The sequence below is a fragment of the Tenacibaculum amylolyticum genome, from assembly GCF_964511145.1.
In the GTDB taxonomy this organism is placed as follows: domain Bacteria; phylum Bacteroidota; class Bacteroidia; order Flavobacteriales; family Flavobacteriaceae; genus Polaribacter; species Polaribacter amylolyticum.
The window spans coordinates 57,672-115,342 of record NZ_CAZEFZ010000026.1; the positions used below are offsets into that span (position 1 = coordinate 57,672).

A 57,671-nucleotide genomic window follows, 5' to 3' on the forward strand; every position below is an offset into this window, starting at 1 on the left:
ATCATAACGTAGTGGATTAGGTTTAGGAACTTTATAATGATTACCTTCTATCATTAATTCTTCAATATGAGCGTAGTGATTCTTCAGCCTGAAGACAACGACAGCATCTTTTATTCCGTTCACAACAACAGGAAGTATAGTTACAACAAAATTAAATGCTTGATTATTAATTGTTATATGCTCTAATCCTAAACTTGATTGAACTTGATTTCTTTCTGAAAATCTAACAAGACTTGATAAAAGATTAATTGGAATAAAAAACTCTGGAAATAAAAGTATATCAGTTTTTTCAACTCTAGCTTTTTTCAAAATGCCAGCAAATTCTTGATATCTTTTTTGGTTAATATTTGGTTTTCCTCTTAAAGAAGAAACAATATTATTCTCCCAAACTCTAGTATTTGCAAAAGCAATTTTAGGGTTACTTATTACTTTTTCGTCATTATTTGTCGTTATTTCAACAATATCTATATCATTATTAATATCTGAATTTTCAAATTCATACTTATAAAATTTGTTTTTTAACGAATCATCAAATTTATAAAGAGGTAAATGATTTTGATTTAGTTTAGTGTAAAGTTCATAAACTTTATCTAAATAAAACTTTTTTGACTTAACTTCATCACCATTACTTTCTATATAAGAACTTAATATTGTTTGCTTTATACTATCATTTGTTATTTCAGAAACTTCTCCAAACGATTTAAATGCATATGCTAAAGAACATTCCCAAAATCTAATAGGTCTAGGAGAATTTTCTAAAAGATAATCATCTAAAATATAATCTGTATAATCAATATTAAGACTAGTCAAATCTTGCCAGCCCTTTTTAGACATTTTGGTATAGTTTAATAACGGTTGAACAATATATTTATCTCTAACCATATTTGATTCTCTATACCTTTGTAACCAAAATGATTTTGGGTTTGTTGGTTCAAACCTAGAAAAAAAGAAAATATAACTAGTGGTTTCTAATTTTTTACATTGAAATTCAAAATGTAATGAAGCCTTTTTTGCTTTTTTAAGAAAATTAGGGTTTAATGATAAAGCTATTTCGTGAGCAGAATCTAAATATTCAATCAATGTATTTGAGACATATTCATGTTCAACCTTGGTATCTATAATATGTTTTTTACGTCTATCATTATTAGAAATTTTATCTATTTGTTCAACACAATGTAAATAAAAATCTACATAAGCTTTAGCGTTATTATTTACTAAAAATAAAGTAAATATTTTCTCCCACATTCTATAAAAATCAATACAGTTTTCACCTTTAAAAAACTTTAAAATCTTATCTATTTCTTCACTTGGTATTTGTTTTTGTTGACGTAACGCAGTAAAAATTTTTGTAGATAAAAAAACGGTTAAACCAAATCTATCTTCCTTGTAATCTTTTAAAGTTCTGATTTTTCCTTCTGAATTATCATATAACAGATGATATGCACTTTTCTCAAAAGAATCATCTGAAGTATCTAATGGAATATCTCTAAACTCGCTTGAACGTTCATCCAGTTCTTTTTTAAGCTTATCAATTACTAATGAGGATTCAGAATGTTTAAAGTAATAAACCAGAGACTTTGCGCTTTGGCAGAATAAAGATTCATATGAACTTAATTTAAAATTATTTACTTTCTTTTTCTCATCTTTATATACTTTGATAATTGGTTCAAAAATCTCAGAAATTATTCTTTCTGTTTTAGAATAACCTTTACTGGATAATTCAATTAGATTATCATCTTCATCTAGCATAGCAGATGGAGAAATTACCATTAGAATATCATCAACATATCTGCCATAAAAAGCCGGTTTTATTATATGTTCAATTTCTTTATCAAAGTTTTTTAAATAATCATTAGCTAAGATATATGAGGACAATAAACCTATAGGTAGTATTACTTTGACTACTTCATTATTCTCATTGATTATTTCACTTGTGAAATTTTCAGGCACTTGATATTTAGAGGATATTTGTAGAGTGTAATCAATGTGGAGACGCTTCATAAATAAGCTTAATTTATCATAATCATTATTTCCAAAAACGTCATTTACTTTCATCCTAACTGAATGAAAATAATCTTTTATATCTAAATTTATAAAAAGTACATTTTTATTTTTATCTAACAACTCTGTAGCCGTAGTTACAGAATCATCTCTCCAACTTTGGTATTGATTAAAATATGGCTTAAATAGTCCCGAACCTTGAACAACATTGTCCTTATCTCCGTTTAATAATAATCTATTTCCATAACAAGAATCTGATAATTTTGAATCTAATTGATAACCTCTATCCATTATCCATAAAACACTAATTATATGAAATTCAATTGGCGCGTTTACAAAACTAGTAACCCTTTCTAATTCGTAATTCATAGAAACCCTCACATTACTTATAAAATTAGGGTCTAATTCTATATCACTATTTTTTATTTTTTTTGGAAAAAAATTAACACTTAATTTTGAAAACAAATAATCAAAAAACTCTATTGACTCTTCTGACTCTCCATATTCATTTAGCATTTTAGTTAAAACCTCTAGTTTTTCATTTACTGGTATTTTTCGACCTATAGTAAAAATATTTTCAAACTTATATGGCTTTGGACTAGAACCAAATAAAGTATTTATGTCTTTAGTTTTATTCGTTTCAAACTCAACTAATTGTTTACGGAGTAAAATATCTGTATTATCATAATAGATATAAGATTTTAGCTTCTTATAAGCCATTTTTAAGTCAGATAATTCGTAAGCCATAAATAGTTGTATTAGATAGTTCGTAATTTAACAAATCTAATGAATTTTAACATTTAAAAACTTATGGATTTCCGTAATTAATTAAACATTATAGGGAATATTCCCACTTCACTCCTATCGTCGCTTCAGGCAAAGAGTATTCCATTACATTTTTTTAGGATATTCTCGTTAAGATTTCCGCAAGAACACAAAATTTTCCCTGGCTCAAATCAACGCTCTAAAATTCTATACACTTGTATGGTATTTAACCACAACGTTATTTTATTGATAAAACAGATTACTTATAAAAACCGTAAGGCTCAATACATCAAGGTATATATCGATGTATTGAACCTTTTGAATTCATCTATAAAACTAAAAAACAAGGATTAAACTTATTATTCCTGCTCCAAGGGTATAACTTTTTCAAATAAATCAGATATAATATACTGAAGTGAATCTGGTGTCACCTGCCTAAAATAGCCTAATAAATCTTGTGATGTGGCGTATCTGTTTGTCGTCATTTTTAGTTTACCATTTATAGTGTTCCAATCTTCAAGAAAGCTTTTTAAGGCTTTATTTACGTTCTCCTCTCCTATTTTTTTTTGAAATTGATACATATTAATTGATCCTTTAGCATAGTACACATAATCTTGGTTTTCTACTAAAGCAAGCGATGGCTCATTAGCTGCTTCTCTATCTTTTCCTTCTTTATAATCTTCTTTTTGAATTTCTATAAACTGAAGCAACTTATCTTCGGAATATTCCTGTTTTAAAACCATCATTGCAGCGTATTGCGATAACGTTTCTAAGATAAAATGTCGTCCCTTTACATTTGCTGCCTCTACCTGCATACCAAACCATTGATGCGCAATTTCATGTGCTGTTACATAGAAAGCCATATCTACATCCTTTTTATCATCTACATCCAATACAAAACCTATTGATTCTGAAAACGGAATGGTTCCTGGAAACGATTGGGCAAATTTTGCATAACGAGGAAATTCCATAATACGTAATTGTTCATATTGGTACGGACTAAAATTTTTACTGTAATAGTTGAGAGATGCTTTCATAGCAATCATCATTCTATCAATATTATAAGTATGTTCTTTATGATAGTAAATTTCAAGATTAACAGGCTTTGAAATAGTAGTATGATTATCTTTCCAAGAATCTTTTTTTAAGTCGTACGTTGCTGAAACTATTGAGAAAAAATTAATTATTGGAATATTCATCTTATAATGAAAATAACTGCGATTATTTTCTGTCCATTGTTTTAATAAATTTCCAGGAACCAAAGCTGTTTGATCTTTTGAAGTTCCGATAATCATTTCAAAATTTATACCATCAGAATCACCTCCTGATCTTGCGTTTACAAGTTCGTTTATGTCTTCTATATCTGCTTTATTAGGGCGAATAGGCAATTTATAATCTTTACGTTTATCTACATCTTTAAGTTCATATTTTCTATTATAACCTATTGTAGGTAAATCTGTATTATTGAAAAATGTTCCATTATGATTGATGTTTACATTTGCGTTATTAGATGTAAATCCATTAGTAGAAAAACGTTGCTTAAAATACATTTTTATAGTGTCTCCTGGCTTTAAAGCTTTATTCAGATTAAAGATTGAGTAATCAAATTTTTTATAGCGATTATCGATTGTATACCCGCCTTCAAAAGCAATACTATCTAATGTAACATTCTCTTCAATAAGTTTTTGAATATGTATTGATATAATATTTTCTGAAGTTGTATTTTTCAATATATAATTCCCTGCTACAGTATAGTTTCTAGTTGATGGAAATAATTCCATTTGTAGATTTACATCTATCAATTTAGGTTGTAGTATATATTCAAATTGCTTGAGCTCTTTTTCATAAGCAACTCTAAAGGCTGTGGCTTCAGAATTTGTCCAATAAGTATTCAAGATATTAGTATTGTAAAAGATAAAACTTCCAACTATTACAAACATCAAAAGAACTATACTTGTAAATTTTAAAAGAGATTTACTCATTCTGTATTTGCTAGCTTTTATTCGCCTTAACAAATTAGTTTCTGTACCTCTAACATATACTAAAGAAGCAATAATTAACAATAGCATTCCGAAAAGAAACCAATACGATTTGATGATTACATACGGTTTTAAAAAATGACCATAACCATTCATATCAGAATATGTTCCTAAAGAGTTGCCTCCAAAAAAGTATAGAACATGATTAAAACCAACTAAACTTAGTGCTATGTTGGTAATAAAAAATACAATGACCAACATAATGCCTACAAATTTATGATTAACAACTGATTGTATGAAAAAAGCGATATATGTATATAATGCTAAAAACGGTAGAATTTCTAGAAAGAAGCCATAAAAATAGACTTGAAGTTCATATTTATAATATCCACTTAATGTTTGAAATATAATTCCAGAACATATCAATGCAAACATTAATACAATATAAATTAAGTTTAAACCGATATACTTACCCATTAGCTTAACAAAGCTAGACATTGGTGTGGCATCATAAATTAGATCTAACTTTACTCCTCTTTCTTTCCATACTAATTCTCCAGAATAGAATACTAAAATGATAATGAAAAAGTAGATAGACGTTTCTTGGAGCTCTTCTATAATAAAATACGTAGTTGGATAACTATCAACACCATATACAGTACCCAGATTTACAGAGTTGATAAGGATGATAATCATCCCACAAACAACAATTGCCCAAAATGATGATTGTTTACAAATGCTTACAAAATAAAACCATGAAAACTGTTTTAATTGTATCCATTTTGATCGTAAACCATAGTGTTTTTTAGTGTTTGGTATAACAATATCACTATTCTCATTAGGAGTTTTAACACCTAATACTTGTTTTCTTTTGCTTCGCTTCTCGTTTACAATAGTAAAGTTGAATTTTTTATAACCATAAATCAGTGCTATTATTCCAAGAGAAAACCAAAACAGCTTATTATACATGAGTACTCCAACAAAAGGAATACTTTGTGTACTCTTTTCTAAACCTGACCAAGACGCTGTAACAAAACTCGTTGTCGTTAAAGAGAACGGATCTAAAATGGCCTGCCAAAAATCATTAGTAATAGCTTTGGTTAGCATAAATGCTACAAATACAAAGATTCCTTGCGTATAAACTACTACTAAATTTCTACTTAAAGCACCAGTTACAAAAAAAAGTGCTGCTCCAAAAAATAAGGTTGGCGAGGTTATTATTAAAAACGTCTTTATATAAACAACTACATTGAAAGCGAGCAAGTCACCTGGATTATTCCAAGGCATAAATTCACCTAATATCATTCCGAATAAAATACCTGAAAACACAAATAATAATATAGTAAATGAACCTAAAAACCGACCTAATAAGTAATCTTTTTTACGGATTGGAGTTGAATACATTAATGACTCTATTTGATATTCAAAATCTCGTAATATAGAAACGCCCATAATCATTGATGCTAACATCATGAAAAGACCTGTAATGGCTCCCATAGTTTTTGCAACTACTATAGGTGAGTTTCTTTTCATTAATCCAAAATCGACACCTTGAAAAATAAAATCTACACCAACTATTGAAAATAATAATAGAAATAGGAAGAATATATAAGTATCTGGTCGTTTAATACGGTATTGTAATTCGAACTTAAAAATAGTATACCACATAATTAATTAGCTTTCGTGTTAGTAGTATTGAATATTTCCGAGAAATAGACATCTTCTAGTTCTGCATTAATAAGAGAAAAACCATTACTAGGATTTTTATCACTTAAAATATGAATGGTAGGTTTTCCTAAAAATAATTTTTCACTGATGACCTGATAGTTTTGTTTGTACAGATTTAATTCAGACTTTTCAATTGTTTTTCTATAGACTTTTCCTTTTAGTTTTTCCAGTATTTGCAATGGATTTCCTTGTAAGCAAACTTGTCCTTGATTAATAATAGCCATGTTTGTACAAAGTTCCTTAACATCATCAACAATATGTGTAGATAAAATAACAACTGTATGCTCGCCTAGTTCACTTAATACATTATAAAATCGGTTACGTTCTACAGGATCTAACCCTGCTGTGGGTTCATCAACAATAAGTAATTTAGGATTATTCAGTAAGGCTTGCGCAATACCAAAACGCTGTTTCATACCACCAGAATAACCTTTGAGATTTTGATGCCGTACCTCATATAAATTAGTTTTATGCAAAAGTGCTTTTACTACTTCTTTACGTTCTCCTTTATTAGAAATGCCTTTAAGTACCGCAAAATGATTCAATAATACTTCAGCAGAAATTTTAGGATACAAACCAAATTGTTGTGGCAAATAGCCTAAAACTTGTCGCAACTCATTTTTCTGTACTAAAACATCTATATCTCCAAGTTTTATAGAGCCTTGATCTGCATCTTGTAAAGTTGCGATGGTTCTCATTAAAGTAGATTTCCCTGCTCCATTTGGACCTAATAAGCCATACATTCCTACAGGAATTTCCAAAGAAATATTTTGAAGCGCTTTAACTCCATTAGCATAGGTTTTTGATAGATTGTCTATAATGAGTCTCATAGTGTACGTTTTTTAATTGATTATTTGACACAAACTTATAGAGCATGCCTTTCACGCGAAATAAAATGGGATACACATATGATTAGGTGTGACACAAATACTTGTATAGTATACAAACGCACTTTACCCCAGTTAAATGATAGTTTAAATCTGTGAATCTATCGTTTGTCAACTAATTTGCACGAGGCTGTTTATTTAAGTAATATTGGCTTATGAAGTTGAAAATATCAGATAGTAAAATGAAATTTATAATGCGGTTTTATAAAATAGCGCTTGTAATTATAGGTTTCATTCTCGTAATATTTAATGACACTTTCGGTAAAAAAGAAGGGTTTGTAGAATTTGTTGCTTTATACTTTATTCTTGTGTTTATTACAGTAGCTTATTGGATATTTAAACAAATCAAATCCATTATTAAATTAAAGAATGAAAAAACAAAAACAGAGTTACTGCATTTAAAAAGTCAGGTAAATCCGCATTTCTTCTTCAATACGCTTAATAACTTATATGGCTTAATGGAAAAAGATTCTAAAGAGAGGGACATGGTGCTCAAACTTTCTGATATGATGCGATACAGTATTTATGAAGGAGAAAAAGATTGGGTAAGCTTAGAAGATGAAATTAAATACATAAACAACTATATTGAACTTCAAGACATTCGTTACCATAAAAAGTCTGATGTACAATTTAATCATAAAGTTGAAAACCCACAGGCTAGAATTATGCCTTTACTATTTATCATTTTAGTAGAGAATGCTTTTAAACATGGTTTAGAAAACTTGGATAAAAACGCTTATATTCATATAAACTTAATTGAAAGTGAACATGAAGTAAGTTTTATGATTCAAAACAATTTTGAAGTACAAGAATCACTAAATACTATTGGAATTGGTTTGAAAAATTTAAAGCGAAGATTAGAATTAGTCTATCCGAAGAAGTATTCTCTCTTTTTTGATGTAACCGACAATATATATACTGTTAAATTGTCTTTAAAGTTAAAATGATGCGTTATTTAATTATTGATGATGAGCATATAGCTCACAAAATTATAATGGAATATTGTGATATGCTCCCTCATATGAAGCTAGAAAAAAACTGTTATAGCGCTTTAGAAGCTCTAGAATATCTAAATTCACATCAAGTTGATTTAATTTTTTTAGACATCAATATGCCAAAGCTTAAAGGATTTGATTTTTTAAAGACCTTATCTTCTCCTCCTAAAGTTATTGTAACTACGGCTTATAGTGAGTTTGCGCTAGAAGGCTATGAACTTAACGTACAAGATTATTTATTAAAACCATTTAGTTTTGAGCGCTTTTTAAAGGCTGTAAACAAAGTTACAGACACAGAAGGCATAAATACCAATAATTCAATTTCTGAGGGAAATGATACTTCATCAAAGCGTATATTTTTTCGTCAGAATAAATCTTACATACAAATAGAAGTGAACACTATTCTATTTATAGAAGCTGCAGGAAATTATACTAAAATCGTTTCTAAAGATGAAACAATTACATTAAGAGAAAAAATATCTGACATATTGAATTCATTACCTGTAAAAGACTTTCTACAAGTACACAAATCATTTGCCATTGCAACAAAATACATTAAAAGAATTGATGGAAATAGAATATTCATTGAAAATTATACTATACCAATTGGTAAACTATATAAAACCAATGTTAATAAGCTCTTGAGTTAGAGATATTGTAAGAATTATTGAATATGCTTCCCTCCTTATTATATTTCCTATTTAACATAGTATTTAAACAATAATTAAAACATAAGAACCTCTATTACTAAATCAATTCTTCAAAAAAGGTGTTTAATTCTTTTATTAAATTATAATTTGATTCTATTAATCCAGCTTTTTCTAATAGGCCTAATAAAATTGATTCATTGTAAGTTTCTTTATATAAATCAATATCGTAACATAAAATATTTTGAAAATGTTCATTTAAATACTCATCATTATGAAAAAATCGATGTTTATAAGCCCCAAAATTTGATTTTATGTAATTACTAATATCGTTATGCATAATTTTATTTATTTTCAAAAACTTGGGCTCTTTATATTCTTTATCATAAGAATTAGAATCAAAAAATAATTCAGGTAAATCAAATAAATCTTCTTTATCATAAAATCTAAATATATCAGATAAGGCTCCACTCCCACCACTTATTCCCAAACTTTCCATTTTATTTGTTTTAGTATCTATTCCAATGTTAAAAGTCTGTTCTGCATATTTTGTTATTGCTAAAAATAAACCCAAATTATTAGATATATTTTTAAATTTAAGATCTTCTTTAAAACTATTCCATTCAACCCTTACAAATTCATTTACAAATACATCTTGATTAATAGACAACCACATTTCCCAAAAACCCGAATCAGTATGATCATTGTAAAGATAAATTTCTTTGTATTCATCAGTTAAAAACTCCTTTCTTACATCAGCATTCATATCATTATTTATATACAAAAGTGCTAAGTAATCTCTAAGGTTATTATTTCCAAACCTATATCTTAAATTATATTCAATTAATATTGGATTTATTTTGTTTAATACATTAATAACTTCTTCTTCAGATTCAAACTTATCATTATCAAAAAAGTTTTCCTTTAAATAATTAATCGTAAAGTTTTCTTTAAAATCTATTAATGATTTAAATGCTAAAGATTTTAATTTAATAAATATACTATTGAATGTGAAATTATCTCCAAAAATTGATTCTAAAAATCTATTGAAGTAATCAACTTTACTCTCCTTTATTCTTTTTTCAAAATCAATTAAAGCATCTATTGGTTTCTTTTCATTTACTTGATTAAATAAGTTTTCAATCTCTTTTTCTTCTTTTTCTCTTTCTTTTAACTTTAGTTTTCTTTGCTTTTTCTCTTCTTTTGAAGTTTTTTTAACACTCCATTTCCAAGGACTATAATGTTTTCTTGGAAAACCTTCAAATGCCGCTAATTCCATTTTTTCTTTGAATTTTTTGGTCATACGCATACCAAACTTTTTGAAAATATCTTCGGAATATTCAATTATTTCTTGTATTCTATCTGATTCGTAACCGTCTTCAGCATCATGCCATTCTAAATCATCTATAATATGTTTTTTAATATCAGTTTTTATTGATTTTATTTCTTTTTCAAAATATTCTTTACACTCCTCATTATAAATCTCTTTTAAAATACCTAGCCCATAATAATCAATACTGTAAAAAATAGTAGATCTATACATTTTAACAATTTCTTCAGGAGAAGGGTCAGATATAAAACTTTTAATTACTCTAATTAAACTAGGGAAATTTTTCATGAATACATACTTCCTTTTATTTTCTTCCTTAAAATTATTAAAGATATTTTCAGCTTTATTTAAAATAAACTCTTTCAATTCTAAATTTTTATTAATATCAAAAAATATAGCTATGTCTATTAGTTTTGAAATTTTAATAGTCTCTAAGCAACTAAAAAATGTGAATCCACCGATAAATTCTTTTTCTTTAATGTTACTAAACTTTAATCTATCAAAATCTTTAATAATCTTATTTTCTAATATTTCAGCATTGTTATATTCAAGTAATATTTTTTCTCCACCAACATATCTTTCATCATTAATTTCTTCAATAGTTTCACCAAATCTATTAGCATATTTATTGTTTGGTTTGTACTTAAAATTGGTTGTAAAAACAAAAGTGAGTTGATTCCAAAATGTAGCTCCTTCAATCAGAAAAGAGATAACATCTTGTCTTTCCCGTAAATATTTTAATAAAAAATCATTTACAGAAGGATTTTGAAAGCTTACAAGTGTATTATTATAATCATCTTCATGTATATTTATAAATGTATCTAAAAGCTCTTTAAGAGACTCCTTAAAAGTGTTTGGCGTAATTTTAAGATTATCAAACTGTTTTTTATAAACTTTACTAACGTTATCAAAAGACAATTTCAATAGGTTTATTTCTAACGGTTCACATGAAATAAAAAGGTTTAATAATAGCAATTGAGAAGCAACAGATTGTTTATCAAAAAGTTTTTCCCAATAAGAAAACGGGTCATCTAAATAGTTTTTGAACCAATGATAAAAACTTCCTTGATGTCTATAAGTAAAATCATTCAGTTCAAACTTAAATGTAGCATCTTCAATTAATCTGGGGCTATAATTTGAATGTAAAATTATAGTATTGTAATACTTTTTATCCTTAAAAAATGTAATTTCTTCTAGGTCTATTTCAGAATAATACAAATGATTGAATAATATTTCAGCCTTTTCATATCTAGTATATTTAGAGACATCCACAATACATTTTTTCAAATCAAATATCTCGTTGTTTAATTGCTCTTTAAACTTTACTTGTCCTCTTCGGAAAATATACTCACGAGTTGTTAAAATCAATATTTTATTTTTTGACTTTTTAACCCAATCAATAAATTTATTTAGAGAATCTAAATCTCTACCGCCAACCATTTTATCATCAAATTGGAAACTACCCAAAAAATCATCAAAGAAAAAGACTTGTTTTTTATCTGTATAACGAGCCTCATAGGCCTGTGAAATATTATCAGTTACCATTACTAATTCATATTCTTTTTTCATATAAAAAAGAATTAGCATTCTACCTAAAGTAGTTTTACCACTTCCTGCTGTACCAGAAATAATTACATAATTTTCGTTGTTAACTACTGATAAAGCTTCATCAAAACTTAAGTTTTGCACATAAAATTTAGATACAGACTTAATTTTATCAAGTTCTTGAAGAACTAAGTTTTTCTGTCTTCTATTAATCGTTTCATCTAAAATATTTTGTAAAATATTAGAGCTAGAAATCCAAAGTTTAGTGTATCTCCTTTCTATTTCATTATACTTTTTTTGTTCTAATAATTCATTTAATTCATCTTTCCCTAAAATATCTTGTTTTGAGATAATATAACCATCGAAAATTTTAAAAACTTCATCTACTTGACTATTAGATAGACTTAATGTAGTCGTTATTATATATCTATCTGGTTTAAGTCGTTTAACTTTTTTTAATTCTTCATGTTTTAAACCACGAATAAAATCTTTATAATACTTTCGCTTTTTTGCTTGACCAACAATAAAAACTTTATCAGTTTTATATTTGAAATCTATCCCTTTATCTTTTCCAATTTTGGTTAATTCAAAAGCAACACCTTCTCTTTCTTGTATTATATCTCGAGAAAACCTTTCAAAATCTATCCAAGAAAAAACATCATAAAAATTATAATTTGGCATATTTAATATTATAAATCTATATAATTCAAATATAAAGTTTTAGAAGTATTATTTATATTTTAAACCATTCAATACACATTGCCACTTCACTCCTATTATCGTTTCTAGAAAACGCACGTAGTACTTTTAAAAATAGTTATACTGTTATCGAAAACACTGTTATGAAATTTAAAAATAGGTTTGGTTAATTTTTGGTACTTTTACAGGAGAATTAAAATTTAAGATTATGAAAAATAGATTTTGGAAAGGATTTGTATTTGGAATTGTAGCAGCTATAGTAATAGAAATAATAGTAGCAACATTCTTTAGCTAGAGTTTTTTGAGTAATCTTAGTTTAATAATACAACCTAAAATCAAGGAGTTTACAAAGTTTATAATGCTTTCGATGTAATTCTTCAACTACCTCAAACATATTGTCATCTTCATTGAATAAATTAAAGAATACTTTATCCAAATTTGAACTAGCGATTCCATTAAATTGGTTCCCATATCCAGAAATTGCTTTTGCACCCGTAATATCCAAAAAGTATTGAGCTTCATCTTCATCTAAATCCAACACTTTTGAATTGGCAAAATGCAATATCTTGTCATTTAATCGACCTTCAAAAATCTCAGCAATTTCCTGTAAATTATATAAATATCCATTTAAACATACACTGTTGGCTTCGCCAGTCATAACTAAGTATATAATCTCATAATTTTTAAAATTATGATCATCTAATACCAAAGCATTTAAACTTTCTTCTAAACCTTCTATAGTATCACAAGTTTTATAAATACTAGCAATACCGTAATCCATCGTCAGTTCTTCCAATTTTTGTTGTGTTGGAGTCACATTTTCCACCTCTATATCATGAACAGCTTCTAAGCAGAATATAAAATAATCTGTATTTATAAATTGTGTTTGGGGCAATTGGGGTCTTTTCTCTAACAAACTTCAGAATTTATGAAAAGACAAAAATAAGATAACTCTTTTATTTTTTACGATATTATAATAAAAGACATAGAAATTCTCAAGTAATTATAAGACACTATTTTTAAGTCTCTACAGTCTCATAATTAAGCACAATAGCACTCTCAACACTTACATTTCAAATCTTATTAAGAACAATCTATTACTCACCTTACACAATTAGAACCTCGTTAACAATAATTATGATCTTCTTCTTTACAATTATAATCTTGTTAACAACAATGGTATTCTCATAGCCAACAATCGTAATCTTGTTAACAATAATAGCTTTCTTATTTCATACATTTTAAATCTTAACTAAAAAGGTAATTATTTACTAAGTGTACATCACTACTCTCTTATCTTCTTCTCATTATATAATAGATTAGCTTAAAGAAAAAGAGACTTAAAAATAGACACTTTAGCTATTTTTAAGTCTCAATATTTTAACTAATGAGATTATTTAGATTAAAAATCTCTATAAATACGAGCTTGACCTTCAATTGTATTTGTATTTCCATTAATGTCTACATAATTACCTGCAAAGTCTACAGAAATGTATTGTCCTATTCCTCCTGGCCCTGTAGTAATTGATACTAAGTCAAAAGTCATTGGATTTGGAAGCGCCATAGTTGCACTTGGATTTATACCATTAACATGCCCTAACTTTTCTATACCTATGACACCAAATGGATATCCAACGCCAACTGCTAGTGTAGTTCCAAAAATATAAGTACCACTTGTAGTATTAGATGCACTAAGGTGAAAACTACTATTTCTTATGGCTCCAAAAGGTTGTATTAAATCGTATTCATAAGGTCCAGTTGTTGTATTTACTCGATATCGTATATACTCACTTGCAAGTCCACCACAAAGTACTAAATTTTGAGTATTAGCACCAGCATTTACAATGGTTGTCGTTGTTGCACTTTGTGCTGTTGTTAAATCTACTCCATCAATTGTAATATTTGAAGGTAATACACAATCAATACCAGTATAACTATACGTACCTGCTGTAACTGCAATTCCTGTTATATACTGTCCAGTAGCAGAGGAAAGTGTTATATATCCATTGGTAACAGCTGTATTAGAGCAATTAGTAACCGTTCCTGAAAGTGTAAAAGTTTGAAGTGGATTTAAAGTTACTGGAATGATAACATTTGTTGTACCAGCAAATGGTCCGAAAGAAGGATCTAGATATAGTACATTTCCACAATTGTCTAATACTTTAATTTCCATCGTTTGGTTTTGAGGAACTTTACCGCTTACCAATCCATTGGCGTTTGTGGTAGCAAACCTTGCAAACCCATTATATGTAATTTCTACTTTTAATCCTGCTAAAGGGTTAGATGTTGTAGCATCTACAACAGTAGCAGAGAAATTAACTACAGGAAAAGGTGCATCACAATTCCAAAAAGAAAAGTGTGATACTTCTGCAACATAATAATTTCCATCTTTTTGAGCTATAGTTTCTTCATACCAAACTCCTGCATATTCATTAAAAGACCACATAGGTACTTCGTTAGTAGCAGTTGCTATTTGATCTGGATGAATTGGCATGATTAATTTAGCAGGATTTTTAATTTGTAATTGCTCTCCAGAGTCTCCTCTTAATTCTACTTGAACCATACCATAAGATCCTAGAGCAACTTGTTCAAAGTTTTGTGTAATACCGTATAAATCTCCAGGCATAGTGTTTGCTATATCTGGATTAAGAGGATCTAAGTAATGAAGGCTTACAGCTACATTACCATTGTATGGGTTTCCAGATTCATCCATAAATCCTGAATCAAAATATATATAGCCTTTTCCTTTTTTAGATTTAAAACTTATTTTTCCCCCTTTTTCAGAGCTTATAACTCCTACTTCTTTGAATTTAAAAAGTTTAATAGTAAAGTTATTTTGGTTATTCTTCTCAAAATTAGGAACTAACACTCTAGAACCATCTAAATAATCTTCTGCGAAGGCTCTTATATGTGCAAAATATTGCTGTACTTCTACATCGGTAAAGAATACCATTCCGTTTTCATCAGTTTGTTTTGCCTGACCAGCTATAATTACTTTTGCTCCTTTTATCGGTTCATTATATTCATTTATAATTCTACCTAAAAAATTAGCTTTAGCACGTTTTCCGCCGTATTCTCTAACATATTCAGCTAGTTTTTGATCAATTTCGCTGGGCTTAGACTTTTTTTGTGATTTGTTTGCGTTTACAACATCTGCATTCTCATTGTTAACTACTTCTACTTCTTTTTCACAAGCAGTAAAAGCAAAAGCTATAACAAGCGCATAGAGTAATTGTTTTAAAAGTGTTTTTTTCATGGTTTAGAAAGTTTTAAGTTTCCCTACTCTTTTACTATTGGTTTTTCGGGGGGACACCAAGTTTTTGTAGGTATTATTTGTTAATAATCCTACCGAATTGGATGTTAAAGAAACTTTTAAATAGAAGAAAAAAATAATCATAGGCTCTTTTAATGGGATAAGTTTTGAAGTATAAGATTCCCTATTAAAATAGCGATTTAGAGGGTTTAGTATTTCTTTATGAAATAAAAGATACTGTAATTCCTTTTTACTTTACACCTCTATTTATTAGATTCATTAATTTGGTTGATTCGACTTTAAAAGTCTAGAAAACCAGTACATAAGTCAACAGGTTTTTTCTCCTTTTTATTTACAAAAATACGCTTCAAAAAACGCATATATAAAGCCACGCAAAAGCTCATAATCAGTTCTTATTAAAACAAAAGAAACATAAATAGCTGTATATCAATATTTCACTAATTATACCTTAATAACATACACTCGTGCTCATATAAAATGTCTTAAAGCAATTCTTAAAATAATGAGCGAGTTGTATCGATAACTTTGAGATAAATAATTAATTAATCATTAAAATTTAGAAACGATGAATCAAAATCAAGTCGTAGAAATCATCACGCAGGTAACTGCCAAAGCCCAAGCTGATGAAAACTTCAAAAAAGAGTATGTTGCTAATCCAAAAAAAATCTTAACAGATGCTGGATTATCTTTTCCTAAGGAAATAAACATTCATCTAATTGAAGGAACTCCTCAAAATTCTCAAATTCCTAATTCAACAAAAACAGATGTGTATTTATTACTTCCTACTGTTTCAGATGAAATTAAGGATGAGTCTTTAGCTTCAAAATCATCTGCAAGTTGTGAAAGTACTTCAAGTACTTGTTTTACAATTCCTTCTTGTGCTAGTTGTGCATCTAGTGCATCGAGTAATTCTTGTAGCTAGATTGTTTTATATGGATTTGTATTCAAGTAATACAAGTCCATATTCAATTAAGCATGAAAAAACACAACAAAGCCAAAATTTTTAAAGAACTATAACCTAATCGTTTCACTTATGAAAACTCCCAGATTTAAGCAGCATATTCATCCTACAATTATAGATACCGATAAGTTAATTTTAAGTTCAGAATTTGGACACCAGTTATTAACTAGTAAATCTTTAATTGAAGTTGTAAAACATTTAGATGGCAAATTAGAAGTATCTCAAATAATAGAAAAACTTGACGGTGTTGTAGATAAGAGTCAAGTGTACTATATTCTCTCCTCACTTGAAACTAAAAAGTACATTTCTGAAGCAGAAAACGTATTATCTAATTCTGAATCTTCTTTTTGGAGTTCATTTTCAGAAGAAGAATCTGCTGTTGCATTAAAAAAGAGTAATGCAAAAATTAAAATTTACAGTTTTGGTGATTATACTACAGAAGTATTTTCTAAGGAACTTAATCATATGGACTTTAATGTTGTAGAAGAAAATGAAAACTTTGCTGTACTTATAACAAACGATTATTTACAAAATGAACTTGCATTAAAAGCTAGAGCATTATGGAAAAAAGATATTCCTTTTATTATTTGTAAACCAAATGGTATTCAGGCATGGATTGGACCAATATTCAAAAAAGACGATACCGCATGCTTTGATTGCTTGCTGCAACGTTTGGTTGCTAATAGAGATGTAGATGTATATTTAAAAGAAAATGGGTATATCTCCTCTCCTATCATTAGTAATAGTAGTACAAATGCTACTATAAAAATGGTTTATCAATTAACTATAATGGAAATTTCTAAGTTCTTACTAGTTACTGATAAACAAAAAATTAAAAACGATCTCATCACCTTTGATTTTTCTACTACTGAAACAATACATCATACTATTGTTAAAAGACCTCAATGTAAAACATGCGGAGAAGAAAAATATTTACATAATGACAGACTACCAGAAAAGATAAAAATACAATCTAGAATTAAGAAATTCACAGATGGAGGTCATAGATCAATCACTGCTACAGAAACATACAACAATTATAAACACTTAATTAGCCCAATTTCTGGTATTGTAAATAAACTTGAACGAATTACCAGTAGTAACGATGAATTACAACATGTTTACATCTCTGGACAAAATATGGCTTTAAAAACGGCCAACTTCTTTTCACTTAAAAAAAACTTAAGAAGCAATAGTTGTGGTAAAGGAAGTACAGAAATTCAAGCAAAAGTAAGTGCTATAGGTGAAGCAATCGAAAGATACTCAGGTGTATTTAGAAATGAAGAACCAAGAATAAAATCGACATACAATAAACTAGAAGGCAAAGCAATACATCCTAATTCTTGTATGCTTTTTAGTGAATCGCAATATAAAAATAGGGATGCTATTAATGCTGAAGGTAGTTTTTTTAACGTAATCCCAAACAAATTAGATGAGGATGCAGAGATAGACTGGAGTCCTGTATGGTCTTTAACCAGAAAAGACTACGTATATATACCTACAGCATATTGTTACTACAGTCATCCAGAAAATGCTAAAAGTGATTTTTATAATGCTCCAGATTCTAATGGTTGTGCTGCTGGAAACACAATAGAAGAAGCTATTCTTCAAGGATTCTTAGAACTTATAGAAAGAGATAGCGTTTGTCTTTGGTGGTATAATAGACTAAACATGCCTAAATTAGATATAGAGAGTTTTAATGATACCTATGCTAATAATTTAGTAGCATATCATACATCAAGAAATAGAGATTTATGGGTACTAGACTTAACTGCAGATACTGGTATTCCCGCATTTATAGCAATATCTGCTAGAAATGATAGAACTGAATTTCAAGATATAGTCTTTGCTCCTGCTGCTCATTTAAATCCAGAAATAGCATTGCGAAGAGCTTTAACTGAATTGAATCAAATGATGCCATCTATGGATGATTCGTTGCCGCTTGGAGAATACAATTATGACGATCCTGAGACAGTACATTGGTGGAGAACTTGTAACTTAATTAATCAACCTTATTTACTACCAAACACAACGAAACCTGCAACGAAACTTAGTGATTTTAAGCTACCTATTTTCAACGATTTAAAAGATGATTTAATCTATTGTAAATCAAAAATAGAAGCTTTAGGCTTAGAACTTCATGTATTAGATCAAACACGCCCAGATATAGGTTTAAATGTCGTAAAAGTATTTGTACCTGGACTTAGACATTTTTGGAAGCGAAATAAAGAAGGAAGATTATACGACGTTCCTGTAAAAATGGGATGGTTAGAAAAGCCTTTAGAAGAGAAAGATTTAAACCCTATTTCTATGTTTATCTAAACTCATTTATCATGATAGAAAACAACACAACTTCGGGTATAAATGTAGCAACAGATCATTTTAAAGTTTCCTTTAAAAACGAAATCGATAATTTAAATGAAGCTAGCTTACAAGACTTTTTAAATTTAGTTGGCTTTCAATATCAATTAAAAGACTTAACCTTTCCTATAAAAAGAGGGCTTTTAGCAATATGTACTAATTCATATTCTAAAAATGAATTAGGCAGTATTGTATTAAAAGAGGGTACTTACGGAGATTTAAGTCTATTTTTATTTTACCTCTCTCATTTAGAATCATTAGGAGCGATCGTTTATAATTTATATATGGCTGATGATCTTTTCTGTCGTTTTGAAAATATGATTGAGCCTGTTAACTTTTCTAAACTAAAGGAAGAACTACCTCCTTTGAAGCTATCGCAATTTTCATTTGTCAGACTCATTAATAACACATACGTTTTAGAATCTTCTATAGGAACCTCAAAAATTACATTAGCAAATCCAATTAGTAGTCAGATTATATTCCTACTTTCTGAGTTTAAAACCATAGAAGAAATAAGCTTAGCCTTGTCTGTAGATAAAGTCCTTGTCAATTCTTTTTGTTATTTACTTACTATTGGAGGTTTCATTGAATTTAATACTGTTTCAGAAGAAAAAGAAAATTTAGAACTATGGAATTTTCACGATCTACTTTTTCATAATAGGAGCAGATACGGAAGACATAATTATCCTAGTGGCGCTACATACCGTTTCATAGGTAAAAAGCAGCCTAAACCTATTAAAAAGGAAGTAGAAAATGTTTTAAAAGTAATTTCTTTAGAAATACCTTCCTTCGAGGAACTAAATGAATCTAAAAAATTACAAGATTGTTTAGATACTAGAAGTTCTAGTAGAGAGTTTAAAGGTCTTACTCTCAAAGAACTTAGTACCTTCTTATATAGAACTTTAAAAATACAAAAACGTTCAAACTATACTGTAACTGGTAATAATAACGAGCAAGTAACTTTTGAAACTTTTAGAGCGCCTTATCCTTCAGGAGGAGCAATCTATGAACTAAGTTTTTACATTACAATTTTTGACTGTGAAGGACTTGAGTCTGGTTTTTATTATTACAATGCTTTTACACACAAACTTTCTTTACTACAGCTACAAAATAAAGAAACTGCTCATATGTTTTGGTATGCAAATGCTTGTACAGGAGCTTCTAAAACTCCTCCTGTACTTATAACCTATTCGGCAGACTTTGAAAGAATGTTCTGGAAATACGAATCAATGGCTTATGCTGCTATTCTTAAACATGTAGGTGTTGTATATCAAACAATGTATTTGGTAGCCACAGATATGAATATAGGAGGTTGTGCCTTAGGTAATGGAAATACAGAAGTATTTAAAAAATTAACAAATAATTCCCCTTTCAAAGAAAGCTCAGTTGGAGAATTCATTTTAGGTAACAAATTAACGCACACAACATCATGAACACTACTATAAAAGCCAAAGATACTTTTCATGCATCTATGCGTAAATATGCAAGATTGAAACGATTTTTCGAACGTTTTTCTGCAGATCCAGATTTTATGAACAACCTAAAGTTAAATTTTAATGAAACTTTAGAAAAGAATCATATTAAAATAGATCGAGAAGACGTACGCTACCTGTTTGAAAAAGAAAACAGTGAAACTCCAGAAGCAGTAATTAAAATGTGGAATATTGTTCAGAATAAACAACGATGGGTAGAACAATTTTATCTTAATGATTGCCTTCCTAGCAAAGCTTCTATGTTAAGTTGGAGAAAACGCCAAATAGAAAGGCAACGCTATGATTTAGGACCATTTTTTACCAATACGAATATCCATTCTTCTTTAGCTGTAGAATTATCGCAAGGTTGTTCAGTTGGTTGTTGGTTTTGTGCATTATCTCCAGATAGTTTAAAAAACAATTATTCTCATGAAACGAATCAAGAAGAATGGATTCGCTTTATACAAATTATGAATTCTTTTTTAGGAAATGCTATTAAATCTACATTTTTATATTGGGCTACAGAACCTTTTGATAATCCATATTATGAAAAATTCTGTATAGATCTTTATAATGAAACAGGAGTCTTCCCCCCTACAACTACTGCTGTAGCTCACAAAGATATAGATAGAATAAAACAATTCTTAAAGTTATCGTCAGATTATGGTACTTGGTTAAATAGATTTTCGCTTACATCATTAGGTATTATGCGTAAAGTGCATAAAAATTATACCGAAGAAGAATTAGCAGAAGTAGAATGTTTGCCTTTAAATAAAAAAGCAAATTATGCATATGGTAACTCTGGAAACTTTAGAGAAAGAACAAAAGCAGATCCCAATCTTTTAGCTGAACAAGATGAAAAATTAAGAACAGCTCCATGGCATCATAAAGATTCTGACTACAATTCATCAGAAGATTATGCAAATGGTAGTATTTGCTGCGTTAGCGGTTTCTTGGTAAATATGGTATCTAGAAAAATCCAATTAATCAGTCCAACCACAGCAACGGATGAATGGCCTTTGGGGTACATTATTTTTGATGAGGCTAAATTTGAAAATATAGAAGAGTTGCAAATCATTTTAAACTCTTGGGAAGAAAGATTTTTTAAATCAGAAATGGACTTAGATGATTTCGTTGCATTCTATCCATGGATACATACTCGTTTTACAGAAAATGAGGTGATACTAAAAGGAAGATTCAATCAGAAAAAACAATTTTCTAGAATTGATGATCCTGTAATAACTAAACTTATTGAGCTTATAACTAATACTAAAAGTTCTTTTAAAGAAATTCAAGCTCATGCATTAGAACAGTTTGATATTAGTTTAATCGATTCAAAAAAAGCAATTAACACCTTATTTTCTTATGGATTTATTAGTGAAAAATAGAAACGACAAAGCATTGAATTCTGTAAGAGAAAGACTTTTAAATGTAATTGCAAAAGCTACATCTATAGAAGAACGTATACAAGATTCATTTGTAAGATTAGATACAAATAAAACCAATCATGAAACGTTAAAAAAAGAATGGATACATACTATTGCCAAAGGTTCTGAGAAGAGTTTTAAAAAATGGTTGTCTTTTATGAATTGGTCTGAAGACGATTTTTTTAATGCGTTACAAGAAAATGTTAGTATACAAGATGAAACTAATTTGCCTAAATGGGCTATTACTTTATTACAATTGTTTTTAGAGTTAGAAGATTATTATGCCCAAGAAAAAGATATAATATATCATGTAGAGAATAATGAGACCCATAATATCTTATTCCCATTTATAAAAATTGCTGAAAAGCATGTTATAAATGAGAGCGATAGATTAGAGTTAGGTATAACTTATACTTCTGGTAGTGAGATGGTAACTGTGTTTAAACATAGACTAACAGCTTTAACGGTATCTCTATTAGACACAGAAATTTATCTAAATAATATTACAGCAGCATTTCAAACAGATACCACTACAAATAATTTAAATAGTTTTGATTCTTGGCTATCTAGAATAGAAACTTATCCAGTAATAGCCAAGTTAATAGCACTTACCTATTTAAATTGGTCTAATGCTATTACAGAATTTATAGAGCGTTTATCTAAGGATAAAAAGCATATTTCTAAAACGTTTTTTAATGGCGAAGATTTGGGGTTATTGCTTAAGTATTCTGGAGATGCTGGAGATGTGCATTGTGATGGAAGATCTGTAGCACTTCTAACTTTTGAAAATGGAAAAAAACTAGTTTATAAGCCTAAAGATTTAAGTATTGCAAACTCTTATTTTTCTCTTTTAAAAGAACTTAACCCACAACTTTCTTTAAAGCTTTCTACTAGAAAAATAGATGTTAGAGACTCTTACACATGGGAAGAATTTATAACTTATAAAGAATGTACAAATATAAATCAGTTTAAAGATTTTTATAAGCGACTAGGAATGATTACTAGATTATTCCAATTATTAGGAGCAAGAGATTTTTGGTTAGATAATCTTATAGCACATGGTAGTCAACCTGTTTTTATTGATTTGGAAATGGTTATTCAAAACTTTAAGAAAGATGAAAACGATTTGTTGTCTACAGAACAAGCCGCATTACATCAAATTGAAGAATCTGCAGTAAAAATTGGGATCGTTTCTATGCCTACTCCTATTGGTTTTGGAGTGAAGTTTGAAGATTTAGGAACATTAACTCCAATTAAAAAGTTTTCGAGTCCGTTTAAGTTTGATTTAACCACTACTGATCAATTAGGATTCGAAATGGAGAAATCTAAAGATGGCTATATTTCATGGGAAAAAGACGATTATTTGCCTAGAGTTGGAGGAACTTATGCTAAATCCTCAGATTATATGACTGATTTTTTAGATGGTTATGAAGAAATGAATACAGTATTAACCAATAACAAAACTAAGTTATTAGCTAAAGATAGTCCTATTCATTTATTTGATCATGCATTGTTAAGATATATTCATAGAGATACATGGACTTATATGAGGCTTATTAAGAATTCGTATCATCCTCAAGCTTTGATTAATGGAATAGTACAAGATAAATACTTATTCTCTTTATACAGTGAAATTTGGAATGAGGATAACTCTTTAAATAAGAACATGGCTTATGTAATAGATCATGAAGTTTCCTCTATTTTAAATTTAGACGTTCCTCTATTTAACGCTGTTGGTGGTAATTGTAATTTACCAACCTCTAAAGGAATTGCACATAATTATTTTGATTATTCTTCAAAAGAATTAATTGTAAAGCGATTAAAAAACATAAAGAATTTTAATGTTCTTGAACATAAAAACATCATTCTAAGTAATTATTTTGGAGGTTCACATGAGCAACCTAAGGTAACATATAACACTTCTTTAAAAAGCAAACTAACTATAGAAGATTGGACACGTTTGTCAAAAGAGTGTGCACAAATGATCATAAATCAGGCTATTACAAACGACAAAACAAATGAAAAATCTTGGATAGGTATAGACTATCATCCTGAAATGGATGCAAATATGTTAGCTGTACTTAAACCAGATATTTTTTCTGGAACTTGCGGATTAAGCATGTTATTTACAGATTTATATAGAGCGTTTAAAGATTCTATTTATAAAGAATTCGCTATAGGTAGTTTACAATCTACCTTGGGAACTATAGAAAAATCATTAGATAAATTCAATTACTTTACCCAAGAATGGTATACTTCAAGTAAACCTTTTATTGTTGGTGCTTATATGGGAATAGGATCTCAAGTTATAGCTTTAGAGTATTGTTCTAAATATATAGAAGATACCAACTTAAAAACAGCTTTAGCATATTATCTTTCTGTAATTCCATATGAAAAACTAGTAGAAAATGCTTCTTCAGGTTTTATTACAGGGTATCCTGGCCTATTATTTAGTTTAATTAATTATGTAGACAATGATAAATTATTAGCATTATCACATGCAGAACATAAAAACATTAGGTGTATTCCAGATGAAGCTGCGGTAAAAACGGAATTACAAGATTCTGAAATGGGAATAAAGTACCTACAATTTCTTTTAGGAGAAAAAAGTAATTTAATAGCTAATGAAACATCTTCAACCACTCTATCTGATTTATTAATACAATTAGAATATTTAGCGTTAAATAAAAATGATAAAGCTTTAATAAAGCGTTTTGAAACTTTTTTAAGCACTCAACCTAAAGAATTAAAGGTAACTGAATTAATAGCATATGCCGATTTATCTTTAAACCTATACCGTATTTTAAAAGACGAAAAATACTATGATTTAGCAACATTATTTGCTGAAGAAATTGTGTCAAGGAAATTAGAAACCAAAGAATGGTTCAGTGATATTTGGGCTTCAGAGAATTATTATTTATCAGTACTATACGGTACCGGAGCCTTATCTCATCTTTTTTTACGTTTGAGTCAAAAAGGTAAGTTTGGATCTTTTAGACAATTATCAACATTTAAAAACATATAAACTTCTATGATTACAGCAATAGAAAAAGACCCTTATTGGGATCGTTATTTTCAATGGCCTACAGATTATTTCCCATTTAACTTGCCTGCTTGTCATTTATCTAAAACACAAGAACAATTAACTGATGACACAACAGCGAAAGTAACCTGGACAATGGATACTAATTTAGAACTAGAATGTTGGTTAGTATCAGAAAACAAAGAAATTATAGCTAAGCTTACTCCAGTATCTTCCGAAGAAACTACTAATTTTACAGTAGAGCATTATTTAAATGAAGAAGATCTTAAAGGTAAAATAGGTTTTACATTTATTTGGGCCTACTATATTCCTTGTCCTAGCTATATTTCTAAACATCCTATGGGAATTATTCAAATAGATGGCTCTGAACTTAAAGGCAAAAATACCATCATTAGAATAGTAGATACTAGATGATTAATTTTCAAGAAATAGCAAATACTTTTAATACAAGTTTACAAGAAGAGGCTGATCCTTGGATTAAGTGGCATTCTAACTTAAAATCTTGGGTAGATGAAGCTGTCTATAAAGTAAGTCGTATAATTGGTGCACAACAAAATAAGAGGCTTTTAGATGTAGCTACAGGTACTGGAGATAATGTACTTCTTTTGTCTAAAATTTATCCTAATTGCTCATTTAAAGCATCAGATATATCTAGTATTTATATAGAAAAAGCAAAAGAAAATAGTAAGAGTAAAGCAATTAATTCTGTTGAGTTTTCAATTTCTGATGTACATAATTTAGTTTATAAGAATTCTTGTTACGACATAGTTACCTGCTTTTTCTCTTTTATGTACTTTAAAGATGTACATCTGGCCACTCAAGAACTTCTTCGTGTTACAAAACCAAAAGGAAAAATAATAATAACAACTTGGACTGGTGATAACATTTTATTTAATACCATTACGAAGCTATTATTCAATAATGACGATAAAATAGCCTATCCAGATGCTAAAAACCCTAACTTATTTTCAGATGAAACAAAGCTTTTGAAAATATTTAATCAGAACGGTTTAAGTAATGTTACTATTGAAAGACATCCAATGCATATTAAATGGCATGGAAGTAGTAAAGATTTTTGGACATTTTTTAAGGAATCTAACAGTTCTGTAGTAAAAGAGTTGAATTCATTAAGTATTCTTCAGCGTAAAGAAAAGGAACAAAAAATACTTGAAAGTATTCTACTTTATGAAAGTAATGACATACTATCCATTCCTACCTCAATACTTATATCGACGCTTACCAAATAATGAAGTGCAAATTATGTTAATATATCATTCATAATCTACAACTTCATTAGTTTGTATAAATATCTAAGAAAAGGATACGACAGTTTATTTTTATAATCTACTCTTAACGATTCTTCAACATCTCAATTGCTTGTTTATTTCCTGAAATAATTGCTCCATGCACCGTAGAGTTATATACGCCTCCAAAAGTTTCGCCTGCGAAATAGACTTTGTTATCAAGTGATTGTAATAAAGAATCATATAAATCTTCATCAAAACCTTCTGTCCAAGTACCTAATGTAAATGCTTGTCTTCCCCAATCTTTTAATACATATGTTCCTGAGTAATATTGCGAAGCTTTTCCTTCAAAAATTATGTCTAGTTCTTTTAAAACTGCTGCTACTATTTCCTCTTTAGAACCAAGTTTATAATATGCTTCTGCTGTAGTTCCTGTAGATAATAAACCTAAAATATGATTGTCTTTATCTTTGTGGTAAGCAACATCATAATAGGTCTTCTCTCCTACCTCTGTTTCAGACATTATCATATCTGGGTAAAATTTTTCAGAGAACTTTAAAAATAATTTAAATCCTCTTGGGAAAACTACTGAATTAATTGCAGCTATTTTTTTAGCTGGTAAAGCGGGTTCAAATGCAATTGCATTAGATTTTAATACACCAATCGAAACAGTTATAATAACCTTATCTGCTGTGTGTTTTTCTCCATTTTTTGTAGTAACTACTACTTGATTTCCTTCGTAATTAATACTTATAACAGGCGAATTATAAACAATATTTTGTTTTACATTTTGAGCAAAATAGTTATCTATAAATTGATACCAAGTAGCATTTTTAAATTTATATTCTTTTAATACAGTATACATCTCATCTACTTCACCTTTTGGCATTTCGCTATATGTTTCACCATCCCATAAATAAATATCTCTTGGTTGGTATAATATTACATCCTCAGAAGGTTCGTTTCCATCTTTTCCATTTAAACGATTAAGTATTGCTTTTTTATTATGAATCCACTCAGCTCCTAAATCAATGGGAAAATCAGCAAACGAATCATTCATTTTTATTCTTCCACCATATCTATCAGTGGCTTCTAATATTTTATAATCAACGTTACTATTTTCCAATACATTAGCAGCAGATAAGCCAGCAGCTCCTGCTCCAATTATAATCACTTTCCCTTTGAAATTATGTGCTACATTCGTGGTTAATTTTTTAGGTATAGAATAATAAGGGTCTTTAAGTAGATCAGATCCACATCCCACTACAATTAATAGTGACGCAATTAATAGTATTACTAAAAAAGATTTCATGTATATGCTATTTGTATTCATTTTTTGTTTTTCTAATTTTCTTTATGTACTTGCTTTAAAAGATTTTTTTATCTCTCGTTTTATTTCTCTACGGAATTTTAAGTTTTGCTCGTATTGCTTTTTTTGAAGGTATTCTAACAAATAAGCGGCTACTACACCACCTAGAATAGCATTTCCTATTTCAACAATGCTATCAATAACTACATCAGAAATAAAATCACTTATTGCATGTTTAAAAAAATACCCTATAAATTTTCCTCCGAAAAGAAGTACTAGTCCAATAATAAAAAAGTAATGTAGAATTCGAATTTGTAAAGCTTCTTTGTTAACTAATACATCTAATTCTTCAGGGTTATTTTTATAATATTCAATATCTTGATTAGTAATCTCCTTATCATTTTTGAGTAAAAAAGAAGTTAATTGATCTTGTTTTCTCATTGTCTTTGCACCTTAGTTTGCAAAGAAAACACTAAGCCCGTTAATTACTGTTTTGATTTCTAAACCAAGACAAATTTTTAATGTAAAGAATTGTATTAACTTATAAGGAAACTCAAATTACATACCTAAATATCACTTCTTTAGATATTTTGTAGGTGTTGTATTGTAAATTTTTTTGAATGCAGTATAAAACGCAGAGCGAGAGTTAAAACCTACATCATAAGCAATAGATTCGTAAGTATACTCTTTAAGTTTTGGATCTTTTAAAAGAAGTACAGCTTCTTTAATTCTATAGGCATTTATAAATTCATAAAAGTTTTGCTGAAAAGATTCATTAATAACCTGAGATATATGGTGTGCGGGAATATTGGTTAATTCTGATAAATCTTTGATTCGTAATTTAGGAGTTAGGTATGGTTTTTCATTTTCCATAAACTCAAGCAATATTGTCTTAATCTTTTTAGACGATATTTCGGTTAAGCTTGATTTAGCATATTTATTAGTTTCGTTTTCTTCTTCTTTTAGTATCGGTAATGCTATTAAAGAATTTTGGTCTTCTAATATATACTTACTGTGTACTACAGCATCTAAAGCGATTAATAAAAATACAATGCCATTAAGGAAGTTAAGAATCAAATATATTTCTTCAAAATGTTTAAACCCAAGAAAAGATATATATACTAATACGAACTCCAAACAAAACAAAATAATACAAACTTTAATTAATTTAGATGTATAAAGTAAATTCGAGTTTTCTACATCTGATAGTTGCTTTTTTTGATTAAAATTGAAAACATTTAAAGTTTCTAATGCTTTCCATAGGAAATATATATTTACTAAAAAGTAAAAGAGCCATTCCCAAATTTCTTCTGAAAAATCGATACCTGACTCTGCATTATAATATGATAATTTTTCGGCGGCTGTTTTAAAAAAATATGGTAAATAAACTAAGAGTGATACGATAAAAGGAAGAAAAAATAATACATCACTTTTCTTATAAATAAGACGTCTATGCAATAAATTTCTTATGTATAGAAAGAGAAGTAATCCATATAATAAAAAAAGAGATTCATTTGTATTAATTAAATGTGGCAACTTTTCAATTAAACCTGTATATGATAAAACTAATATTATAGAATCGAATACAGTAAGAATTGCAAAAATTAAAAGAGGAATATAAATTTTACTTTTCTTTATTAGGCGAACTAAAAAAAACAGTAGTATGAGAGCGAAAACTACTTGAAGTACGACTATTGTGTTCCAAAAGTTTATTTGTTTTAACATGATCGCAAAATACAAGTATTTTTAACAATCTAAACACATTTTGTAGTTACTCCTCTACTCTTTTCAGTATAAAATATTCATTCCACCCACTTTAAAATAAAAATGAGAACTCAACAAAAAAAGTTCTCATTCTTTAAAAAGTATTACTTAATTAGTATTTTAATTTCTCTTATAAAACAATGCGATTAATCTTTTAGACTTAATAATTTAGATAAATTATAGATTGCATATGCAGGTAAAAGAACTCTAAATATGTTTAAAATCCCCCATAGTTTTAGTTTACCAGGAATTAATTCTGCTGAAACACTATTTTCATTAAAAATAGGTACGTTAATTTCCATGATAATATATACTGAGATAGCATAGGTAATTAAAAATGCTACAAAAGCTAACCAAATAGTTTTTTTCTCTGCTAGGTTTTTCATAAAACCTGATGTTTTTATGATAAGCATAATGAAACCAATTAGTACAATGGTTGACGTTGGAAAATGAAAAACTCCTGCATCTACAGCATGATGAAACTTCCTAAAACTCTCTGCATTCACTACTGGATCGCCTACTAACCAATTAATAACATAGGTTATTTGCTCAAAAAGTTCTACAGAACCTAAAGCTGTTAATGAGATAAAAGTGAGCATTAACCAAAAGAAATCTCTTTTCGATTTTGTATTTATTACTTCTGACATGATTTAATATTTTTAATAACTATTTTGCAAAACTACATCTAGAAATTATTGCTTTTAATATTAAAAATTGTGTTTAATTTATTAAAAATAAGGTTTTTACACTGTTAGCACTTTTAAAAACACTTTAAAATACTGATTAACAAAGCTTTTAAAAAAGAAGACGGCTATTTATTAATTTTTTAGGTTAATTATATCATTTATTAGCCTTTCGATATTCAGTTGGAGTCATTCCAGTATGCTTTTTAAAGAAAAGTCCAAAATTTGATGTGCTGGAATAACCAACACTAAATGCTATTTCATCTATAGTTTTCATAGATTGTAATAATAGTGAAGTTGCCTCAAGAATAACATACTCTGTTAATATTTGTTTAGCAGTTTTGCCTGTAGCTCTTTTTACGCATTCTGCTAAATAAATAGTACTAATATTGAGTTTATCTGCATAATAGTCTAAAGGTTTTCTTTTATTCTGACTGGCTTTAATTTGGTTTTCAAACGAAAATGCTATCTCATTATATCTAGAAGTAGCACTATTTTGTATATCTCCTTTTAAAAAGGATTTCCTTCCTTCAAAAAGTAAGATCGTTAAGTATGAACGAATTATTTCAATATTCTCTTCATTATAATCTTGAAATAGATTGTAAAGCATTTCCATTAAATGGAAAAACTTCTCTTTATTTTCATGTAAGAAATATACAGGAGAATGATTTACATTAAAAAAAGGAAACTTTTGTAGTAATTCAAAATCTGAAATTCCCAAACGCAAAAATTTTGGTGTAAAAGCTAACATATATCCCAAACCTAAATTCTCCACACTTTTTACATCTGTAGATAACATTTGTAATGGAGCCATAAATGTTAAACTATCATCCATTGCTGAAAAAGCAACATTATCCACTACAACATCTACATTATGATGTTTGGTAATTACTACTTGGAAGAAATTACATTTACGAGCATCCGTTTTCATTGGAATATCGTCTAAATGATCTTTAAACTTAAGAATATGAAACTCTTGATGTTTTTGAAACCGAGAAATATTCATTTCTTCTAATAGCGATTGTATTGTATTAAAGACCATTTGTACATGTTAAGAAACCAAAAAAAACATAATCATTAATATATTTCAAAAGTTAAATATATTAATAATTATGCTATAATTTTAATTAGATCTCACTATAATGTCCTGAAAAAGAAAATCTAATTAAACAAAAAATTAAAGTCAACTCCTCATTCTGTAAGATTAAACCAAGCGGGTTGCCAACCTTTTTCTATGATTTTTTTGATAGAAGAACCATCTTTATTCATAATATATAATCCCGTTTCCTTATGACCATCTAATTTTGATTGAAACACTAGTTGTGAACCATCTGGAGACCAAGAAGGTCCATAATCATCAACAGTATTATGAGTTAATCGTTTTTGATTAGAACCATCAATATTCATTACATAAATTTCATGATTCCCATCTCTTTTTGAAGTAAATACAATTTGTTTTCCATCTGGAGAAATTTTAGGATCCCACTCTTCTGCTTCATTATTCGTCAAGTGTATCAAATTGCTTCCATCTATATTTACGATACTTATTTCACTCTCTTTGTCTTTATGTTCTGAATGAAAAATAATACGTCCATCTGGTAAAAACCGCGGTCCTCCTCCATTAATAGATGGTATTTGTTTTTGTTCGGTTCCATCAGCGTTCATTGTCCATAATTCTGAATGCCAAACTTTATCCTTATCCCAATATTCCCTTGCAAATACAATTTTCTTTCCATCGTAAGACCATGAAGGCATATTATCTAATTTATGCTTTACATGTGTTATTCGCTTCTTTTGTGTTCCGTCGCTGTTAATGGTATGAATAGACCACGTTTTTTTATTATCATAATACCCATAAAAAGCCAAATGTTTCCCATCTGGAGACCAAGCTGGGTATCCATGATCACCATCAGTAAGCCTAACTTCTGATGTGCCTTTTGCATTGGTTAAGCAAATACCTTTAGAACCATAAGCAATTGTATGTGAAGGTAATTTCGAATTGTTTTTTTTCTGGGCTAAAGAAGTAAAGCCTATTAACAATGCACTTAAAGTCAGTACATTTACTCGTTTTAAAATCGTAGCTCTTATCATTACTTTTATTTGTGTTTTTAGATGTATTATTTATTTAAACAGTTCTATAACTGTTATACAGCAAAGGAGATATTTTTCTCTTACTTTTCTAGTTTAAAATATCTCAACTGCTCTATACATTAATGAACAACTCTAAGACGGCTGTAATAATGTTTATCTTGCATCTGTAAATCGTATGGAAATGAATTTGAGATGTTCGCCTAATTTTCTTTTAATATATTGCTTCTTACTAGTAAGTGCTTGCTCTAAAAAGGTCATTTTCGAAAAACTAGAGACAGTGTATCAAATTGGTGATCAACAAGAATGGACACTAAAAGACTTTAATGATAGCGATTGGAAAAAAGGATTGAAAAAGGTTTCAAAAGATCAGATTTTCTGGTCTAGAACTAAAGTTCATATCCTAAAAGGCTCAAAACCTTTGCAACAATACGGACTTCAGTTAGAAGTTTATGGTGCATATGAAGTGTTTTGGGATGGAGTTTTAATAGGGAAAAATGGAAATCCTGGACAAGAAGTTAACTTGCCGCCAGAAGGTGAATTATGGCCTACTTTTCATATTCCTTCTCATTTAACAAAGCAAGGGGAACATGTAATAGCTCTTCGTTTGAGCAATTATTACTATCCAGATCATATAGGCATATACCAAATGAAGATTGCTGATTACGATGCGTTATTAACTCATCAAATGATAGAATCTTCCTACATGCATCTTTTTGCAGGAGCCTTTTTAATCGCTTCATTTTATTTTCTATTCCTTTTTTTTAGTGACAAAAAAGTATTTGCTACACTTATCTTCAGTATCACATGTTTTCTCTTTTTTGCCTTAATTATGGTGGAGTTTACGAAAGCTTATATTCCAATTCACTACGAAATGCATGTGGTTCGTTTAAAAATTATAGGTTTTCTAATGTTAGGCATCTCTTTTTTGATTCCTTTCTATTTTTCTATGGAATTTCCTTTTCCTAAACGAAAAGCCTTATTCTTTATATATACCATAATCTTACTATACATTTTTCTATCAAGACATGTTTTTGAATTGAAAGCGAACAACATGTCTTTAAGCATGTGGATTTTTTCTTTTGGAATTGTGATTTATGGAGTCAATAAAAAGATAAAAGGCGCAAATCTCGTATTTTTAGCACTATTCTTATCAGCATTGATTAGTTTTATTACTCCTTTTGATAAAAGTTTATTCGTTGGTTTTACACTAGTTCTTTTAGGTATGTTTTATTTACTATCGTTAAGAATTAAAGAACAACGATTGGCTTATGAAAATTCATTAGTACAATCTACTCGTTTACGTTTAGAGCTACTTAAAAAGAACATTCAACCTCATTTTTTGATGAATACTTTAACTTCATTAATCGATTGGATTGAAGAAAGTCCTAAAAAAGGAGTCTTGTTTATAGAAGCTTTAGCAAAAGAGTTTGATCTTTTAAATAGAATTGAAAGTAAAACATTGATTCCTATTACTGAAGAAATAACACTTTGTCGTACGCATTTAGAAATAATGGAATACCGAAAAGAAATTCGCTATTCTTGGGAAGAAGAAGGCATTGATATTAGAGAAAAAATTCCTCCTGGGATTATACATACATTGCTAGAAAATGGAATTACACACAGTTTGCCTATGGAAGATAATAGCATTACCTTCAAGCTTATTTATGAGGCCAACGCTAATTACAAATCTTATACCTTTCTAACCTATGCTACTCTTTTAAAACAAGAAGTACAACATCAAAAGGAAGGTACAGGCTTAAAATATATTAAAGCTAGACTTACAGAAAGTTATCATGAAAACTGGGAATTGAGTTCAGAACCCATTACTCATGGATGGAAGAATATCATAAAAATATATAGTTAAGAAAATGCATATTTTAATTGTTGAAGACGAATCTAGAATAGCCAAAAGAATACAACGAATGATTCGTGAAATTCTTGGAGATACAATACAGTCTATAACACATATAAATACACTACAAGCTGCTATACAATTTATAGAACATAATACTTTAGATTTGGTGCTTTTAGATTTGAATCTTAACGGTGACAGTGGTTTTGATTTATTAACTACAGTAATTGGTGAATCTTTCCACACCATTATTATTTCTGCATATAAAGATCAAGCCATTACAGCTTTTGAATATGGGGTACTCGATTTTGTTCCAAAACCTTTTAATAAAGAACGCTTAGCACAAGCTTTACAACGAATACATGCAAAAGAAAATACAACAACCAATTCAATTAAGTTTTTAGCCATAAAAAAGCGTCATAAAGTACAATTGATTGCTATTGAAGAGGTACTTTATATAAAAGGTGCTGGAGTTTACACAGAACTTTATTTAAAAAATGATAGGAAAGAATTGCATGATAAATCACTTGAAAAGCTAGAGCAATTATTAGCTCCTTCTTTTGAACGTATCCATAAATCTTACTTAGTAAAAACCTCAGAGATAGCTCAAATTAATGTTTCTTCTGGAAGTAAATACACCGCTACACTTAAAAATGGTGATCCCATTCCTATTGGGCGAACTAAATATAAAGAGTTAAAAACGAAATGGGGTTAGTTTACACCCAACCTAAATTCTTTTGGTATATTTTTCCTTTACCACTCTATAAGCTCCTGTTATTAAGACTATTTTGTTCATTTTTTACACTTATAAATTATTAATAATACAAATGTAGTATCCGTCTTATCTTGCTTCTGTATACAAGTTCAAAGACATTGTATGCATATCGACGATTTCTCTTTTTAAAGAAAGAAATCACTTTAAAAGCTTTACACAATTCCAGTTGTTACTTAACAATGGTTGATAGAAAATTATTTTATACCAAAATGTATACGTCTCTTACCAAAATGTTTAAAAACTACACTTGATGTGTGGCCTAATTTTGTAATCAAATAATTTGAACTAAATTTTAAAACAGTATATATTATGAAATTACAAGCAGGAAAAAACAGCATAACCTTTACATCATTTGGAGTAGCATTAGTTGGTGATTTGTACCTACCTGAAGGATTTGATGAAAACAAAAAATATAAAGCAATTGTTGGCGCTAGTCCGTTTCCACAAGTAAAAGAGCAAGTTTTAGGAACTTATGGACCAGAAATGGCTAAAAGAGGATTTGTTTTCTTAGGATTTGATTATTTAGGAATGGGAGATTCACCAGCATTATCTGGAGAGTTTAAACAATCTCGATATATGTTTAGATTAATTGAAAATACTTGGGATGCCGTTTCATATTTAGGAACACTTTCTTTTGTTTCCGAAATTTATGGAATGGGTGTATGTCAAGGAGGCTCTATCATCGCTTCAGCATCAATAACAGACCATAGAATTAAAAAAATTGCTACTGTGTCTGGTATGATGGCTTCTGATGCTTTTCAATGGACCGATAAAGCAATGGTTAACCAAATGATTGCGGCTGCAAATAATTCGAGACAAAAGATATATGAAACAAGAAAACCAGATTATGTAGCTCCTTTTGGACTTAACGATGAGCAATCTAGAGAAGATTATATTGCTGTTGCTGGAGTAATGGCTGAAGAATCGTATAATTATTATGGAAGAGATGGAATTAAAGGCCCAAAAACTATTGAAAATTTCACTAACATGCATATAGGTGATCAACCAATGGAATCTCTTATATCTATAGGAGAACATTATGCAGATAAAATTGTACAACCTACGTTAGTTGTATATGGTAAAGATGCACCTACAGCAATTTGTTCGACTGCATTTATTGATAAACTTACCAACGAGCATGAAGTTTTAGCTGTGCCAGAATTTGGACATGTAGATTTCTATTACAAACCAGAAGCTGTAAAAGTATCAACTGATGCTGTAGCAGCATTTTTCAATAAATAATTGTAATGTATAGATAGTATAGATTCATATTCGAGCTCCTTTTATTTATATTAGGTATATCTTGTTACTTTACGCTTAAAAATAAATGGCTTTACCTACGTACTATAATTAAAGGAGCTAATTTTTAAATTCGTACTATTGTTTTACACCCCTTAATAAACTAAGACAAGAATAAAATCTAATTATTCTCTAAGTCATATAATGAAAAAAGTATTTAAAATTATAAAAAAGATGTTGTTAACTGTTGGAATTCTTATTGGTATCATTATAGTTATTGGAATTTTATTTGTCAATTTAAGTCCTCAATTTGGAGCTAAAACAAGCAAAGAACAGCAAAAGATATATGCTAAATCAGCGCATTATAAAAATGGGCAGTTTGTCAATATTGGCGGTATCAAATCTGATATGAGTTTTAGTGATATGTTAAAAGCTATTGGTGGAATGTTTAAGCGCATTCCTAATGCCAGACCTACTCCTCCTATTACTGTTGAAAAGGTAGATTCTACAGAGATAGCAAATTATAAAGGTGCAACTAGATTCATTTGGTTTGGACATTCAGCCTTTTTATTGCAAATAGGTCACAAAAATCTTTTGATAGATCCTATGTTTAGTGATGTTCCAGCGCCTCATCCTTTACTAGGAAGTAAACGTTTTAGTAATGAATTGCCTATTGAAATTGAAAAAATACCAGTAATTGATGCCGTATTAATTTCTCACGATCATTATGACCATTTAGATTATGAGTCCATCAGAAAACTAAAGCATAAAGTAAATACATTTTTTACTCCTTTAGGACTTGGAGCACATTTACAACAATGGGGTGTTTCTAAAGATAAAATTATTGAATTGGATTGGTGGCAAGAAACAACATTTGAAGGTTTGACTTTTGTAAGTACACCAGCACAACATTTTTCAGGAAGAGGATTATCAGATAGAGATAAAACCTTATGGTGTTCATGGATAATTCAATCACCAAATGAAAAAATATTCTTTAGCGGTGATAGCGGTTATGCTCAACACTTTAAAGAAATTGGTGAGAAATATGGTCCTTTTGATTTTGCTATGATGGAATGTGGTCAGTATAACGAATTATGGCCAGAAGTACATATGTTTCCTGAGCAAACTGCACAAGCTGCGATAGATGTAAAAGCTAAAAAAGCAATGCCAATTCACTGGGGAGCTTTTAAGTTAGCACAACATTCTTGGACAGATCCTGTTCAAAGAGTAATGCAGAAAGCAAAAGAATTAAATTTAACACTAGTAATTCCTGAAATAGGAAAACCTACAACCATAAACGAGACTGTATCAACTACTCAAAATTGGTGGAATCGTAATTAATATCATACATTTAAATTTAATTTAAAGTAAAATGCCTAGTTATCATTTTAATACAATATCAGAGTATCACAAGCATTTTGAGTTACCAGAGTCTGAAAATCCTTTATTTAGTGTTGTACATAATACATTAAAAGAAGATGAGGAAGTAAATTGTAATAGCTACGATTTTGATGATCCAATAGAACTTAATTGTCAGTTTTATAGTATCAGTTTTAAAAAGATTATCTCTGGCGAAGTAACCTATGGACGTACAAAGTATGATTGCTCTAATGGAACATTGTTATTTACTGCACCTAATCAAAAATTAAGTTTTAAAAATATTGTATTCAGTTCCGAAAGCTATCATATAGCCTTTCACAAGGATTATATTCGTAATTTAGATATTTATCAAAAAATCAAACAATATAATTTCTTTAATTATAATGTAAACGAAGCCTTGCACTTATCTCCTAAAGAAGAACAAATCATCAAAGATATTTTCAAAAATATTGAAATAGAATATCTTAATAACCAAGATGAATTTAGTAAGGAAATTATTATTTCGCAGCTAGAAACCTTATTAAAATATGCAGATCGTTTCTACAAAAGACAATTTATAAACAGAACAGAAGATAACAAGATTTTAATTACAAAGTTTAAAGATGTACTGAATACCTATTTTGAGCAAGATCTATTTGCAGAAGAAGGTATTCCTTCTGTAGATTGGATGGCTGCTCAATTAAAAGTAAGTCATAGATATATGAGTGATACGATAAAAGCTGAAACTGGAAAAACAGCAATAGATCAAATCAATTTATTCTTAATTGAAGAAGCTAAAAGTTTATTATTAAATCCTAACTTCTCTATTTCTCAAACAGCTTACAAACTAGGTTTTGAATATCCTCAGTACTTTACGAGAGTCTTTAAAAAGAAAATAGGAATGAGTCCAAAAGAATATATAAAGAAACATACTTTGAACTAATTTTTCATTTATTTATTGAATTGTAAGCTATTCTCCCCTTGTATTACATTAAATAATTAAACAGTTTTTATAAAAGATATTTTTATCCTTTATAAAAACTGTTTATATTTGCAGAAACTTTCTATATATGTTTTCAAAGTCATGTGAATATGGAATGCGAGCTGTTATTTATGTCGCTAAACAAACCTCACTAGGTAATAAAACCAGTGTGAAGGAAATTGCTAGTGCAACAGATTCACCTGAAGCATTTACTGGGAAAATATTACAGATACTAACTAGAAATAATATAATCGACTCTATAAAAGGCCCTTATGGTGGTTTCTTAATTCATGAAGAAAAAACAAAAGAGATCAAATTAAGTCAAATTGTACAAGTGATAGATGGAGATAAAATTTATACTGGTTGCGGACTTGGTTTAAAAGAATGTAATGCTAAAAATCCATGCCCTATTCATGATAAGTTTATTGATATTAGAAGTAATTTAAAGACTATGCTAGAAACCACAACTGTATACGACTTATTAAAATCTGAAACTGGAGAAAATAAAATACTACAACTAAAAAGATAATCTATACATTTTTTAAGGAGGGGGTCCCTCTTTATTTTTAAAACAATAAAAGATAAAAATATCCTTTATAAACAACAATTTACATAAAAGATAAAAACATCTGTTATACAATGAAGAAATTATTAAAACCATATATAATAAGTGCATCAATTTTCATCTGGATTGGTTTTGTTGGGGCCATTAGTTTTATGGAAGCTTGGTTAAAATTTAAGGCTACAGGCGTTACTCAAAAAATAGGTTTAGCTATTGGGAGTTTGGTTTTTAATGCTTTAAACAAAGTAGAATTAGTTATTGCTACGATTATTATTATAGTAATACTTAACAACAAAACCTTATTAAAAAAGAAGCTTTTTAGAAGTTTACTCCTCCCCTTCTCAATACTAGTATTTCAAAGCTTTTACTTATTACCCATTTTAGATGAAAGAGTTCAATTAATTATTACAAATATGCCTGTTAAACAGACGTATGATCATTTTTTATATGTCTTTTTAGAATTCATCAAAGTATTAGCATTATTAATTATAGGAATTCAAATTTTACACAAAAATGAATATACATACTAACACACTGATTTCAGAAATAGTTGCTGAAAATTATAATACAGCAACTGTTTTTAAAAAATATGAAATAGACTTCTGTTGTAACGGTAACAGAACATTAAAAGAAGTATCTTCAGAAAAGGATATTGATATAAAAGTACTTATATCCGAAATAAAAAAGTTGCATAAAATTTCATCTACATCGAAAGATTATCAAAGTTGGGATATTGGCTTTTTAAGTGATTATATCTATCAAAATCATCATTTATATATAGAAAGAAGAGGGCCAGAAATCATTAGTTATTTAGATAAGATATGCAATGTACATGGGAAAAAGCATCCTGAGCTTTTTGAAATAAATACCTTATTTAAAGATGCTTTAGGTGATTTAACGATGCATATGAAGAAAGAAGAGTTAATTCTCTTTCCCTTTATTAAAAAAATTGCAAAGGCTAACAAAAATAACGAAAAACTCACGCCTCCTCCTTTTGGCTCTATCAGTAATCCTATTGAAATGATGCATACAGAGCATGATAATGAAGGGGAACGTTTTAGAAAGATTGCTGAGCTATCTAATAATTATCAACCTCCAGAAGATAGCTGTAGTACTTACAGAATAGCTTTCATTTTACTTAAAGAGTTTGAAGATGATTTGCACAAACACATTCATATAGAAAACAACATTTTATTTAAAAAAGCAATTTCAATCGAAAACAAACTAAACAATTAAAGAAATGAAGAAAATTTGGACAATATTTATCCTTGTAGTAGTATCATCTTTTGCTGCACTTATATGGGTAGGTACAGAAATATATCAAACACAACCTCCCATACCCGAAAAGGTAATTGTAAAAGAAACAAATGAGGTTTTTTATAATAAATCAGATATACAAACTGGACAAAATGTATGGGAATCTATAGGTGGTATGGAAGTAGGATCTATTTGGGGACATGGAAGTTATGTAGCCCCAGATTGGTCTGCTGACTGGATTCATAGAGAAGCAAAATATTTATTGAATTTTTGGGCGCATAAAGATTATGGTTCGTCATATAAAAATTTAGATGTAGAAAAACAAGGTGCTCTTAAAGCGAGATTGGTTAAGGAAATTAGAACCAATACTTATAATAAATCAGATGGTTCTATTACTATTTCTAAAGCAAGATTGGCAGCTATTAAAGCTAATATTCAACATTATAGTTCCATATTTTTTAATGGACATGAAAAGTATGCTATTCAAAAAGGAGCACTAACAGATAGTACAAAACTAAAACAATTAAATGCTTTCTTGTTTTGGACTTCATGGGCAGCAAGTACTAATAGACCAAATAAAGATTATACTTATACTTCTAATTGGCCACACGAACCTTTAATTAATAATACAATTACTGCAGATTCCCAAATTTGGTCTGGTTTTTCAATCATTCTATTGATCTTATTTATAGGTATTCTCGCATTTTATCATATCAGAAACCATGAAAAAGGAGAAGCAATTACAAGTCCTAGCAAAGATCCTTTACTTGCAATGCCTTTATTTAGATCTCAGAAAGCAGTTTTAAAATACTTCTTTGTAGTTTCTTTATTGATTGCTTTACAAGTTGTACTGGGCATTATTACAGTGCATTATACTGTAGAAGGACAAGCTTTTTTTGGTTTTGAATTATCGCAATATTTACCTTATTCCATAACAAGAACTTGGCACACACAATTAGCTGTGTTTTGGATTGCTGTTACATGGTTAGCAACAGGATTATTTTTAGCTCCTATGATTAGTGGTAAAGAAATGAAATATCAAATTTTGGGTATTAATTTCTTATTCATTGCAGCATTAATTATAGTAGTAGGTTCTATGTTAGGTGAATGGTTAGGAATACATCAATTTTTAGAACTTTCTACAAACTTTTTCTTTGGACATCAAGGATATGAGTATATGGATTTAGGAAGGTTCTGGCAAATATTATTAGCTATTGGTCTTATTCTATGGATGTTTATGGTGGGCAGACATATTCTTTTTGCCATTCGGAAAAAAGACGATTCTAAACATTTATTAATTATACTACTCGTAGCTGTTATGGCCATAGGAATGTTCTTTTTCTCTGGTTTAATGTATGGAGAAAATAGTACATTACCTGTAATAAATTATTGGAGGTGGTGGTTAGTACATTTATGGGTTGAAGGTTTCTTTGAAGTATTTGCTACTGTAACGATTGCTTATTTATTTTCTAGAATGAAAATCATCTCAATTAAAACAGCAGGGAAAGCTTCTATTGCTTCTGCAACTATCTTTTTAGCGGGTGGAATTATAGGAACTTTACATCATTTATATTATTCAGGAACTCCTGTACAAGCCATAGCATTAGGAGCTACATTTAGTGCTCTAGAAGTTGTTCCTTTAACCTTAATGGGGTTTGAAATAAGAGAGAATTGGAATTTATTAAAAGAGAATGAATGGATACAACGCTATAAATGGCCTATCTTCTTCTTTATTTCTGTTGCTTTTTGGAATATGCTTGGTGCTGGGGTATTTGGATTCTTAATTAATCCACCAATAGCATTGTATTACATACAAGGATTAAATACCACAGCTGTACATGCGCATACAGCATTATTTGGTGTATATGGTATGTTAGGAATGGGATTCATAATTACGTGTTTACGATTATATTCTAAAAGATTATGGAATGAAAAATTGATTAGAAATGCTTTTTGGTTATTAAATATTGGATTGATTTTAATGGTGGTATTAAGTCTATTACCATTAGGAATTATACAAGCGTATACTTCAATTACAAAAGGATATTCTTACGCTAGAGATGCTGAACTTTTATACACTCCTACTGTACAAACTATAAAATGGATGCGAATAGTTGGAGACGTTATTTTCTCTGTAGGTATTGTATACTTCTGTTGGTTTGTTATTAAGGAAACTGTGTTCTTAATGAAATCAAAAAAGTAAGAATAAAGAAGGTGTTTGCCTTTTTAAGGTAAACATCTTCTTTAAATTAATCTAAAACTCGTCCAGCCATAGACATCGTATTCAATATGCAATGAGCTATAATTAATGGCCATAAATTCCTGCCAAATTTTACATAAGCGATTCCCATTACCAAACCAATAATAGCCACAGTAATAGATCTTTCTGAGATATCATAAGAATGTCTAAAACCAAAAATTAAAGCTTGTAATATAACTGCAATTACAGTAGCAAATGAAGTTGAAGAAAATAAGCGTTCAAACCAAGAAATTAGAAAACCTCTATCTAGTAACTCTTCTAATGTAGATTGTAATAATACGAAGGGAATAATTGTGAAAAAATGCACCCAATTTCCTTTTAATTCTCCAAACTTAGAAACAGCATTTTCAGATGACATATCTGGAGTTAGTGTAAATGGTAAAACGTCACGTATTTTCTGAAAAATAATAATTAAGACAGGTGTTGCTACTAAAATCCCAACGGTAACCAGTATCATTTTTAAAAAACTTTCTGGTTTTCGTAAACCTAAATCTTTCCAAGAAATATTTCGAACTTTCATTCTCCAAGAAGCAATAATTAAAGTAGAAAAAGACCAAAATAGTCCATTAGTAATGAAATGAAGTTTAGGAAAATAAATTTCTCTTATTAAAAACATTACTGATAAGTATATAATAAGGTCTAATAAGAAGTCTTTTTGATGCGTACTCGTAGGTTTACTAATTGAATTCATTTAGTTTCGTTGATTTTAAATATATATTAGACGGTATTTGATTCAACTTAGTTACAAAAACTGGTTAAATCTTTTAAAATAGCGTATTGATAATATTTTATTTAAGTTCTGTGTATGAATAAAATAGTTTTAAACTTCTAAATTTGTTATTAAATCAAGAACACATATTCTTTAGATATGAAAAAACAACAACTTTTTTTAGTAATTGTACTATTACTTCATACTGCAATTTCTTTTGCTCAAGATTTAGTACAATCTGGACCAATGTTAGGTTATTCAACAATGAGAGAAGCTTTATTATGGGTACAAACTACAAAACCTGCAACCGTTCATTTTGAGTATTTTGATAAAAAACAACCTAAGAAACGTTTTAAAACAGAAAAATATACTACACAAGTCAACAATGGTTTTGTTGCAAAATTAGTAGCAGATCAGGTGCTGCCTGGGAAAAAGTATACCTATGAATTGTATGTAAATGGAAAGAAAGTAAAACGAAACTATCCTATGGAGTTTCAATCACAAACTTTATGGCAATGGCGTACAGATCCTCCAGAAATAAATTTTGCTATTGGAAGCTGTACTTATGTAAATGAAAAGCGTTTTGACAGACCTGGAAAACCTTACGGTAGCGGTTATGAGATTTTTAATGCTGTATATGATAAAAAACCTGATTTTATGCTTTGGTTAGGTGATAATACCTACTTAAGAGAAGCGGATTGGAATACACGTACGGGCTTTTTACATAGATATACACATACAAGATCATTAAAAGAATTGCAGCCTTTACTTGCTTCTACTCATCATTATGCTATTTGGGACGATCATGATTTTGGTCCTAATGATTCTGATGGTAGCTTTCCTTTGAAGAAAACATCTGCTGAGATGTTTAAACTTTTTTGGGGAAATCCAAATTACGACGCTTTAGATACTGGTGGAATTACAGGATCATTCCAATGGGGAGATTTAGATTTTTTCTTGTTAGACAATCGTTATTATAGAACTGCTAATAGAAATTTCACAGGAGAGCGTCAAATGTTAGGAAAAGAACAAATTGACTGGTTAATTAATGCTTTAGCTTCTAGTAGAGCACCTTTTAAATTTATTGCTATAGGCGGACAAGTATTAAGTTCTGAAGCAATGCATGAAAACTATGCTACTTTTCCTAAAGAGAGAGCCTATTTAATTCAAAAGATTAGAGAAGCAAAAATTGAGGGTGTTATTTTCTTAGATGGAGATAGACATCATACAGTACTTAGTAGAATGAAAGAAGCTAAAAATGTTTATCCTCTATACGATTTAACTTGTTCTCCCCTAACTTCTGGAGCGCATGCTAGTAAAGAGGAGTATAATGCTTATAAATTAGAGGATACCTTAATAGGTGAACACAATTTTGGAATCTTAAACGTTAGTGGACCTCGCACAGATCGTATTTTAAACATTAAAATCTTTAATAAAGAAGGTAAAGAATTATGGAGTAAAGAGATCAAAGCTAGAGATTTAAGATATAAAAGAAGATAAAACTGAATATAATTATATAAAAAAGTGACTGTAGTTTTTACAGTCACTTTTATTTTATACTAATTTTTAAACAAGATTTTGGTTAAGATATATAAACTTAATCCTCATAGCCTCTTCCAGGTGTATAAGGCGCTCCAGAAGCAATTAATTTCTTCTCTAAAGCTTTTACATCTTGATTGTACACTTGCTCTGCTTTTCTTTTAATCGCTTCAACTTGTTCTTTAGCTATTGCATAGCTTTCCTTATGTGTATTTGTTGGCGTAGCAGTAGAATATTTTTGTTCATAACCAATAGATCCTAAGCGACTTGCAGGAGATAATGGCTGATCTATATCTAATCTACGTTTTATTGGGTCTCCATATAAATCTAACTGAATTTGTTCTAACTGATCTTCAATTCCTTTTACTTCAGTTAATAAGCCTCCTAAAGGTTGATCTGCTTGTTTAATGGCTACTTTTATATAACGTAACTTATTTCTAGATTCTGACATTAAGTTTTGTGCAATTCTTAAATCAGCTTGTAACTTGGCCAATTTCTTTTGAAATGCTACTTTTTCTAAACGATCTTTCGCTGGCATTTCAACATTATTCAAGGGTTTTACCTCAAAAGATACAGGATCTGTTAATTTACTCAACGTACCATCTTTTAACAATGACATTTCTACCGTATATGTTCCAGGAGCTACTAAGGTTCCTTCTTTTTTACCAGCAAAAGGATTGTAAAATCTTGGTTTACTCAAACTAATAGGATCTTGAGGAGTATATCGTAAGTTCCAAAGGAATCGTTGTACTCCTTTTCTAGCTGGTTTGAACTCTTTTTTTACTACATTCCCATTCTTATCTTTAATAGTGAAAACCAACTCATCTTTACTTTCCTCTGTCTCTGCTTTTAAAGCATCATAACTTGGATAAGGTGTATCTGATCCAGATTTGATTAATTTCTTCTCTTTCTTTTGACGTTGACTTTTTAACGATTTGAAATTTGAATCGTAATAATACGTAATTATTGCTTCGGGGCCTAAATTAGGTGCTGTATACAAATTATCTCCTTGGAATGACTTTCCTGGTAGCCCTAAAGGACTACTCTTTTCCCACATTAAAGCAGTACGAATTGGATAAATTTTAGCTTTTTCTGTTGGTTTTACGTTTTTAATATTTCTTAATACAGCATAATCATCTAATACATAAAATCCACGCCCAAAAGTTCCTAAAATCAAATCATTTTCTCGTTCCTGAATGGCAATGTCTCTAACTGCAATCGTTGGAAGTCCGCTTTTTAATTGTTTCCAAGTTTTTCCTTGATCTGGTGAAAAGAATGCACCAAATTCTGTTCCTACAAAAAGAAGATTTCTGTCTTTAGTATCTTCTTCAATAGCATAAATACTACCACGTTCTGGAAGATTTGATGCAATTGGAGTCCATGTTTTTCCTTTATCTGTTGATTTAAATATATACGGTTTAAAATCACCATATTTATGATGATTAAATGCTGCGTAGATTACGTTTTCATTATGTCTAGATAAATACACGCTATTTACATACGATTGCGCTGGTGCTCCTTGAATTTTTGAAATTTTACGCCATGTTTTTCCTCCATCTTCAGAAATATGAATTAATCCATCATCTGTTCCTGCAGCTAATAAATTTTTATTTACAGGTGATTCTGAAAAAGCAACAACACTTCCATAAGGAGAAGTCGATCCGTTTTTCATTACTGCATCTATACTTACTACGCGATCGTATACTTTTAATTTATTACGATCTATTTGTTGCGACAAATCATCACTAATTACTTCCCAAGTATTTCCATAATCATCTGATTTAAATATTTTGTTGGCAGCAAAATATAATCTTCCTGGAACGTGCTTACTTACTGCTAACGGAGCATCCCAATTAAAGCGATATGCATTTTCACCTTTTCTAGCTTTAGGTTTAATTCCTACAGTTTCTCCACTCTTTTTATCAAAACGAACTAAACCACCGTACTGTGATTGTGCATATACAATATTTGGATTGTTAGGATCTATTTGAGATTCAAAACCATCTCCTCCATTTGTAATAAACCATTCTGAATTTCGTATTCCATGATTTGTTAATACTCTAGAAGGTCCTCCTAAACTAAAATTGTCTTGTGTTCCTCCATAAATATTATAAAAAGGATAGTCGTTATCTACAGCAACCTTATAAAACTGTGTTACAGGTAAGTTTTCTTTAAAATCCCATGTTTTTGCAGCGTCAAATGTTTCATAAATTCCTCCGTCACAACCTACAACCCAATGTTTGTTGTTTTTGGGATTTATCCACATACAGTGGTTGTCTACGTGCTTGGTATCTTCTCCAACTAATTCAAAAGTTTTACCACCATCATGAGTTACAGACATCCACGTATCCATAGAATACACTGTATTTTCATCTATAGGATCTGCAATAATTTCTTGATAATAGTTTCCACTAGTTACATGAGAGCTTTGTTTTTTCCAACTTGCTCCTCTATTTGTAGATACGAAAAAGCCTCCTTTTCTATCTGCTGCTTCCACAATAGCATATATTTTTTCTGGATTTGCAGGAGAAATTGCCAAACCAATACGACCTAATTCTACATTAGGCAAACCTTTATTAATTTTTGTCCATGTTTTTCCTCCGTCAGTACTTTTCAAAATTCCAGATCCTGGTCCACCTCCAACATAGGTGTATACGTGACGCCTTCTTTGAAAGGTAGAAGCATACAAAACATTCGGATCTCTTGGATCCATTACCACATCATTTACTCCAGTATGCTCATCAACTTTTATAATTAATGTCCATGTTTTTCCCCCATCTTCTGTTTTATAGAGCCCACGATCTCCTCCTTTACTCCATAAAGGACCAATCGCTGCTACATACACTATATCAGAGTTTTCTGGATCAACAATGATTTTTCCTATATGCTCAGAAGTTTTTAAACCCATGTGTTGCCACGATTTCCCTCCGTCTAATGATTTGTATACACCATCTCCATAGGAAACAGAACGTTGATTGTTATTTTCTCCAGTACCTACCCAAATTACATTTGAATTGTTTGGATCCATTGTAATACAACCTATAGAATAAGATCCTTGTCCATCAAAAATTGGTTCGTATGTAATTCCTGCATTTACTGTTTTCCATACACCTCCTGCTGCTGTAGCAACATAATATTCAAAAGGATTATTCGGATTAAATGCAAAATCAGAAATTCTTCCTGAAGTTAAGGCTGGTCCTACATTACGCCATTTCAACCCAGAAATATTGATTGTTTCTAACGGTGTTTTTTCTTCAGTCTTTTTCTTTTTTCTTTTTTGAGCATGTGTTGCTTGGCTAACACTCAAAAAGAGACTGAGTAGTACAATAATTGTTTTTTTCATTATGTGATTCTAAATATGTAAAGTATTGATTGATTAAGCGTTATTTTTTTACGAATAACTAAATTTTTCAATGATTTTTATCTACTCCATTGTGAAAAACAATCACTACATCTAAGCATTCTCTAATCTTAGGCATGTTAAGGTTACAAGATCTCCAAACTTCATGTAAATATTCGTTATTTTCATTTTTTGTAGTTGATTGTTTTGCTAAAGTTACTAATAATCACATAAAAACATATGTACTCTTAAAGTTTTAACTTCTTGTTTTAAGAGAATACTATTACTTTGAATTTAATAATTGAGAATTCTAACAATATTGAAACTTGTGAAAGAATTAGCTTACTTTACCAATGACTTTATTTTTTTTAACCTTTTTTGAAATAAAGTTAGATTTGGATTATTACTATTAATAGCTAAACTCACTGCTTTTTCAAGGCATACAAATGCTTTTTTATAGGATTTACACTCTACATACGCTTCACCTAGGCTATCCCAAGCATTTGCTGAATTTGAGAAATTTTGGGTGTTGTATTCTAAAATTTCTATAGATTTTAGGCAGTTAAACTTCATAATACGATATCCTAATCTATTGATTTCTTCTTCAGATGGATGATACAATTTTATATAAGCATTTCGAATACTATCACCTTGTGTAATTTTTCCATTTTTATAATATAGCGTAATGATTTGCTGTAATGAACCGCTGGAAGGTTTTACTTGATATCCACATAAATCAGATAATTCTTTAAAATAAGTATGCAAGGCTTCTATACCACCATCTTCCTCAAATTCTGCCAAAGAACTTCTATCTGGATACCCTTTGAGATGATAAACGTCTTCTAAATCATTTGCTGCTAAATATAAATTGTGGATTATTTTTTGAGCTTTTATTCTATTCACATTTGCTGTAAATATAATCGTCGTACCATCATCAAACATACTAATTGTAGAAGCATGTCCAAAAGTTGATCCTGTATGCGAATACAATTGTCCTTTTATATTTCTTTCCATAATATCTTCCCAATTTCTAATCCATCCATAAGCATATCCTTGTTGTACTGGTTGTAGCATTTGCTTTGTTGTTTCCTCTGAAATCAACTTATTATTTTTTATGGCCTCACTCCAAATAAACAAATCATTTACTGTAGAATACATTCCTCCAGCTGTGTAACTGTTAGATTGATCTCTATATGGTACTTCTTTAAATTCTCCTCCATATTTCTTGAGAATCATCTTATAGGTTTTATCTTCTTTAAAAGCATATCCTTTAGCGACCTCTTTTTTTACAAATTCGTTCGACGCAAATCCTGTGTTTTTCAACCCTAAAGGTTCTGTTATATGTATCTTTAATAATTCTGAAAATGATTTTCCAGAAGCTTCCTCTATAATAGCTCCTAATAGCATGTATCCTAAGCTACTATAATGGAATGTGGTATTCGATTTAGATTCGTTTCTCAATGCTACCTTACTAATTAACAAAGCTAATTCCTTTGGTGTATATGCATTATGTATCAATGCATTCTTATTGATGCCAATAGCTACAAACCCTTCATAATGTGGTAATCCTGATGTATGTGAAAGTAATTGATGTATCGTAATATCATTATACTTTTTGGGCATATACTTAAGGTATTTTGTAACCGGATCATCAAGTTGTAATCTCCCTTGCTCCATTAATTGCATACTCAGCATGGCTACGAATTGTTTTGTTAAAGAACCAATAAGAAATTTAGTATCTATTGTATTAGGTATCTTATTTTTTCGATCCTTAAAACCGTAAGAGCCTTCGAATAGTATTTTACCTTTTTTGGCAACTAATACAGTTCCTGTGAACGGACTTCCAATCGTTTTTCTTCCATTTTCTGCATAATCGTCCATAATACTTTCGATAGTATTTTGGCTATTAATACAAGAGTTGAAAAATAGTAATATGACAAGTAAGGCATGTTGTAAAATGTTCCTAAGTATTTTCATTATATGTTATATTTATGTAATAGATTTCCTGTTCGCAAAAGATTTTTTTGCAAATGCATGTTAAAATAGCTTGATTGCTATATATTTATAATAATAGGTTACTGTTTAAAAAAGATAGTATACTATGATTTATATACTTTCTTCGAGTTCTTTGAAGCTGTTTCTAATTGGATAAAAAATAGTATTAGAATAAATCCACATATTCCTAATTGAAATATTGGTTTTCTCAAAATTTCATCAAGGTTTGGAGTATTAAAAATAATGAGTACGGTTAAGACCAATGTAATCATCATTCCCATAAAACCATATCTTCTATTTTGAATGATTTCCGCTTGAATTTTTTCTTGTTTTTCAAGTTGTTGTATAATATCAATTTCTAAGTTCACGTTTTCATGAACGGTATCAATTGTTTTTAAAAGTTCTTTTAATTCATCTTTTTGTTCCATATTACTAGGGTAAATCATTAATACTAGAGATATTATATTCATCTTTTAATAGTATATAAAAGCGTTCACGCCCTCTATGCAATAGCACTTTTATATTCGCTTTTGTAAAGTTTGAAATTTGAAAAATTTCATTGATTTTCAATTCATTTAAATAAAACAACTGTAATACCAACGCTTCTTTAGATGGCATTTTATTCAGTATACTCTTTATTAATTGCTTCAATTCATCTGTTTTTAAATTGTGTAATGCTTCATTATAGCTTATTTTATTTTCTATAATTGAATTTGATGATAAATCATCTTGCACATATCTCTGTTCTTTTTCTAGAAGTCGTAAACTTTTGTTCACTACAATACGATATAGCCAAGTTGAAAATTTAGATTTCTTTTTAAAAGAAGATAACGCATTATAAGCCTGAATAAAACTTTCCTGTACAACATCTTTCGCTTTATCATCAGATTTTACCATAGAAATTGCAATTGCATACGCTGCATTTTGATACGTATTAATGAAATATGAAAAAGATTGAATATCTCCGTTTAATACTTTTTTCAGGTATTCATCATCCATAACGAATACTTATTTTTTGGAACGCTTATCTAAACGGTTTGTTATAGCATACGATAGCAGCAGACTTAAACCTCCAAAGAAAAGCATAAAGGCTGGATATGTGGCATAGTCAGTATTAACAGTACGATCTATTCGTTCCCAAATCCAAGCAATAAACATCCCAAAGCCTAATCCTAGCATCAATAATCCTAATTTTATTTCGAGATAAGAATTGCCATTTCTTTTCTGATACGCATTTAGTTGATCTCTTTCTATTTGTGCCATGCGCTCTAAATGCCTTGCTTTATTAAAAAAGTAAATAGTAATTGCTGATACAATTATGATAAGTGCTAAAATCTCTCTAAACCCTATAAATGATTCCATATTTTGTTTTTATTTCTAGTTAGATACGGTGTTTTAAAAAAAGGTTACAAGACGTATTATACAAACGTTATTCTTTTTGAAAAGAGATATAAAAAACGTAGTGTAAATATTTAATTATAAGGTTAGAAGACACATATTAAAATCTTTTTAAACTTCTTTAAAGATAAAATGCTAAACTAATAGTAAGGTTTAAATATAATTTTTCTTCATTTCATTAAGAAGAATTAATACCATTGACGACTTTTATAATCTATATATTTTAAAGAAAAACAATAACTTCCCTCTTTCTTTTCCTTGATGAAAAGAAACAAAAATCAAGACTTCGAATAAAAATTTGAGAAAATACAATGGAATCTTCCACTGATAAAAAGAACTCGCTTGCGCTCAAACAACTTTTTATCTTTCAGTCAACGCGGCTTCCTTGATTTTCAAAGTTTTAATTCAGAGGTCGTTTTTTTAAAGATGCTATTAATAGAATCATCTTCTACTTAAACAAACTAACCTTGAATACATCAATTTTATATGCTAAATAATAAAACTTATCTAAGACCTCGAACTGATAGAATTTTGATACAAATGTACAATGGGGATATTTTAATAAATAAAAAAGTGATCGTAGCATTACGATCACTTTGTATAATTTTTTAGAAGTCTGTTAGTTTTTAATCAAACCTTGTCCTTCTATCCAAGGAGCACCAGCTTGCTGTAAACGGCGTTCAAGATTAGGAAGTGTTATATCTACTACTTTTTCTAATTTTAATTTTACTTGTTGTAACTGATTTTTTACACGATTTAAAAATGATTTATGTGTTCCAGTTGGTCCATAGGTATTGGTAAAAGCTGCCCAAGATATTAAGCCTCCATCATTTGCTGTTGGGTTTGATTTTTCACCAATTGCGCTTTTAACAGCGTCTCCATTTAATTCTTTTTGAATCGCTAATAGTTGTATTCTTGCTTTGTTAATGTCTTCTAATAAAGCATCGTTTGGAGCTGTTGTTTTATTTGCAGCTCTTTTCATTGCTGCTATTTTTTTCATTTCACTATTCATCATCATATTTGTTGCTCGTAAATCTTGCTGGAATGCAACAACATCTTTTCTAAAGGCATTGATTTCATCGTATGATTTTCTAGGCAAGGCTCCCTTGTACATTGGAACCACATTAAAGGATTTAGGTCCTTGTAACGTAGTAGTTACGCCGTCTACTCTTTTTACCAACGTAACTGTGTATGTACCAGGAGTTACCATTATATTTCCCGTACTAGTACCATCTCCACGTCCAGATAATAGTTCTCCTCTTTTATTTGGATAATTTAATTTCCAATTCACTCGGTTAAATCCTTTCTTATTCGTTCCTTTTACCGTATTTACGATGTTTCCTTGTGCATCTTTAATGATTAATAATACATCAGGTCCATCTTGGTTTGTTTCCTTTTCTAAGGCATCCCATCCAGGAAAGTCTGTATTGTTTTTTTCTCTTTTTTTACGTTGATCTTTTAATGATTTTATCTTATCAGACATAAAGTACGTAAATCGTGTACCAAAAGGAGCATTGGGAGCTTTGTATTCAGCATCTCCCTGACTTCCTACTCTACTCGCCTCTCTATACCAATATGCGTCTTTAATTGGGAATAACGTAGCCTCTTCAGTAAGCATAGACGGTTTAAAGTTACGTATAGGTGTAATATCATCTAAAATGAAAAATCCTCTACCAAAAGAAGCTCCCACTAAATCATTTTCTCTTCTTTGAATTGTAATATCTCTAAATGGTATAGTTGGCACACCTCCTTGTAATTTGATCCAATTTTTTCCACCGTTATAGGTAAAATAAATTCCATATTCTGTAGCCGCGAATAATACGTCTTTATTTACATGATCTTGTACCAATCTCCATACTAATAAACGATCTGGCAAGTCACCACTTATAATACTCCAGCTTCTTCCTTTGTCTGTACTTTTTAAAATATAAGGTTTGTAATCTCCATATTTATGATTATCTACCGCTGCATATACTACATTCGCATCGAATAAATCCGCACGAACATCATTTACAAAAGGAACAAAATCAAGCCCTTTTATAGTGCTTAGCGTAAACTTTCTCCAAGAGGTTCCCCCGTTTTCCGTAGTTTGAATCAATCCATCATCTGTACCAACATAAATTAAACCTTCTTGTTTTGGAGATTCTGCTAACGATGTAATTGTATTATAATTAGACATTGCATATACATCCCAAGCATTGTCCCAACTTTGTTGTTTTCCATAATATGGAATTTCCATACGCTCTTGGTTCAAGGTTAAATCCTTAGAAATAGGCGTCCAATCATCTCCACGGTTATTAGAACGCCAAACACGTTGTGAAGCAAAATATAAACGTTTAGGATCATGTGGACTCACTAAAATTGGTGCATCCCAGTTAAAACGTTCAAATGGATCTCCTTCTAAAGCTTGTGGCTGAATAAAAACCGTTTCTTTCGTAGTTTGATCAATACGCCATAAAGCTCCTTGCTGAAATTCTCCATAGGTAATATTAGGGTTTCCTGGTTCAATTGCAGATTGATGTCCATCTGCTCCTAGCGTTTTCCACCAATCACCATTTGTAATTCCATCAGAATACATAGATTGCGATGGTCCACCATGCGAACCATTATCCTGAGTTCCTCCATAAATTTTATAAAAAGGTTTTGAATCGTCTACGGCTAACTTGAAATACTGTGTAATTGGTAAATTTCGAATGTATTTCCAGCTTTTTGTTAAATCAAAACTTTCATATAAACCTCCGTCTGTACCGAATAATACATAATTAGGATCTGAAGCTTTAAAGGCCATAGCATGACTATCTACGTGTTTATTACGTTCGTTCATTGTATGGAATGTCTTTCCGTGATCATCTGAAACTTGTACATAATTGTTCATTAAAAACAATTTTCCTTCGTGATGTGGAGACGCATACAATTCCTGATAATAATGTGGTCCCGTTCCTCCAGAAACAGCATCTGATTGTTTTTTCCAAGTTTCTCCTCTATTCGTAGACATAAACAGTCCTCCTTTTCTCCTATCTAATTCAATAGCAGCATAAATTACATCTGGATTAAACGACGAAATAGCCAATCCTATTTTACCTAAATTAGATGAAGGAATCCCTTTTGTTAGTTTCTTCCAAGTATCCCCTCCATCGGTGCTTTTATAAATTCCTGTACCAGGGCCGCCTCCTAAATATCCAGCAACAGTTCTGTGACGTTGCCAAGTAGCCGCGTATAAAACATTAGGATCTCTAGGGTCTATTACAATGTCGGTTGCTCCTACCCATTTATCGTCTCCTAATGTTCTTTTCCAAGTTTTACCTCCGTCAGTAGATTTATATACACCACGTTCACCACCTGAAGTCCATAAAGGCCCTTGAGAAGCTACCCAAATGATATTAGAGTCTTTAGGATCTACAATAATTTTTGAAATGTGTTCTGATTTTTTTAGTCCCATGTTTTTCCATGAAGCACCATCGTCGTGACTTACATAAATTCCATCTCCAAAACCAACATGACGTCCTCCTACATTTTCACCAGTTCCCACCCAAATCGTATGTGGATTATTAGAATCTATCGTAATCGCTCCGATAGAATAAGATGTTTGTTTATCGAAAATAGGTTTCCATGTAGTTCCTGAATTGGTCGTTTTCCACACCCCACCAGAACCTACAGCAACATACCATACATTTTCATTTTCTGGATGAATTGCAATGTCTGCAATTCTACCTGAAGTAAATGCTGGCCCTACATTTCTGAGTTTTAACCCTGCAAAGGTTTTTCCATCCATTTTCTGAGCCGATACGGTAAAAACTGCTAATAACAGTACTATCCACACAACTCTTACATTTAAAAGTTTCATTATTTTGATTGATTATTTAGTTGGTTAATTTTTAATATCCTGCTGCTTGACCATCTTTTCTACTCTCAGATGCTCCATGAAATACCTTATTTTTATCGTCCCACATAATTGCTTGGTATCCTCCATAAATACCTCTAGCTGTTCCTATTCTATGTCCTTTATCCATTAAGCCTCTAAGTGTGCTGTAAGGAATTCCTGACTCTGTTCGAATCATACCGGTATCACTGGTAATTCCTCCCATTGGACTTGCGCCTCCTGTATGATCAAATCTAGGTGCATCTCCTGCTTCTTGTAAGTTCATTCCAAAATCAATTAAATTCATTACAATTTGAGTGTGTCCCATAGGCTGAAAGTCTCCTCCCATCACACCAAAGCTTACAAAAGGTTTTCCATCTTTCGTTATAAAAGCCGGAATAATGGTATGAAAAGGACGCTTACGAGGCGCATATGTATTGGCCTGCCCTTTTTTCAGACTAAATAGTTCTCCTCTGTCTTGTAGCATAAACCCTAATTTTGGAGGCACCATCCCTGATCCCATACCACGATAATTACTCTGAATTAAAGAAATCATATTTCCTTCTTTATCAGCAACTGTCATATAAATCGTTTCTCCTGCAGAAATTTTTCCTGCTGTATATTTCCCCGCTCGTTCTCCTATCTTACTTCTACGCTCTTGTGCATAAGTGTCTGAAAGTAGTGTTTCAACAGGCACTTTAAAAAAGTCCATATCTGCATAATATTTTGCACGATCTTCAAAAGCTAATTTTTTAGCTTCCGTAAATAGATGCAAATGCTCTGGGCTACCGAATGCTATATTTTTAAAATCGTATCCTTTTAGAATTTGTAGCATTTGTAATGCCGCTATTCCTTGTCCATTTGGTGGTAATTCCCAAACATCATATCCTCTGTAATTTACAGATACAGGTTCTACCCATTCTGATTTATGAGCAGCCAAATCTTTTGCTGAAAGAAATCCTCCTTCTTCTTTAATAAATTTACCAATTACTTTGGCTATCTCTCCTTTGTAAAAGACATCTCTACCTCCTTGAGCTATTTTTTTATAGGTATTCGCTAAATATGGATTTTTATAGATTTCTCCTTCTTGTGGAAGTTTTCCTCCATTTTGATTAATATAAGTGTCTTTGATATTAGGAAATCCTTTTGATTCATAAAAAGGTACACTTCTATTCAAATACCAAGCAATTAACTCCGTTAAAGGAAATCCTTTTTCAGCATAGTTTATTGCTGGTGTCAAAATTTCTGACATAGGTTTAGAACCAAACTTTTTGTGTAATTCAAACCAACCGTCTACTGCACCAGGAACACTTACTGGTAAAGGTCCATGCGATGGAATTTTTTCCATATTTTTCTTTTCAAAATATGCTAATGTTAGTTCCTTTGGAGAACGACCACTGGCATTAAGACCATATAATTTCTTTGTTTTCGCATCCCAAACCATTGCAAAAAGATCGCCTCCAATTCCACAGCCCGTAGGTTCCATTAACCCAAGTGCAGCATTTGCTGCAATAGCTGCATCTATTGCATTTCCTCCTTTTTTAAGTATGTCTAATCCGATTTGTGTAGCTAATGGATGACTTGTAGCAACCATCCCATTTTGAGCTAATACTTCTGAACGTGTAGCAAAAGGTTCACCTGTAATTCGATCCTGAGCAATCGAATTATTAGTTGACAATGCTATTAAAAGCACGCAACTGAGAAGTTTTTTCATTGAATTGTAATTTAGTTGATTGTTTGTCCTCCTAAATTACATAACATTCTAGAGATTTTATAAATCTTATCAAAACATTAACAAACTCATTCAAATTGTTTTAGATATAACGCTTCCTTTTCTATTTTCTATACTTCTAAAATAGATTTGCAATTATATGTTACTTTAATACAGATTACTCCATACCTGTTATTAACATTTCACTTGAGTCAAGTGTTTAATAAATATTATAAGAATAAAAAAATACAAATCAACTCCTCTTTCTTTTCCTTGATGAAAAGAAACAAAAATCAAGACTTCGAATAAAAATTTAAAAAAATACTACGGAACCTTACACTGATAAAAAGAACTCGCTATCGCTCAAACAGCTTTTTATCTTCAGCTAACCCTGCTTCCTTGATTTTCAAAATTTTGATTCAGAGGTCTCTTTTTTAAGATGCTATTATTACAATTACTAACTAGAATATTCAATGCACCTAATTTCTACAGGTAATAAAACTTATTCTAGAGCTAGAAATGAAGGGGTTTTACAAAATTTTTATCTTAAAATGTATAATTTGTATTTTTGATTGTATTCTTAACTCTAAAAATTCTATTACAATGTATCCAATAAAAACTACTGAGCT

At 29.9% G+C, this 57,671-nt stretch carries 40 protein-coding genes (2 of these 40 cut by a window edge); 20 read left to right on the top strand and 20 right to left on the bottom strand.

Annotation, left to right across the window (positions count from 1 at the left end; genetic code table 11):
* The 3 genes from ACKTTC_RS08575 to ACKTTC_RS08585 all read right to left on the bottom strand — a co-directional run.
* Positions 1 to 2,748, bottom strand: the 5' portion of a protein-coding gene (locus tag ACKTTC_RS08575; protein ID WP_408039394.1) for an RNA-dependent RNA polymerase family protein. The gene continues 435 nt to the left of window position 1, outside the view; 2,748 of the gene's 3,183 nt are visible here — the first part of the coding sequence; its start codon is at positions 2,746 to 2,748; its stop codon lies off the left edge, out of view.
* A 377-nt stretch (positions 2,749 to 3,125) separates the two neighbouring features.
* Positions 3,126 to 6,413: an ABC transporter permease/M1 family aminopeptidase gene (locus ACKTTC_RS08580; protein WP_408039395.1), complete on the bottom strand. Its 3,288-nt coding sequence runs from the start codon at positions 6,411 to 6,413 to the stop codon at positions 3,126 to 3,128.
* A 2-nt stretch (positions 6,414 to 6,415) separates the two neighbouring features.
* Positions 6,416 to 7,303 (bottom strand): ABC transporter ATP-binding protein, encoded by an 888-nt coding sequence (locus ACKTTC_RS08585; protein ID WP_408039396.1) that lies wholly within the window; start codon positions 7,301 to 7,303, stop codon positions 6,416 to 6,418.
* A gap of 251 nt (positions 7,304 to 7,554) precedes the next feature.
* Between ACKTTC_RS08585 and ACKTTC_RS08590 the strand changes: the two genes are divergently transcribed.
* Both ACKTTC_RS08590 and ACKTTC_RS08595 read left to right on the top strand, forming a co-directional pair.
* Positions 7,555 to 8,307 (top strand): sensor histidine kinase, encoded by a 753-nt coding sequence (locus ACKTTC_RS08590; protein WP_408039397.1) that lies wholly within the window; start codon positions 7,555 to 7,557, stop codon positions 8,305 to 8,307.
* Positions 8,304 to 9,005, top strand: a complete 702-nt coding sequence (locus ACKTTC_RS08595; RefSeq protein ID WP_408039398.1) for a LytR/AlgR family response regulator transcription factor — start codon at positions 8,304 to 8,306, stop codon at positions 9,003 to 9,005. The genes ACKTTC_RS08590 and ACKTTC_RS08595 overlap by 4 nt, the downstream gene beginning before the upstream one ends.
* A 97-nt stretch (positions 9,006 to 9,102) precedes the next feature.
* Here ACKTTC_RS08595 and ACKTTC_RS08600 read toward each other — a convergent pair whose 3' ends face one another.
* The 3 genes from ACKTTC_RS08600 to ACKTTC_RS08610 all read right to left on the bottom strand — a co-directional run bounded on the left by ACKTTC_RS08600 (position 9,103) and on the right by ACKTTC_RS08610 (position 15,832).
* The gene (locus ACKTTC_RS08600; RefSeq protein ID WP_408039399.1) at positions 9,103 to 12,558 is read right to left on the bottom strand and encodes an nSTAND3 domain-containing NTPase; all 3,456 of its coding nucleotides are present in this window, start codon (positions 12,556 to 12,558) and stop codon (positions 9,103 to 9,105) included.
* A 334-nt stretch (positions 12,559 to 12,892) separates the two neighbouring features.
* A complete protein-coding gene (locus ACKTTC_RS08605; protein WP_408039400.1) occupies positions 12,893 to 13,492 on the bottom strand; it encodes a DUF6642 family protein in 600 nt (199 codons plus the stop codon).
* Between the two features lie 486 nt (positions 13,493 to 13,978).
* Positions 13,979 to 15,832, bottom strand: a complete 1,854-nt coding sequence (locus ACKTTC_RS08610; protein ID WP_408039401.1) for a hypothetical protein — start codon at positions 15,830 to 15,832, stop codon at positions 13,979 to 13,981.
* 583 nt (positions 15,833 to 16,415) lie between these two features.
* On the opposite strand from ACKTTC_RS08610, the gene ACKTTC_RS08615 reads away from it, so the two are divergent.
* The 7 genes from ACKTTC_RS08615 (at position 16,416) to ACKTTC_RS08645 (ending at position 26,361) form a co-directional block, all read left to right on the top strand.
* The gene (locus ACKTTC_RS08615) at positions 16,416 to 16,772 is read left to right on the top strand and encodes an NHLP leader peptide family RiPP precursor (RefSeq protein WP_408039402.1); all 357 of its coding nucleotides are present in this window, start codon (positions 16,416 to 16,418) and stop codon (positions 16,770 to 16,772) included.
* A 111-nt stretch (positions 16,773 to 16,883) separates the two neighbouring features.
* The gene (locus tag ACKTTC_RS08620; protein WP_408039403.1) at positions 16,884 to 19,133 is read left to right on the top strand and encodes a TOMM precursor leader peptide-binding protein; all 2,250 of its coding nucleotides are present in this window, start codon (positions 16,884 to 16,886) and stop codon (positions 19,131 to 19,133) included.
* Between the two features lie 11 nt (positions 19,134 to 19,144).
* Entirely contained in the window at positions 19,145 to 20,605 is a 1,461-nt protein-coding gene (locus tag ACKTTC_RS08625) for a SagB family peptide dehydrogenase (protein WP_408039404.1), read from the top strand.
* Positions 20,602 to 22,032 (top strand): radical SAM family RiPP maturation amino acid epimerase, encoded by a 1,431-nt coding sequence (locus ACKTTC_RS08630; RefSeq protein WP_408039405.1) that lies wholly within the window; start codon positions 20,602 to 20,604, stop codon positions 22,030 to 22,032. Before ACKTTC_RS08625 ends, ACKTTC_RS08630 begins: the two co-directional genes overlap by 4 nt.
* Positions 22,010 to 25,096, top strand: a complete 3,087-nt coding sequence (lanM, locus tag ACKTTC_RS08635) for a type 2 lanthipeptide synthetase LanM (protein WP_408039406.1) — start codon at positions 22,010 to 22,012, stop codon at positions 25,094 to 25,096. Before ACKTTC_RS08630 ends, lanM begins: the two co-directional genes overlap by 23 nt.
* A gap of 6 nt (positions 25,097 to 25,102) precedes the next feature.
* On the top strand, positions 25,103 to 25,528 hold the full coding sequence (locus tag ACKTTC_RS08640) for a hypothetical protein (RefSeq protein WP_408039407.1): 426 nt from the start codon (positions 25,103 to 25,105) through the stop codon (positions 25,526 to 25,528).
* A complete protein-coding gene (locus tag ACKTTC_RS08645; protein ID WP_408039408.1) occupies positions 25,525 to 26,361 on the top strand; it encodes a class I SAM-dependent methyltransferase in 837 nt (278 codons plus the stop codon). The genes ACKTTC_RS08640 and ACKTTC_RS08645 overlap by 4 nt, the downstream gene beginning before the upstream one ends.
* A 103-nt stretch (positions 26,362 to 26,464) precedes the next feature.
* On the opposite strand, the gene ACKTTC_RS08650 is transcribed toward ACKTTC_RS08645, so the two are convergent.
* The 6 genes from ACKTTC_RS08650 to ACKTTC_RS08675 form a co-directional block, all read right to left on the bottom strand.
* Complete coding sequence (locus ACKTTC_RS08650) at positions 26,465 to 27,670, bottom strand: flavin monoamine oxidase family protein (RefSeq protein ID WP_408039409.1); 1,206 nt, start codon at positions 27,668 to 27,670, stop codon at positions 26,465 to 26,467.
* 42 nt (positions 27,671 to 27,712) lie between these two features.
* Entirely contained in the window at positions 27,713 to 28,108 is a 396-nt protein-coding gene (locus ACKTTC_RS08655; RefSeq protein WP_408039410.1) for a hypothetical protein, read from the bottom strand.
* A gap of 132 nt (positions 28,109 to 28,240) precedes the next feature.
* Positions 28,241 to 29,203 (bottom strand): helix-turn-helix domain-containing protein, encoded by a 963-nt coding sequence (locus tag ACKTTC_RS08660; RefSeq protein WP_408039411.1) that lies wholly within the window; start codon positions 29,201 to 29,203, stop codon positions 28,241 to 28,243.
* Between the two features lie 374 nt (positions 29,204 to 29,577).
* Complete coding sequence (locus tag ACKTTC_RS08665) at positions 29,578 to 30,078, bottom strand: hypothetical protein (protein WP_408039412.1); 501 nt, start codon at positions 30,076 to 30,078, stop codon at positions 29,578 to 29,580.
* A 193-nt stretch (positions 30,079 to 30,271) separates the two neighbouring features.
* A complete protein-coding gene (locus ACKTTC_RS08670) occupies positions 30,272 to 31,156 on the bottom strand; it encodes a helix-turn-helix domain-containing protein (RefSeq protein WP_408039413.1) in 885 nt (294 codons plus the stop codon).
* 149 nt (positions 31,157 to 31,305) lie between these two features.
* Positions 31,306 to 32,205, bottom strand: coding sequence for a DUF5050 domain-containing protein (locus tag ACKTTC_RS08675; protein WP_408039414.1), 900 nt, complete (start codon positions 32,203 to 32,205; stop codon positions 31,306 to 31,308).
* Positions 32,206 to 32,482: 277 nt separating this feature from the next.
* Between ACKTTC_RS08675 and ACKTTC_RS08680 the strand changes: the two genes are divergently transcribed.
* The 9 genes from ACKTTC_RS08680 (at position 32,483) to ACKTTC_RS08720 (ending at position 42,434) form a co-directional block, all read left to right on the top strand.
* Entirely contained in the window at positions 32,483 to 34,069 is a 1,587-nt protein-coding gene (locus ACKTTC_RS08680) for a histidine kinase (protein WP_408039415.1), read from the top strand.
* A 4-nt stretch (positions 34,070 to 34,073) separates the two neighbouring features.
* Complete coding sequence (locus ACKTTC_RS08685) at positions 34,074 to 34,772, top strand: LytR/AlgR family response regulator transcription factor (protein ID WP_408039416.1); 699 nt, start codon at positions 34,074 to 34,076, stop codon at positions 34,770 to 34,772.
* 369 nt (positions 34,773 to 35,141) lie between these two features.
* Positions 35,142 to 36,074, top strand: a complete 933-nt coding sequence (locus ACKTTC_RS08690) for an alpha/beta hydrolase (RefSeq protein WP_408039417.1) — start codon at positions 35,142 to 35,144, stop codon at positions 36,072 to 36,074.
* A 201-nt stretch (positions 36,075 to 36,275) separates the two neighbouring features.
* A complete protein-coding gene (locus tag ACKTTC_RS08695; protein WP_408039418.1) occupies positions 36,276 to 37,412 on the top strand; it encodes an MBL fold metallo-hydrolase in 1,137 nt (378 codons plus the stop codon).
* Between the two features lie 31 nt (positions 37,413 to 37,443).
* Positions 37,444 to 38,373: a helix-turn-helix domain-containing protein gene (locus ACKTTC_RS08700; protein WP_408039419.1), complete on the top strand. Its 930-nt coding sequence runs from the start codon at positions 37,444 to 37,446 to the stop codon at positions 38,371 to 38,373.
* A 127-nt stretch (positions 38,374 to 38,500) separates the two neighbouring features.
* Positions 38,501 to 38,941, top strand: a complete 441-nt coding sequence (locus tag ACKTTC_RS08705) for an RrF2 family transcriptional regulator (RefSeq protein ID WP_408039420.1) — start codon at positions 38,501 to 38,503, stop codon at positions 38,939 to 38,941.
* A 110-nt stretch (positions 38,942 to 39,051) separates the two neighbouring features.
* Positions 39,052 to 39,504 (top strand): hypothetical protein, encoded by a 453-nt coding sequence (locus ACKTTC_RS08710; protein WP_408039421.1) that lies wholly within the window; start codon positions 39,052 to 39,054, stop codon positions 39,502 to 39,504.
* The gene (ric, locus tag ACKTTC_RS08715) at positions 39,488 to 40,210 is read left to right on the top strand and encodes an iron-sulfur cluster repair di-iron protein (protein ID WP_408039422.1); all 723 of its coding nucleotides are present in this window, start codon (positions 39,488 to 39,490) and stop codon (positions 40,208 to 40,210) included. Before ACKTTC_RS08710 ends, ric begins: the two co-directional genes overlap by 17 nt.
* A 4-nt stretch (positions 40,211 to 40,214) precedes the next feature.
* Complete coding sequence (locus ACKTTC_RS08720) at positions 40,215 to 42,434, top strand: nitric-oxide reductase large subunit (protein ID WP_408039423.1); 2,220 nt, start codon at positions 40,215 to 40,217, stop codon at positions 42,432 to 42,434.
* Positions 42,435 to 42,480: 46 nt separating this feature from the next.
* Here the strand turns inward: ACKTTC_RS08720 and ACKTTC_RS08725 are convergent, their stop codons facing one another.
* Positions 42,481 to 43,182 (bottom strand): CPBP family intramembrane glutamic endopeptidase, encoded by a 702-nt coding sequence (locus ACKTTC_RS08725; protein WP_408039424.1) that lies wholly within the window; start codon positions 43,180 to 43,182, stop codon positions 42,481 to 42,483.
* A gap of 177 nt (positions 43,183 to 43,359) precedes the next feature.
* Between ACKTTC_RS08725 and ACKTTC_RS08730 the strand changes: the two genes are divergently transcribed.
* On the top strand, positions 43,360 to 44,700 hold the full coding sequence (locus ACKTTC_RS08730) for an alkaline phosphatase D family protein (RefSeq protein ID WP_408039425.1): 1,341 nt from the start codon (positions 43,360 to 43,362) through the stop codon (positions 44,698 to 44,700).
* A 97-nt stretch (positions 44,701 to 44,797) separates the two neighbouring features.
* Here ACKTTC_RS08730 and ACKTTC_RS08735 read toward each other — a convergent pair whose 3' ends face one another.
* From ACKTTC_RS08735 to ggt, 7 genes are all read right to left on the bottom strand, one after another.
* Positions 44,798 to 48,082: a glycosyl hydrolase gene (locus tag ACKTTC_RS08735; RefSeq protein ID WP_408039426.1), complete on the bottom strand. Its 3,285-nt coding sequence runs from the start codon at positions 48,080 to 48,082 to the stop codon at positions 44,798 to 44,800.
* A 339-nt stretch (positions 48,083 to 48,421) separates the two neighbouring features.
* Positions 48,422 to 50,056 (bottom strand): serine hydrolase domain-containing protein, encoded by a 1,635-nt coding sequence (locus ACKTTC_RS08740; RefSeq protein ID WP_408039427.1) that lies wholly within the window; start codon positions 50,054 to 50,056, stop codon positions 48,422 to 48,424.
* Between the two features lie 122 nt (positions 50,057 to 50,178).
* Complete coding sequence (locus ACKTTC_RS08745; protein WP_408039428.1) at positions 50,179 to 50,544, bottom strand: hypothetical protein; 366 nt, start codon at positions 50,542 to 50,544, stop codon at positions 50,179 to 50,181.
* Positions 50,507 to 51,073 carry an RNA polymerase sigma factor gene (locus tag ACKTTC_RS08750; RefSeq protein ID WP_408039429.1) on the bottom strand — a complete coding sequence of 189 codons (567 nt, stop codon included), beginning with the start codon at positions 51,071 to 51,073 and terminating at the stop codon, positions 50,507 to 50,509. Before ACKTTC_RS08750 ends, ACKTTC_RS08745 begins: the two co-directional genes overlap by 38 nt.
* 9 nt (positions 51,074 to 51,082) lie before the next feature.
* Positions 51,083 to 51,436, bottom strand: coding sequence for a DUF6249 domain-containing protein (locus tag ACKTTC_RS08755; protein ID WP_408039430.1), 354 nt, complete (start codon positions 51,434 to 51,436; stop codon positions 51,083 to 51,085).
* A gap of 655 nt (positions 51,437 to 52,091) precedes the next feature.
* Positions 52,092 to 55,316, bottom strand: coding sequence for a VPS10 domain-containing protein (locus ACKTTC_RS08760; protein ID WP_408039431.1), 3,225 nt, complete (start codon positions 55,314 to 55,316; stop codon positions 52,092 to 52,094).
* A gap of 31 nt (positions 55,317 to 55,347) precedes the next feature.
* Positions 55,348 to 57,045 (bottom strand): gamma-glutamyltransferase, encoded by a 1,698-nt coding sequence (gene ggt / locus ACKTTC_RS08765; protein ID WP_408039432.1) that lies wholly within the window; start codon positions 57,043 to 57,045, stop codon positions 55,348 to 55,350.
* Positions 57,046 to 57,645: 600 nt separating this feature from the next.
* Here ggt and ACKTTC_RS08770 point away from each other — a divergent pair.
* On the top strand, positions 57,646 to 57,671 hold the start of the coding sequence (locus ACKTTC_RS08770) for a LamG-like jellyroll fold domain-containing protein (RefSeq protein WP_408039433.1). Its footprint extends 877 nt past the window's final position; 26 of the gene's 903 nt are visible here — the first part of the coding sequence; its start codon is at positions 57,646 to 57,648; its stop codon lies beyond the right edge, outside the window.

What these genes read in the sequence shown, in the direction of transcription:
- ACKTTC_RS08640 (WP_408039407.1), top strand. Translation starts at nt 25,103, where the DNA reads ATGATTACAGCAATAGAAAAAGACCCTTATTGGGATCGTTATTTTCAA.
- ACKTTC_RS08630 (WP_408039405.1), top strand. Translation starts at nt 20,602, where the DNA reads ATGAACACTACTATAAAAGCCAAAGATACTTTTCATGCATCTATGCGT.
- ACKTTC_RS08695 (WP_408039418.1), top strand. Translation starts at nt 36,276, where the DNA reads ATGAAAAAAGTATTTAAAATTATAAAAAAGATGTTGTTAACTGTTGGA.
- ACKTTC_RS08700 (WP_408039419.1), top strand. Translation starts at nt 37,444, where the DNA reads ATGCCTAGTTATCATTTTAATACAATATCAGAGTATCACAAGCATTTT.
- ACKTTC_RS08760 (WP_408039431.1), bottom strand. Translation starts at nt 55,316, where the DNA reads ATGAAACTTTTAAATGTAAGAGTTGTGTGGATAGTACTGTTATTAGCA.
- ACKTTC_RS08705 (WP_408039420.1), top strand. Translation starts at nt 38,501, where the DNA reads ATGTTTTCAAAGTCATGTGAATATGGAATGCGAGCTGTTATTTATGTC.
- ACKTTC_RS08615 (WP_408039402.1), top strand. Translation starts at nt 16,416, where the DNA reads ATGAATCAAAATCAAGTCGTAGAAATCATCACGCAGGTAACTGCCAAA.
- ACKTTC_RS08600 (WP_408039399.1), bottom strand. Translation starts at nt 12,558, where the DNA reads ATGCCAAATTATAATTTTTATGATGTTTTTTCTTGGATAGATTTTGAA.
- ACKTTC_RS08580 (WP_408039395.1), bottom strand. Translation starts at nt 6,413, where the DNA reads ATGTGGTATACTATTTTTAAGTTCGAATTACAATACCGTATTAAACGA.
- ACKTTC_RS08720 (WP_408039423.1), top strand. Translation starts at nt 40,215, where the DNA reads ATGAAGAAAATTTGGACAATATTTATCCTTGTAGTAGTATCATCTTTT.
- lanM (WP_408039406.1), top strand. Translation starts at nt 22,010, where the DNA reads ATGGATTTATTAGTGAAAAATAGAAACGACAAAGCATTGAATTCTGTA.
- ACKTTC_RS08625 (WP_408039404.1), top strand. Translation starts at nt 19,145, where the DNA reads ATGATAGAAAACAACACAACTTCGGGTATAAATGTAGCAACAGATCAT.
- ACKTTC_RS08665 (WP_408039412.1), bottom strand. Translation starts at nt 30,078, where the DNA reads ATGTCAGAAGTAATAAATACAAAATCGAAAAGAGATTTCTTTTGGTTA.
- ACKTTC_RS08690 (WP_408039417.1), top strand. Translation starts at nt 35,142, where the DNA reads ATGAAATTACAAGCAGGAAAAAACAGCATAACCTTTACATCATTTGGA.
- ACKTTC_RS08650 (WP_408039409.1), bottom strand. Translation starts at nt 27,670, where the DNA reads ATGAAATCTTTTTTAGTAATACTATTAATTGCGTCACTATTAATTGTA.
- ACKTTC_RS08725 (WP_408039424.1), bottom strand. Translation starts at nt 43,182, where the DNA reads ATGAATTCAATTAGTAAACCTACGAGTACGCATCAAAAAGACTTCTTA.
- ACKTTC_RS08670 (WP_408039413.1), bottom strand. Translation starts at nt 31,156, where the DNA reads ATGGTCTTTAATACAATACAATCGCTATTAGAAGAAATGAATATTTCT.
- ACKTTC_RS08590 (WP_408039397.1), top strand. Translation starts at nt 7,555, where the DNA reads ATGCGGTTTTATAAAATAGCGCTTGTAATTATAGGTTTCATTCTCGTA.
- ACKTTC_RS08585 (WP_408039396.1), bottom strand. Translation starts at nt 7,303, where the DNA reads ATGAGACTCATTATAGACAATCTATCAAAAACCTATGCTAATGGAGTT.
- ACKTTC_RS08610 (WP_408039401.1), bottom strand. Translation starts at nt 15,832, where the DNA reads ATGAAAAAAACACTTTTAAAACAATTACTCTATGCGCTTGTTATAGCT.
- ACKTTC_RS08745 (WP_408039428.1), bottom strand. Translation starts at nt 50,544, where the DNA reads ATGAATATAATATCTCTAGTATTAATGATTTACCCTAGTAATATGGAA.
- ACKTTC_RS08730 (WP_408039425.1), top strand. Translation starts at nt 43,360, where the DNA reads ATGAAAAAACAACAACTTTTTTTAGTAATTGTACTATTACTTCATACT.
- ACKTTC_RS08645 (WP_408039408.1), top strand. Translation starts at nt 25,525, where the DNA reads ATGATTAATTTTCAAGAAATAGCAAATACTTTTAATACAAGTTTACAA.
- ACKTTC_RS08675 (WP_408039414.1), bottom strand. Translation starts at nt 32,205, where the DNA reads ATGATAAGAGCTACGATTTTAAAACGAGTAAATGTACTGACTTTAAGT.
- ACKTTC_RS08620 (WP_408039403.1), top strand. Translation starts at nt 16,884, where the DNA reads ATGAAAACTCCCAGATTTAAGCAGCATATTCATCCTACAATTATAGAT.
- ACKTTC_RS08740 (WP_408039427.1), bottom strand. Translation starts at nt 50,056, where the DNA reads ATGAAAATACTTAGGAACATTTTACAACATGCCTTACTTGTCATATTA.
- ACKTTC_RS08655 (WP_408039410.1), bottom strand. Translation starts at nt 28,108, where the DNA reads ATGAGAAAACAAGATCAATTAACTTCTTTTTTACTCAAAAATGATAAG.
- ACKTTC_RS08750 (WP_408039429.1), bottom strand. Translation starts at nt 51,073, where the DNA reads ATGGATGATGAATACCTGAAAAAAGTATTAAACGGAGATATTCAATCT.
- ACKTTC_RS08710 (WP_408039421.1), top strand. Translation starts at nt 39,052, where the DNA reads ATGAAGAAATTATTAAAACCATATATAATAAGTGCATCAATTTTCATC.
- ric (WP_408039422.1), top strand. Translation starts at nt 39,488, where the DNA reads ATGAATATACATACTAACACACTGATTTCAGAAATAGTTGCTGAAAAT.
- ACKTTC_RS08755 (WP_408039430.1), bottom strand. Translation starts at nt 51,436, where the DNA reads ATGGAATCATTTATAGGGTTTAGAGAGATTTTAGCACTTATCATAATT.
- ACKTTC_RS08735 (WP_408039426.1), bottom strand. Translation starts at nt 48,082, where the DNA reads ATGAAAAAAACAATTATTGTACTACTCAGTCTCTTTTTGAGTGTTAGC.
- ggt (WP_408039432.1), bottom strand. Translation starts at nt 57,045, where the DNA reads ATGAAAAAACTTCTCAGTTGCGTGCTTTTAATAGCATTGTCAACTAAT.
- ACKTTC_RS08685 (WP_408039416.1), top strand. Translation starts at nt 34,074, where the DNA reads ATGCATATTTTAATTGTTGAAGACGAATCTAGAATAGCCAAAAGAATA.
- ACKTTC_RS08595 (WP_408039398.1), top strand. Translation starts at nt 8,304, where the DNA reads ATGATGCGTTATTTAATTATTGATGATGAGCATATAGCTCACAAAATT.